Source organism: Polynucleobacter sp. UK-Kesae-W10 (assembly GCF_018881575.1).
GTDB lineage: Bacteria > Pseudomonadota > Gammaproteobacteria > Burkholderiales > Burkholderiaceae > Polynucleobacter.
Map to the genome: position 1 here is coordinate 113,468 of NZ_JACVQB010000002.1, position 57,671 is coordinate 171,138.

52 protein-coding genes, 2 tRNA genes and 1 pseudogene (2 of these 55 running past the window's edge) are annotated in these 57,671 nt (G+C 47.6%); 36 read left to right on the forward strand and 19 right to left on the reverse strand.

Annotation, left to right across the window (positions count from 1 at the left end; genetic code table 11):
* A protein-coding gene (hemC, locus tag ICN24_RS06960) for a hydroxymethylbilane synthase (RefSeq protein WP_370623121.1) crosses the window boundary here: on the forward strand, nucleotides 1-602 show its 3' portion. The gene continues 364 nt to the left of window position 1, outside the view; the window shows 602 of its 966 coding nt (coding positions 365-966); its start codon lies beyond the left edge, outside the window; its stop codon occupies nucleotides 600-602.
* 18 nt (nucleotides 603-620) lie between these two features.
* Complete coding sequence (locus tag ICN24_RS06965; protein WP_216222426.1) at nucleotides 621-1,445, forward strand: uroporphyrinogen-III synthase; 825 nt, start codon at nucleotides 621-623, stop codon at nucleotides 1,443-1,445.
* Here the strand turns inward: ICN24_RS06965 and ICN24_RS06970 are convergent.
* A complete protein-coding gene (locus ICN24_RS06970; protein WP_216222428.1) occupies nucleotides 1,438-2,010 on the reverse strand; it encodes a chorismate lyase in 573 nt (190 codons plus the stop codon). The two genes, ICN24_RS06965 and ICN24_RS06970, sit on opposite strands and share 8 nt — an antisense overlap.
* A 2-nt stretch (nucleotides 2,011-2,012) precedes the next feature.
* Nucleotides 2,013-3,533, reverse strand: coding sequence for a DEAD/DEAH box helicase (locus tag ICN24_RS06975; RefSeq protein WP_216222430.1), 1,521 nt, complete (start codon nucleotides 3,531-3,533; stop codon nucleotides 2,013-2,015).
* A 252-nt stretch (nucleotides 3,534-3,785) separates the two neighbouring features.
* On the opposite strand from ICN24_RS06975, the gene leuE reads away from it, so the two are divergent.
* Nucleotides 3,786-4,463: a leucine efflux protein LeuE gene (leuE, locus tag ICN24_RS06980; protein WP_216222431.1), complete on the forward strand. Its 678-nt coding sequence runs from the start codon at nucleotides 3,786-3,788 to the stop codon at nucleotides 4,461-4,463.
* Here leuE and ICN24_RS06985 read toward each other — a convergent pair whose 3' ends face one another.
* Nucleotides 4,464-5,861 (reverse strand): coniferyl aldehyde dehydrogenase, encoded by a 1,398-nt coding sequence (locus ICN24_RS06985; RefSeq protein ID WP_216222432.1) that lies wholly within the window; start codon nucleotides 5,859-5,861, stop codon nucleotides 4,464-4,466.
* 50 nt (nucleotides 5,862-5,911) lie between these two features.
* Here ICN24_RS06985 and msrA point away from each other — a divergent pair, with 50 nt between their 5' ends.
* Complete coding sequence (msrA, locus tag ICN24_RS06990; RefSeq protein ID WP_216222433.1) at nucleotides 5,912-6,484, forward strand: peptide-methionine (S)-S-oxide reductase MsrA; 573 nt, start codon at nucleotides 5,912-5,914, stop codon at nucleotides 6,482-6,484.
* Here msrA and pdxH read toward each other — a convergent pair.
* A complete protein-coding gene (gene pdxH, locus ICN24_RS06995; protein WP_216222434.1) occupies nucleotides 6,481-7,116 on the reverse strand; it encodes a pyridoxamine 5'-phosphate oxidase in 636 nt (211 codons plus the stop codon). The genes msrA and pdxH overlap by 4 nt on opposite strands.
* A gap of 22 nt (nucleotides 7,117-7,138) precedes the next feature.
* Here pdxH and ICN24_RS07000 point away from each other — a divergent pair, with 22 nt between their 5' ends.
* From ICN24_RS07000 to ICN24_RS07025, 6 genes are all read left to right on the forward strand, one after another.
* Nucleotides 7,139-7,894 (forward strand): ThiF family adenylyltransferase, encoded by a 756-nt coding sequence (locus ICN24_RS07000; protein WP_216222435.1) that lies wholly within the window; start codon nucleotides 7,139-7,141, stop codon nucleotides 7,892-7,894.
* Nucleotides 7,895-8,153: 259 nt separating this feature from the next.
* Nucleotides 8,154-9,536, forward strand: coding sequence for an amino acid permease (locus ICN24_RS07005; protein ID WP_216222436.1), 1,383 nt, complete (start codon nucleotides 8,154-8,156; stop codon nucleotides 9,534-9,536).
* A 12-nt stretch (nucleotides 9,537-9,548) separates the two neighbouring features.
* Nucleotides 9,549-10,667 (forward strand): alanine dehydrogenase, encoded by a 1,119-nt coding sequence (gene ald, locus ICN24_RS07010; protein ID WP_216222438.1) that lies wholly within the window; start codon nucleotides 9,549-9,551, stop codon nucleotides 10,665-10,667.
* A 105-nt stretch (nucleotides 10,668-10,772) separates the two neighbouring features.
* The gene (locus ICN24_RS07015) at nucleotides 10,773-11,348 is read left to right on the forward strand and encodes a TMEM165/GDT1 family protein (RefSeq protein WP_216222440.1); all 576 of its coding nucleotides are present in this window, start codon (nucleotides 10,773-10,775) and stop codon (nucleotides 11,346-11,348) included.
* 44 nt (nucleotides 11,349-11,392) lie between these two features.
* The gene (gene pepN / locus ICN24_RS07020; RefSeq protein WP_216222442.1) at nucleotides 11,393-14,008 is read left to right on the forward strand and encodes an aminopeptidase N; all 2,616 of its coding nucleotides are present in this window, start codon (nucleotides 11,393-11,395) and stop codon (nucleotides 14,006-14,008) included.
* Nucleotides 14,009-14,083: 75 nt separating this feature from the next.
* On the forward strand, nucleotides 14,084-15,082 hold the full coding sequence (locus ICN24_RS07025; RefSeq protein ID WP_216222444.1) for a class 1 fructose-bisphosphatase: 999 nt from the start codon (nucleotides 14,084-14,086) through the stop codon (nucleotides 15,080-15,082).
* Nucleotides 15,083-15,147: 65 nt separating this feature from the next.
* On the opposite strand, the gene cphA (ICN24_RS07030) is transcribed toward ICN24_RS07025, so the two are convergent.
* Nucleotides 15,148-17,718: a cyanophycin synthetase gene (gene cphA / locus ICN24_RS07030; protein ID WP_216222446.1), complete on the reverse strand. Its 2,571-nt coding sequence runs from the start codon at nucleotides 17,716-17,718 to the stop codon at nucleotides 15,148-15,150.
* Nucleotides 17,719-17,730: 12 nt separating this feature from the next.
* Nucleotides 17,731-19,911, reverse strand: a pseudogene (gene cphA, locus ICN24_RS07035) (cyanophycin synthetase); the annotation flags it as partial.
* Between the two features lie 204 nt (nucleotides 19,912-20,115).
* Here cphA (ICN24_RS07035) and ICN24_RS07040 point away from each other — a divergent pair.
* The 9 genes from ICN24_RS07040 to ICN24_RS07080 all read left to right on the forward strand — a co-directional run bounded on the left by ICN24_RS07040 (nucleotide 20,116) and on the right by ICN24_RS07080 (nucleotide 30,071).
* Nucleotides 20,116-22,461 carry an ABC transporter ATP-binding protein gene (locus ICN24_RS07040; protein ID WP_216222450.1) on the forward strand — a complete coding sequence of 782 codons (2,346 nt, stop codon included), beginning with the start codon at nucleotides 20,116-20,118 and terminating at the stop codon, nucleotides 22,459-22,461.
* Entirely contained in the window at nucleotides 22,458-22,925 is a 468-nt protein-coding gene (locus tag ICN24_RS07045; RefSeq protein WP_216222452.1) for a DUF1854 domain-containing protein, read from the forward strand. The genes ICN24_RS07040 and ICN24_RS07045 overlap by 4 nt, the downstream gene beginning before the upstream one ends.
* Before the next feature lie 14 nt (nucleotides 22,926-22,939).
* Nucleotides 22,940-23,015, forward strand: a tRNA-Thr gene (locus tag ICN24_RS07050).
* Between the two features lie 793 nt (nucleotides 23,016-23,808).
* Nucleotides 23,809-25,071 (forward strand): oxalate/formate MFS antiporter, encoded by a 1,263-nt coding sequence (oxlT, locus tag ICN24_RS07055; RefSeq protein WP_216222453.1) that lies wholly within the window; start codon nucleotides 23,809-23,811, stop codon nucleotides 25,069-25,071.
* Between the two features lie 106 nt (nucleotides 25,072-25,177).
* Nucleotides 25,178-25,549 (forward strand): DUF2946 family protein, encoded by a 372-nt coding sequence (locus ICN24_RS07060; protein WP_216222454.1) that lies wholly within the window; start codon nucleotides 25,178-25,180, stop codon nucleotides 25,547-25,549.
* A gap of 68 nt (nucleotides 25,550-25,617) precedes the next feature.
* Complete coding sequence (locus tag ICN24_RS07065) at nucleotides 25,618-27,840, forward strand: TonB-dependent receptor (protein ID WP_216222455.1); 2,223 nt, start codon at nucleotides 25,618-25,620, stop codon at nucleotides 27,838-27,840.
* A complete protein-coding gene (locus ICN24_RS07070) occupies nucleotides 27,840-29,087 on the forward strand; it encodes a sialidase family protein (protein ID WP_216222456.1) in 1,248 nt (415 codons plus the stop codon). Before ICN24_RS07065 ends, ICN24_RS07070 begins: the two co-directional genes overlap by 1 nt.
* 29 nt (nucleotides 29,088-29,116) lie before the next feature.
* Nucleotides 29,117-29,563, forward strand: a complete 447-nt coding sequence (locus ICN24_RS07075) for a TlpA disulfide reductase family protein (RefSeq protein ID WP_216222457.1) — start codon at nucleotides 29,117-29,119, stop codon at nucleotides 29,561-29,563.
* Between the two features lie 31 nt (nucleotides 29,564-29,594).
* Complete coding sequence (locus ICN24_RS07080) at nucleotides 29,595-30,071, forward strand: copper chaperone PCu(A)C (RefSeq protein WP_216222458.1); 477 nt, start codon at nucleotides 29,595-29,597, stop codon at nucleotides 30,069-30,071.
* A gap of 81 nt (nucleotides 30,072-30,152) precedes the next feature.
* Here the strand turns inward: ICN24_RS07080 and ilvD are convergent, their stop codons facing one another.
* Nucleotides 30,153-31,844: a dihydroxy-acid dehydratase gene (ilvD, locus tag ICN24_RS07085; protein ID WP_216222459.1), complete on the reverse strand. Its 1,692-nt coding sequence runs from the start codon at nucleotides 31,842-31,844 to the stop codon at nucleotides 30,153-30,155.
* A gap of 229 nt (nucleotides 31,845-32,073) precedes the next feature.
* Between ilvD and ICN24_RS07090 the strand changes: the two genes are divergently transcribed.
* Both ICN24_RS07090 and ICN24_RS07095 read left to right on the forward strand, forming a co-directional pair.
* A complete protein-coding gene (locus tag ICN24_RS07090) occupies nucleotides 32,074-32,703 on the forward strand; it encodes a response regulator transcription factor (protein ID WP_216222460.1) in 630 nt (209 codons plus the stop codon).
* A gap of 97 nt (nucleotides 32,704-32,800) precedes the next feature.
* Nucleotides 32,801-33,799 carry a RodZ family helix-turn-helix domain-containing protein gene (locus ICN24_RS07095; protein WP_216222461.1) on the forward strand — a complete coding sequence of 333 codons (999 nt, stop codon included), beginning with the start codon at nucleotides 32,801-32,803 and terminating at the stop codon, nucleotides 33,797-33,799.
* 39 nt (nucleotides 33,800-33,838) lie between these two features.
* Here the strand turns inward: ICN24_RS07095 and glnK are convergent, their stop codons facing one another.
* The 3 genes from glnK to ppa form a co-directional block, all read right to left on the reverse strand.
* Nucleotides 33,839-34,177, reverse strand: coding sequence for a P-II family nitrogen regulator (gene glnK, locus ICN24_RS07100; protein ID WP_216222462.1), 339 nt, complete (start codon nucleotides 34,175-34,177; stop codon nucleotides 33,839-33,841).
* Between the two features lie 70 nt (nucleotides 34,178-34,247).
* On the reverse strand, nucleotides 34,248-35,867 hold the full coding sequence (locus tag ICN24_RS07105; protein WP_216222463.1) for an NAD+ synthase: 1,620 nt from the start codon (nucleotides 35,865-35,867) through the stop codon (nucleotides 34,248-34,250).
* A gap of 34 nt (nucleotides 35,868-35,901) precedes the next feature.
* Nucleotides 35,902-36,438 carry an inorganic diphosphatase gene (gene ppa / locus ICN24_RS07110; RefSeq protein ID WP_216222464.1) on the reverse strand — a complete coding sequence of 179 codons (537 nt, stop codon included), beginning with the start codon at nucleotides 36,436-36,438 and terminating at the stop codon, nucleotides 35,902-35,904.
* A 177-nt stretch (nucleotides 36,439-36,615) separates the two neighbouring features.
* Between ppa and ICN24_RS07115 the strand changes: the two genes are divergently transcribed.
* Nucleotides 36,616-38,676 (forward strand): sodium-translocating pyrophosphatase, encoded by a 2,061-nt coding sequence (locus ICN24_RS07115; protein WP_216222465.1) that lies wholly within the window; start codon nucleotides 36,616-36,618, stop codon nucleotides 38,674-38,676.
* 105 nt (nucleotides 38,677-38,781) lie between these two features.
* Here ICN24_RS07115 and trxB read toward each other — a convergent pair whose 3' ends face one another.
* Nucleotides 38,782-39,738 (reverse strand): thioredoxin-disulfide reductase, encoded by a 957-nt coding sequence (gene trxB / locus ICN24_RS07120; protein WP_216222466.1) that lies wholly within the window; start codon nucleotides 39,736-39,738, stop codon nucleotides 38,782-38,784.
* Between the two features lie 39 nt (nucleotides 39,739-39,777).
* Between trxB and ICN24_RS07125 the strand changes: the two genes are divergently transcribed.
* The 6 genes from ICN24_RS07125 to ICN24_RS07150 all read left to right on the forward strand — a co-directional run bounded on the left by ICN24_RS07125 (nucleotide 39,778) and on the right by ICN24_RS07150 (nucleotide 45,029).
* Nucleotides 39,778-42,090 carry a DNA translocase FtsK gene (locus tag ICN24_RS07125; RefSeq protein WP_216222468.1) on the forward strand — a complete coding sequence of 771 codons (2,313 nt, stop codon included), beginning with the start codon at nucleotides 39,778-39,780 and terminating at the stop codon, nucleotides 42,088-42,090.
* 9 nt (nucleotides 42,091-42,099) lie between these two features.
* Complete coding sequence (locus tag ICN24_RS07130; RefSeq protein ID WP_216222470.1) at nucleotides 42,100-42,783, forward strand: outer membrane lipoprotein carrier protein LolA; 684 nt, start codon at nucleotides 42,100-42,102, stop codon at nucleotides 42,781-42,783.
* Between the two features lie 60 nt (nucleotides 42,784-42,843).
* The gene (gene serS / locus ICN24_RS07135; RefSeq protein ID WP_216222472.1) at nucleotides 42,844-44,154 is read left to right on the forward strand and encodes a serine--tRNA ligase; all 1,311 of its coding nucleotides are present in this window, start codon (nucleotides 42,844-42,846) and stop codon (nucleotides 44,152-44,154) included.
* Between the two features lie 32 nt (nucleotides 44,155-44,186).
* Nucleotides 44,187-44,591: a hypothetical protein gene (locus tag ICN24_RS07140; protein WP_216222474.1), complete on the forward strand. Its 405-nt coding sequence runs from the start codon at nucleotides 44,187-44,189 to the stop codon at nucleotides 44,589-44,591.
* A 54-nt stretch (nucleotides 44,592-44,645) separates the two neighbouring features.
* Nucleotides 44,646-44,735, forward strand: a tRNA-Ser gene (locus ICN24_RS07145).
* 30 nt (nucleotides 44,736-44,765) lie between these two features.
* A complete protein-coding gene (locus ICN24_RS07150; protein WP_216222476.1) occupies nucleotides 44,766-45,029 on the forward strand; it encodes a hypothetical protein in 264 nt (87 codons plus the stop codon).
* A gap of 24 nt (nucleotides 45,030-45,053) precedes the next feature.
* Here the strand turns inward: ICN24_RS07150 and ICN24_RS07155 are convergent, their stop codons facing one another.
* Entirely contained in the window at nucleotides 45,054-45,899 is an 846-nt protein-coding gene (locus ICN24_RS07155; RefSeq protein ID WP_216222478.1) for a hypothetical protein, read from the reverse strand.
* A 222-nt stretch (nucleotides 45,900-46,121) separates the two neighbouring features.
* Here ICN24_RS07155 and ICN24_RS07160 point away from each other — a divergent pair, with 222 nt between their 5' ends.
* The gene (locus ICN24_RS07160) at nucleotides 46,122-46,340 is read left to right on the forward strand and encodes a YdcH family protein (RefSeq protein ID WP_216222700.1); all 219 of its coding nucleotides are present in this window, start codon (nucleotides 46,122-46,124) and stop codon (nucleotides 46,338-46,340) included.
* Here the strand turns inward: ICN24_RS07160 and ICN24_RS07165 are convergent.
* Nucleotides 46,337-46,678: a zinc ribbon domain-containing protein YjdM gene (locus ICN24_RS07165; RefSeq protein WP_216222480.1), complete on the reverse strand. Its 342-nt coding sequence runs from the start codon at nucleotides 46,676-46,678 to the stop codon at nucleotides 46,337-46,339. The genes ICN24_RS07160 and ICN24_RS07165 overlap by 4 nt on opposite strands.
* A gap of 39 nt (nucleotides 46,679-46,717) precedes the next feature.
* Between ICN24_RS07165 and ICN24_RS07170 the strand changes: the two genes are divergently transcribed.
* Complete coding sequence (locus ICN24_RS07170) at nucleotides 46,718-48,532, forward strand: AsmA family protein (RefSeq protein WP_216222482.1); 1,815 nt, start codon at nucleotides 46,718-46,720, stop codon at nucleotides 48,530-48,532.
* 4 nt (nucleotides 48,533-48,536) lie between these two features.
* Here the strand turns inward: ICN24_RS07170 and ICN24_RS07175 are convergent, their stop codons facing one another.
* Genes ICN24_RS07175 through ICN24_RS07185 form a run of 3 tightly spaced genes read right to left on the reverse strand, consistent with a single transcriptional unit; the run spans nucleotide 48,537 to nucleotide 49,379 of the window.
* A complete protein-coding gene (locus ICN24_RS07175; protein WP_216222484.1) occupies nucleotides 48,537-48,884 on the reverse strand; it encodes a phage holin family protein in 348 nt (115 codons plus the stop codon).
* Nucleotides 48,885-48,943: 59 nt separating this feature from the next.
* Nucleotides 48,944-49,144, reverse strand: coding sequence for a SlyX family protein (locus tag ICN24_RS07180; protein WP_216222487.1), 201 nt, complete (start codon nucleotides 49,142-49,144; stop codon nucleotides 48,944-48,946).
* Nucleotides 49,145-49,157: 13 nt separating this feature from the next.
* Entirely contained in the window at nucleotides 49,158-49,379 is a 222-nt protein-coding gene (locus ICN24_RS07185) for a hypothetical protein (RefSeq protein WP_216222488.1), read from the reverse strand.
* A 29-nt stretch (nucleotides 49,380-49,408) separates the two neighbouring features.
* On the opposite strand from ICN24_RS07185, the gene ICN24_RS07190 reads away from it, so the two are divergent.
* A complete protein-coding gene (locus tag ICN24_RS07190) occupies nucleotides 49,409-50,407 on the forward strand; it encodes an LLM class flavin-dependent oxidoreductase (RefSeq protein WP_216222489.1) in 999 nt (332 codons plus the stop codon).
* Here the strand turns inward: ICN24_RS07190 and ICN24_RS07195 are convergent.
* Both ICN24_RS07195 and ICN24_RS07200 read right to left on the reverse strand, forming a co-directional pair.
* Nucleotides 50,402-50,812 carry a putative toxin-antitoxin system toxin component, PIN family gene (locus tag ICN24_RS07195; RefSeq protein ID WP_216222490.1) on the reverse strand — a complete coding sequence of 137 codons (411 nt, stop codon included), beginning with the start codon at nucleotides 50,810-50,812 and terminating at the stop codon, nucleotides 50,402-50,404. The two genes, ICN24_RS07190 and ICN24_RS07195, sit on opposite strands and share 6 nt — an antisense overlap.
* A 10-nt stretch (nucleotides 50,813-50,822) precedes the next feature.
* The gene (locus ICN24_RS07200) at nucleotides 50,823-51,371 is read right to left on the reverse strand and encodes a YaeQ family protein (RefSeq protein ID WP_216222491.1); all 549 of its coding nucleotides are present in this window, start codon (nucleotides 51,369-51,371) and stop codon (nucleotides 50,823-50,825) included.
* 76 nt (nucleotides 51,372-51,447) lie between these two features.
* On the opposite strand from ICN24_RS07200, the gene ICN24_RS07205 reads away from it, so the two are divergent.
* The 4 genes from ICN24_RS07205 (at nucleotide 51,448) to ICN24_RS07220 (ending at nucleotide 56,320) form a co-directional block, all read left to right on the forward strand.
* Nucleotides 51,448-52,437 (forward strand): tripartite tricarboxylate transporter substrate-binding protein, encoded by a 990-nt coding sequence (locus ICN24_RS07205; RefSeq protein WP_216222492.1) that lies wholly within the window; start codon nucleotides 51,448-51,450, stop codon nucleotides 52,435-52,437.
* A 28-nt stretch (nucleotides 52,438-52,465) separates the two neighbouring features.
* A complete protein-coding gene (locus ICN24_RS07210) occupies nucleotides 52,466-54,082 on the forward strand; it encodes an NAD(P)/FAD-dependent oxidoreductase (protein ID WP_216222494.1) in 1,617 nt (538 codons plus the stop codon).
* A gap of 18 nt (nucleotides 54,083-54,100) precedes the next feature.
* Entirely contained in the window at nucleotides 54,101-55,516 is a 1,416-nt protein-coding gene (gene hemN / locus ICN24_RS07215) for an oxygen-independent coproporphyrinogen III oxidase (protein WP_216222497.1), read from the forward strand.
* A 168-nt stretch (nucleotides 55,517-55,684) separates the two neighbouring features.
* Entirely contained in the window at nucleotides 55,685-56,320 is a 636-nt protein-coding gene (locus ICN24_RS07220; RefSeq protein ID WP_216222498.1) for an OmpW family protein, read from the forward strand.
* A 46-nt stretch (nucleotides 56,321-56,366) separates the two neighbouring features.
* Here ICN24_RS07220 and ICN24_RS07225 read toward each other — a convergent pair whose 3' ends face one another.
* Entirely contained in the window at nucleotides 56,367-56,981 is a 615-nt protein-coding gene (locus ICN24_RS07225) for an ATP-binding protein (RefSeq protein WP_216222505.1), read from the reverse strand.
* Between the two features lie 66 nt (nucleotides 56,982-57,047).
* Here ICN24_RS07225 and ICN24_RS07230 point away from each other — a divergent pair, with 66 nt between their 5' ends.
* Nucleotides 57,048-57,671 carry the beginning of an ATP-binding cassette domain-containing protein gene (locus ICN24_RS07230; protein ID WP_216222506.1) on the forward strand. 1,302 nt of this gene lie beyond the right edge of the window, so the window shows 624 of its 1,926 coding nt (coding positions 1-624); its start codon is at nucleotides 57,048-57,050; its stop codon lies beyond the right edge, outside the window.

The following is a 57,671-nucleotide window of genomic DNA, read 5'->3' on the forward strand; positions in this document are numbered from 1 at the left end:
ACTACGCCAGTCTGGAGGATCTTCCCAAAGGTGCCATTGTGGGAACGTCTAGTTTGCGTCGTGAGTCTGTGCTCCGTGCCCGCTTTCCCCATTTAGAAATTCAGCCTTTGCGTGGGAACTTAGATACCCGGATGGGTAAGTTGGATCGCGGCGAGTATCAGGCGATTATTTTGGCTGCTGCTGGACTAAAGCGTTTAGGTTTGGACGGTCGCATTCGTGCTTACCTTCCTTATGAACCTTACACACCTGCAGCAGGTCAGGGTGCGCTGGGAATTGAGACTCTGATTGAGCATCCTCACATTAAGCAATGGCTTGCCCCTTTGAATGATTTACCGACGCTATATGCTGTTTCGGCTGAGCGCATGGTTTCACGTCAGCTCGGCGGCTCCTGTGAGGTGCCCTTGGCTGCACATGCCACTTGGAATCAAGAGCAAATGCAGATTCGCTCCTTTGTGGCCAGCACTGACGGCAAAGCGATTTGTCTGGCGAGCGGAAGTGGCCCAGTGCATTCTGTTGCCCAGGCCGAGGAACTAGGTCTCAAAGTAGCCGATGACTTGCTTGCCCAGGGTGCAGCAGAGTTAATTCCAAAAATTGCCAAATAATTCGACATACTCAGCGCAATGAGCATCAAATCGATCGTCATTACTAGGCCAAGCGGTCAAGCGCGCCAGTTGATTGAGACGCTTTCACGTGCGATCGAGTTCAGTGGTGTAGCAAAACGCAGTCTGCCGCAAATTCTATCTTTGCCTTTGCTAACCATCGTTCCTAAAGATGATGAGCAGTTGGCTGATCACATTGCCAGTGTTTTAAATAATGCGGATCTCGCTATTTTTGTCAGTCCTAATGCGATTGAGAGTGTGATGCGTTTGTTAGAGCGAGACTGGCAAGATTTTTCTAAGAAGATTATTCCCATTGGTGTCATGGGCGGTAGCAGCCGTTTGGCCTTAAATAACCATGGAATTGGTCAAGAAGAGAACCCTACGCCGATTTGGATTCCGAATAACAATCAGCATTGGGATTCGGAGGGTTTGTGGCAGGAGCTTCAAGGATTAGGGTGGGACTGGTCAACTAAGAGGGTGGTGATCTTTAAAGGGGAGGGTGGTCGCGATTGGTTGGCTGACACTCTGAGCAAAGCTGGCGCAACAGTAGAGGCGATTTCTACCTACTCGCGTATTCCGCTCGATATCGATAATCCTGCATGGCAGGCCATCCAAGAAATGGATTTTTCTAAATCGCTCTGGCTGCTCACCTCTTCAGAAGCCGTAAGGTATTTGGGTAAGGTAGCAGCAGATCAATTTGCCCAAAACTTGAATGTGGCAAGTGCTGTATGCCCACATCACAATATTGCTGATGCAGCAGAGCAGATTGGGTTTGGGGAAGTCTTCACTACAGAACCAGGTGACGAAGCCTTAATTAAGGCTGCACTAGCCTGGCTGATTATTTGATTTTGTAATTTAGCAGCGTCGGCAAAAATATTTCATTCACTAGGATAGGGTGCCCCTTTAATCGGTAAAGGGTGCGACGTGCCCATAGAGGAGACGTAAGGGCTAAATTATTTTTTGCACATTTTCTCCATAGCGCATTCGTTTTATCTAAGCGCGCAATGTCGCGCGGTGGCTTTGCCTTGGAGTGCATCCGGGTTTTGGCAAAGAGAACGGCTCCCAAGGGCTTGGTACCGAGGCGCAGGATGCCATGATTGCTGCCACTAGAGCTTGTCGTTGGAATGACGCTATGCGCCATGACTAAAGGAATGCCTTTGGCGCACAGTAATACTTCGCGCACACGGCAGCGTCTAATCTTGAAATGAAAATAGCGACTCTCGTCGCTATTTAAGGTTTGAGGGCCATCGCGCAAAACCTGAACTTCGAGTTTTTGCCCAATCGCCTGCTCAATTTTTTGAGTTAAAGAACCGGTATCGCTTAACCAGGCTTGCCACTTGCGCGGTGCCCGGTGAATTTCACCGGAACCGACTCGATTCCATGCAGAACGGAGACGATTACGGTGAGCCATTCTTAGCTGCCGCTAAAGTTACGACGTTGACCGCCAGACTTTGGCTTAGCAAAGCGAGGGCCTGCTGGACGTGAATCACCAGAACGAGTCGGACGTGAATCCGCGGAACGTGCAGGACGAGAGTCAGCAGAGCGTGCAGGACGTGAATCACCTGAACGACCACCAGCATTACCGCCGCCAGAACCGCCGCCGCCAAAGCGAGACTCGGAACGTGCGCCGGAGCCATAACGACCACCACCGCCACCAGAGCGATTACCGCCAAAGCCGCCGCCAGAGCGACCACCAGGACGACCACCGCCACCGCCAAAACTTGGCTTGGCTTGTGGCTCAAGGCCGGCAATTACAGAAGCAACGATATCTTGCTGTGTAAAGCGCTCGATATTGCGAATCTTGGCGCGATCACGATGTTCAACCAAGGTGATAGCAACACCATTGCGACCAGCGCGACCAGTACGACCGATGCGGTGCGTGTAGTCCTCTGGTTTCATTGGCAAGCCAAAGTTAATAACGTGGCTAATACGTGGCACGTCAATACCGCGAGCAGCTACGTCAGTGGCTACCAAAATCTTGGTGTGACCCTTACGTAATGACTCTAGGCGACGCATACGCACCGCTTGAGGCATAGCACCGTGTAAGGCGGTTGCTTCATAGCCGTTCGCACGTAATGTATCTGCAATTTTTTCGCTCTCAACTTGAGTGCTTGCAAACACAACCGCTTGATCCAAATCGGCATCGGCCAAAATGTGCTCAAGCAATTTATGCTTATGTGACATGCTGTCAGCCCAATGCAATTTCTGTTCAATGTTGGCATGTTTTTCACCTGCATGAGCAAGTTCAATACGCTTGGCATCTGTCGTCAACTCATTAGCCAAAGACATAATCTTTGGTGCAAAAGTTGCTGAGAACATCAATGTTTGATTGCGTCCAGCACAGCGTTTATCAATCGCCTCGAGATCATCCGCAAATCCCATGTCGAGCATACGATCTGCCTCGTCAATCACGAGCTGTTTAACATCATCTAAGCGAATTGCTTTGCTATCGCACAAGTCGAGTAAGCGACCTGGGGTTGCAACAACTAACAATGCACCTTTCAATGCTTGGATTTGCTTGCCATACGGCATGCCACCCATCACAGTAGCAATACGAATACCTTTCATACCGCGCACTAAGTTCACTGCATCGGCGGCAACCTGTTGAGCCAATTCACGAGTAGGGCAGAGCACCAACACTTTAGGTTGTGCACGACCTGGTACAGGTGAGTTGTTCGGGTTGTCCTCGATCAGCTGATGAATCATCGGCAATAAAAAGGCTGCGGTTTTTCCGCTACCAGTTTGGCTGCTGACTAATAAGTCACCGCCAGCGAGGGCTGCAGGAATAACCTGAGCTTGCACGGCAGTAGCCTGGGTAAAACCCAATTCAGCAACGTTTTTAAGAAGTGAGGCCGCTAGGGCGAAATTCTGGAATTCATTTCCAGTGCTCTTGGAGTCTTTCAACTCGTGTTTAGTTCCTTTAGAAAAAGTCATGCTATTACACATCCCCTTTAAGGGATGTCTCCGTATGTTGCACCCATAGTTTTTTACAGGGTGCGATGGTCAAAGGCATCGACCATCAGACAAGCGGCAGCGCGTTTTTGGAACTTTGGTGTTTATGACTTCTAAACGGTACGCTGAAATAGAGCTGGGGGGCGATGAATCAAATTGCTTAAAAAAGCCTCTCACTATAGCAGTTTGAGGCACTAATTACAAGGGTTTTCCCGAATTAATTATGATGTAGCTATGGAATGGTTCACCTTCAGCCTCTTAGCGCCTTCAAACGTCGGAATTGTGGATTTTTCAAGCTATCTGCTCGGGACTTTGTTCGTGATTTTGTTACCGGGGCCAAACTCACTCTATGTATTGACCATAGCAACCCAACAAGGTTGGCGTTCTGGTGCTTGGGGTGCGGCCGGTATTTTTATTGGCGATTCAATTTTGATGATTGCTGTTGCTCTTGGTGCTGCTTCATTGCTCATCTCTTCCCCCGTACTATTTCAGTTTGTCCGTATTTTGGGCGCAATCTATTTGGGGTGGATGGGGCTAGGCTTATTACGTAGCGGTCAACAGCGCTGGAGGACGAAATCTCCTGTGGGTGCATATGAGTTGCAGGCACGCTTAACGCAATTACATCCGCTATTGGCAGCGCTTTCTCTGTCGCTAACCAATCCCAAGGCCATCTTCTTCTTTATTGCTTTCTTCTCGCAATTTATCGCGCCTGATGTTGCGCAACCAGCGCTCACTTTTATTTACCTAGCAACAGTCTTGCAGCTGATGAGCATGACTTATCTGGCGATACTCATCTTTGTAGGGCAATTTTTTGCTCAGGTTTTTAAGCGCCATCACTGCCTAACAGCGGGTTTATGGACATTTGCCGGATGTCTTTTTATTGCCTTTGCCATAAGACTGGCGCTTGTTTAGTTACTTCAGACGTTTTACAAGGCGCTCAACTTTTTTGCTATACGGTGGGCGAACCGGTTTTGTGCCCTTTAGGAGATTGGTACCCCAGAAACCATGAACGTCTAGGATGGATTTTTGGTGACTGAAGGTGTCAAAACCAGCTTTGCCATGATAGCTACCAAAACCGCTGGCTCCAATGCCGCCAAACGGAAGTGTCTCGACAGTAGCATGCAAGAAGACGTCGTTAATGGTCACCCCGCCTGAGCATGTTTCTTGTAATACTTTCTGCAGCTGTTTTTTATCTTTACCAAACCAGTACAAGGCAAGGGGATTAGGTCGGCAATTGATGTACTCAATGGCGGATGCAGTATTGCTGATTGAAACAATTGGCAAAATGGGTCCAAAGACTTCTTCATGCAGTACGCGTGCTTCTGCTGGTACGTTCAAAAGAGCAACTGGTTCAAAACGTCTGGCACCTGCACCTGGGTTGTTGAGGAGTGGAACTGCTTTGGCACCACGATCGAGCGCATCGCTTAGTAGATGCTGCCAATACTGCAGTTGTGCTTCATCAATGGGGCCTGTGAGCTCTTCGGGGTTGCTAAATTGGGTTTGGGCTGCTGTTTGTAATTCCTCAATCAATTCAGATTGACGACCGCCTTCAATCAAAACGTAATCAGGGGCGATGCAGGTCTGACCGCCATTGAGGAGCTTGCCGTAAATAATGGCACTTGCAGCATCTTTCAGTTTGGCTGATGGGTCAATCAGGGCTGGTGATTTACCACCCAACTCTAATGTCACTGGAGTCAGGTTTTCGGCAGCAGCGCGCATCACTTTTTTACCAATTGCTTCAGAACCGGTAAAGAGAAGATGTGCAAATGCCAATGCTGCAAATTGCTCAGAAATATCTGGGCCGCCTGTCGTGACACTAAATTCACTAGGGTGGAAGTACTCTTGAATCAGGCTTGCCAAAAAGCCTGAGGTACGTGAGCTGCGCTCTGAGGGCTTGAGCCATACTCGGTTTCCGGCTGCAAAAGCTGCGATAGCAGGAACGAGCGCTAACTGTATTGGGTAGTTCCATGGGCTCATGATGCCAACCACCCCGATAGATTGACTCTCAATCCAAGCCTGCGAAGCGCCGAGTGAAGAGGGTGTTTCCATTTGTGCTGGCTTCATCCACTCTTTGAGATGTTTGCGAGTGTATTTACAAGCCTGATACACCATTTGAAATTCAGCTAGGCGCGTTTCGATTGGGTGGCGTACACCAAAGTCTGCGATCAGGGCTTTGCACAGCTTTTCCTCGTTAGCCTCAATCATTTTCTCAATGCGGCCAATACGCTCAAGCCTCACCTCTAGAGTTGGATTTGCTTCGGCAGCATAGGCTGCTTTGATTTCATCAAGTTGGAGGGTAAGGCGATTCATAGTCTATTTAGAAGTTGGCAGGCATTGGAATAAGGCATTAGGATAAAGCTATGAATGAAAACTTAGATAAAAACTCAGCTCTGTTAGAGCGCGCAACCCTTGGCGGCGGCTGTTTTTGGTGTCTTGAAGCTGTTTATCAGCAAATTCAAGGGGTTAAAACTGTTGTTTCGGGTTATGCCGGAGGCGCTCGACCTAATCCATCATATGAGTCTGTTTGTACCGGGGTAACAGGGCATGCAGAAATCGTGGATATTGTGTTTGACCCGCAGATCGTCTCTTTTCGGGATTTGTTGGAGATCTTCTTTGTGATTCATGATCCAACCACCCTCAATTACCAGGGAAATGATCATGGTACGCAATACCGTTCGGTCATCTTTACTCATGGCGAGGAGCAAAATCAGATTGCTCATGAGGTAGTGCAAGAGTTAGAGTGTGCCAAGATTTACGCTAACCCGGTTGTGACGCAAATTGAACCGGCGCCAACTATCTATCCTGCAGAAGCGTATCACCAGAATTATTTTCAGCAGCACCCAAATCAAGGGTATTGCGCAGCAGTGGTTGCTCCGAAGCTCGCTAAATTTCGAGCAAAATTTAAATCGCTGATTGCAGCCCCCTATGCTTAAGGTGCCAAGCGATTAATCCTCCATTGATTGTTATTCCATTGGTAATGGATGCGATCATGAAGACGAGAGGGACGTCCCTGCCAGAACTCTACTTCGGTAGGTCGCAAGCGATAACCACCCCAGTGTGCAGGTCGTGGCGGCGCCTCTCCAAACTCTGCTTTAAAGCGCTTCTCAGCTTCCTCTAGGAATTCACGATTTGGAATGGCTGCGCTCTGTGGGGATGCCCATGCACCAATTCGTGAGGCAGGTGGACGAGAATGAAAGTACGCATCACTTTCTGCCGGGCTGACGCGTTCTACAACGCCCTTAATGCGCACTTGACGTTCTAACTCATGCCAATGAAAAAGAAGGGCCGCTTCAGGGCGAATAGCCAAGTCCTTGCCTTTTTGACTCTCATAATTGGTGAAAAAGCTAAAACCGTTTTCGTCTGCGCCTTTTAGTAAGACAATACGGGCTGATGGATTGCCTGCTTGGTCGGCTGTAGCCAAGGTCATAGCATTTGGTTCAGGACATTGCGCCTTTACGGCCTGATCAAACCAGAGTTGAAAGAGCGGCAAGGGACTGTGGGGTACCTCGGTTTCTAAGAGCTGACCAAAGGTATAGTTTTTGCGAAGTTGAGCAATCGAGTCCATTTATTCAGTATAAAGAGATGTTATGGCAGAAGACAAGATGGAAGAGAGCGTATTAGAGCGACGTTTTGGTGGGGTTTCTAGACTCTACGGTGCCGATATGCGCGCTCGTTTTCAAGACGCGACTGTGGTTGTGGCTGGTCTTGGCGGTGTTGGTTCGTGGGCGGCAGAGGCACTGGCGCGCACCGGCATCGGACATCTTGTCTTGGTCGATTTCGATCACATTGCAGAAAGCAATACCAATCGTCAGCTGCATGCGCTTGAAGGTCAATATGGCATGGCAAAAGTGGCAGCGATGGCCCAACGTATTTTGCAAATCAACCCCGAAATTCGGTTGACATTATGTGATGAGTTTTTAGAGCCAGAAAATCTCGATCGTCTGATTCCGGCAGATGCGCTAGTTTTAGATGCGACCGATTCAGTGCAAACAAAAATAGCCTTATCGGTTTGGGCACGAACTAATGATCGAGTGCTTGTCATGTGTGGAGCGGCAGGCGGCAAGACCGATCCCACTTCAGTGCGCTGCGATGATCTTTCTCGCACTGAGCAAGATGCACTCTTAGCAAAAGTCAGGCAGGGTCTACGACAAGACCATGGATTCTCTCGCAATCTAAAACACAAAATTGGTATCCGAGCGATTTACTCTCATGAGCCTAGAGCTGGCGCATCTACCGGCGGCCTAGCTTGCTCTGGCTATGGTTCCACGGTGATGGTAACTGCTGCATGTGGAATTGCTGCTGCTGCCGAGATTTTGAATCTGATTGGACAGTCGGGCTGTTAAGGGATTTGCTCCTAACATTTTCTCAATAGGGTTTTATTTCATCAGGGGATTCCCTGTAAGAATTTACTGATTCTGTTGCAGTCAAAAATTTCTATGTAATCGATTATCAGTCTTCATTGCCTATACCTGCTGAAGTATTGCTGCACTTTTAATTGATTGGTTACTTTAGGTACTTTCTTCCTCTAGTAGTTCTATTGAGTCCTCCATAGACTCGGTGTCGTTGGTAATTCTCCAATGACATCTTGAAAGGAGGTCTCTTTTGCAGACTGAACAAACTGGCTTAAAGCGCCATCTCAAAGTAAGACACATTCGTTTGATGGCTTTAGGTTCAACGATTGGCGTTGGACTATTTTTAGGCTCCGCAAGTGCAATTCAAATTGCTGGACCTTCTATCTTGCTGGGCTATTTGCTTGCAGGCATTGTCGCCTTTATCGTTCTGCGAACTCTTGGCGAGATGGCGGTTCATGAGCCAGTAGCCGGCTCGTTTGCCGCTTACGCCAATAACTATGTTGGCCCACTAGCAGGTTATATGGTGGGCTGGGGATATTGGACCTATTGGATTGTGGTCGGCATTGCAGAAGTGACGGCCGTCGGCATTTATATGGGCATTTGGTTTCCTGAAACGCCGCAATGGGTATGGGCACTATCTTCCATTGTGATGATGGGGATGATTAATTTAATTGCCGTAAAAGTATTTGGTGAATTTGAGTTTTGGTTTGCACTGATTAAGGTGGTAGCAATTGTTGCGATGATTGCTCTTGGAGGCTCAGTGATTTTGTTTGGTTTTACAAATGACTGGCAGCCGATTGGCTTAAGCAACTTATGGCAGCACGGCGGGTTCTTTCCAAATGGCATTAGCGGGATGTTGCTCTCTTTGCAGATGGTCTTATTTGCCTATGTTGGTATTGAGATGATTGGCCTATCTGCGGGTGAGGCCGAAAATCCTAAGAAAACTATACCGATGGCCATTGATTCCTTGGCGTGGCGTATTTTGATTTTCTATATGGGTGCAATCCTAGTGATTTTGGCCATCTTCCCCTGGAATCAAGTGGGTCAAGAAGGCAGTCCTTTTGTTGTGATGTTTGAGCGCATTGGTCTGCGCGAAGCAGCAGGACTGATCAACTTTGTAGTGATTACTGCCGCTCTGTCATCTTGTAATGCTGGCATCTTCAGTGGCGGTCGTCTCTTGTATTCCTTATCTAGCAATGGCTATGCGCCAGCACCCTTCGCCAGGCTGTCTAAGCACGGTGTCCCTCACCGCGCAGTGATGGCAACGGTAGTGGTTTGTATGTCTGGCGTTGTGCTCAATTATTTTGTTCCAGATAAAGCTTTTCAATATGTTATGGCTGCCGTGACATTTGTGGGTCTGATGGTATGGATTGCCATTTTGATAACGCAAATGAAATTCCGTCGGTCTCTTACCAAAGCGCAAGTAGCCCAGTTGGGTTACCGCGCACCTTGGTGGCCTTATTCCTCATGGTTTGCTCTGGCATTTATTGCTTTAGTGGTGGTCTTAATGGGCTTTCATGAGGATGCACGGATTGCATTGATCTTGGGTCCGTGTCTCTTGGGCGTGTATCTGGTGATGTTTTATATCGCTGGATTACATCGCAAAACAAAAAACCGTCGTGAGTTTATTTAATAGGAGAACAGTATGATTATTGGTGTTCCACAAGAAGTAAAAAATAACGAGTTTCGCGTGGGCTTGACCCCTGGTAATGTCAGGGGACTATGCCAACAAGGGCATTCAGTACTGATTCAAAGAGGGGCTGGTGCAAAAATCGGGTTAAGTGATGAGTCCTACCGCGAAGCGGGTGCCTCTTTGATCAATAGCGCTGCAGAAGTGTTTCAAAAAGCGGAGATGATCGTCAAGGTCAAAGAGCCGCAAGCGCAAGAATGTGCCATGCTGCGTGAAGATCAAATTTTGTTTACCTACTTGCATCTTGCTCCAGATCCACAGCAAACCAATGCACTCCTTCAGTCTGGTGCCACCTGTATCGCCTATGAAACAGTGACCGCGATGAATGGTGCCCTCCCATTATTAGCGCCCATGAGTGAGGTGGCTGGTCGGATGTCGATTCAGGCGGCTGCAACCCATCTTGAAAAAACGCATGGTGGCTTGGGTGTGTTGATGGCGGGAGTGCCGGGTGTGTCGCCGGCGAAGATAGTGATCTTAGGCGCTGGGGTGGTGGGACGTAACGCATTACAAATTGCGGTTGGCATGGGTGCAGATGTTTGCATCTTCGATCGTGATATTGAGCGCTTACGGCAGATCGATATGCTCTACGGCAATCGGGTACGCACTTTTTATTCCGATAGCTTATTGGTAGAGCAAGAGGTTTGCGAGGCTGACGTGGTTATTGGCGCTGTTTTATTACCGGGAGGTGCGGCCCCCAAACTGGTAACTCGGGAGATGGTCAAAAAAATGAAGGCTGGATCAGTGGTGGTGGATGTGGCCATTGATCAAGGCGGCTGTTTTGAGACCTCAAGACCCACTACCCATGCGGACCCTACCTTTGTGGTGGATGGAGTCTTGCATTATTGCGTGGCCAATATGCCAGGAGCGGTAGCGCGCACTTCTACTTTTGCACTTACCAATGCTACCTACCCATTTGTAGAGGCCTTGGCCAATCGTGGCGTGATGCAAGCACTGACAATCGATCATCATCTTCGCAATGGTCTGAGTGTGCACAAGGGTATCTTGACATCGCAGCCAGTGGCGCAGGCACAGGGCTTGGATTTTTCCCATCCTGAGACGCTATTAGTGGCATAAGCCCGATGTATCAGTTTTTGTAGTCCTAGCAATCGATAGTCACACTGAGGATTTACACTATCCCCAGTGTGATCAATCGCTTGTATTTACTGGAGCTGCAAATTCATGGATTTTCCTGCTTTAACGCTTTCGGCTGGAGTGGTTGCTCTTGCCGAGATGGGCGATAAAACCCAATTACTTTCTTTAATGTTGGCAGCGCGCTATCCCAAGCAAGCGCTAGCGATCATTGCCGGTATTTTGATTGCAACGATTGCCAATCATGCTTGTGCCGCATTATTGGGCCATTGGCTCATGACCTTAGTATCCCCCGATGTAATGCGTTGGATTTTGGGTGCGAGCTTTTTGGGGATTGGTTTATGGCTTCTGGTTCCCGATCATATTGATGACGCTGCCGACTCCAAAGTAGCTGATAGAGCCTTTCAGGTCTTTTTGCTGACGGTTGTGCTGTTCTTTTTGGCGGAGATGGGTGATAAGACTCAGATCGCTACCATCGCCTTAGGGGCTCGCTATGACGATGTGGTTTCAGTCACGATCGGCACCACAATAGGGATGATGTTGGCAAATGCGCCGGCGGTTTGGATAGGGCAGAAGTTTACGCAGCGCATGCCGATCAAATGGGTGCATGCCGTTGCAGCGCTCACGTTTATCGCCATTGGGCTTGCCACCTTAGTTTGGGGCTAATTTCGGCCTGGGCGAGTCTAGTGCCTAAGACTTAAAATAAGGCTATGAAAACAGATCTGCCCCAGAGCTTTCGTCGGCTCGAATATCGCCCTCCCGTTTATACCTTTGACCAGGTCGAACTAGATATTGCTTTAGATCCAGCGCGCACGATTGTCAAAAGTCGTATTGAAGTATTGCCTGGAAAGAGTTTTGAACCAGGAGCTCCCTTGGCGCTGGTTGGTCAAGATTTAGAGTTTGTGAGCTTACGTATCAATGGCGAGGCTCATCGTCATTTTGAGTTAACCCCAGAAACCTTAAGCATTCATTCTCTGCCCAATGAGGGGCAAGAAAAATTCATTGTTGAAATTATTTCAGTTTGCGCACCAGATAAAAATACTACTCTGATGGGCTTATACGTATCGAATGGAAATTTCTTTACGCAATGCGAAGCTGAAGGCTTTCGGAAGATCACCTATTTTTTAGATCGCCCTGATGTTATGGCACGTTACCGTGTGACTCTCCGGGCCCGTGAAGAAGAGTGCCCTGTATTGCTCTCGAACGGCAATCTCGTAAAAGAAGAAAAGCTTCCAAATGGATGGCACAGCGCTACCTGGGAAGATCCCTTTCCGAAGCCTTCTTATCTGTTTGCGCTAGTAGCCGGCAAGCTGAAATGTATTGAAGAGACCATTACGACCAGTAGTGGCGCTCAGAAGTTGTTGCAGATCTGGGTAGAACCCCATGATCTTCAGAAAACCCGTCATGCAATGGACTCCTTAATTGCTTCGATTCATTGGGATGAAAAGCGCTTTGGCTTGGAGTTAGATTTAGAACGCTTCATGATTGTGGCGGTCAGCGACTTCAATATGGGCGCAATGGAAAACAAGGGTTTGAATATTTTCAATACCAAGTTTGTCCTAGCTCAACCTGAAACGGCAACAGATGCCGATTTTGCTAATATTGAAAGCGTCGTTGCGCATGAGTACTTCCATAACTGGACTGGCAATCGCGTGACCTGTCAGGATTGGTTTCAGTTATCCCTCAAAGAAGGCTTGACAGTATTTCGGGATCAGGAGTTTTCTGCTGATCAAATGGGTAGCGAGTCTGGCAGGGCGGTGAAACGAATTGAAGATGTTCGCCTATTGCGTCAATTGCAATTTCCAGAGGATGCGGGTCCGATGGCCCATCCCATCCGCCCAGATGAATACCAAGAGATCAATAATTTTTATACCGTAACTGTGTATGAAAAGGGTTCTGAAGTGGTGCGGATGTATCAAACACTACTTGGTAAAGAAGGTTTTCGTAAGGGGATGGATCTCTACTTCAAGCGCCATGACGGTCAAGCTGTCACTTGCGATGACTTTTTGGCGGCGATGGCCGACGCCAATGGGCGAGATCTGACTCAGTTTAAAAATTGGTATAGCCAGGCCGGCACACCACGCGTCAAGGTGGAAGAGCAATATGACGCTGCTAAAAAGCAATATCACCTCACGCTTACTCAGACTTGTGCGGCTACGCCTGGCCAGACTGAGAAAAAGCCTTTTCATATTCCACTAAAGATGCGCCTCATTACCTCTGCCAATGATCAGGCAGAGCAGTTATTGGAGTTAACGCAGCCGACTCAGTCATGGATCTTCGACCATATTGCCGAGCGACCAGTGCTATCGATTAACCGTGATTTTTCGGCTCCCATCCATTTGGATTTTGCTCAGAGCGAAGCGGATCTCTTGGAGATGTTCTCCAGCGATAACGATCCATTCAATCGCTGGGAAGCAGGGCAGAAGTTGGCTATGCAAATGATTTTGAATCAACGCTTGCCAGATGCCAAGCTCATTGAGGCTTATCGCAATCTCTTGCTCGATGCCCAGCTTGATCCTGCTTTTAAAGAGTTGGCCCTGACGCTTCCAGCAGAAACCTATCTATATGAGCAGTGTGCCAGCGTTGATCCACAGCAGATCTTTGTGGCACGTCGGGCGTTTCGAAAAGAAATTGCTCAGCAGCTACAACTCGAATGGGCGGCCCTGTACCAGCAAAATCAAACCCCTGGACCATTTAAGTCTGATGCAGTAAGTGCAGGCAAGCGCGCTCTCAAAAATTTGGCATTAAATATGCTGCTTGAGGCTGATGTGAAGACTTGGGCTCCAATGGCGCTCAATCAATATCAAATTGCTGACAATATGACTGACCGTTATGCGGCACTCTCAGCTTTGGTCTTGCATGGCGCCAAAGCGGCAAATGAATGCTTGGCAGATTTCTTTAATCGTTTTGCAGATGATGCCTTAGTCATTGATAAGTGGTTTGCTTTGCAGTCTAGTCGTCCACCCGTGGATGGGCTTGAGTCTACCTTGAGCGATGTCAAGCGCTTACGCGAACATCCCGCCTTCAAGCTGAATAATCCCAACCGCGCTCGTAGCGTCATTCATGCTTTCTGTGCAAATAATCCGGCGAGCTTTCATCAGGCTGATGGCAGTGGGTATGACTTTTGGGCGGGAAGTGTCTTAGCCCTCGATCCCATTAATCCTCAGGTAGCTGCTCGCTTAGCCAGGGCACTAGATCGCTGGCGCTTGTTTGCACAGCCTTACCAGGACAAGATGAAGGTTGCCTTAGAGCGGGTTGCGGCTTGCCCAAGCCTCTCTCCCGATGTCAAAGAGGTCATTGGTAAGGCTTTGGGGGCTGATTTTTAGTCTTCTGAGAGAACAAGGCAAAATAGAGTCTATTGAACAGACTTAGTCTATGTAGAAATCATCGGAGAGATCGTTTTGTCTTCTAATACCCATATCAATTTCAAGCAGTATTTGGCAAGCGCTAAACCTAAGGGTGCGGCTGTGCCAGTAGGCCTGCAAGACTTGCTGACTGCTGTAGTCAATACCTGCTCTACGCTTAGTCATGAAGTGGCGCAAGGCGCTTTGATTGGTTTGTTGGGTTCGGCGGGTACTGGTAACGTTCAGGGTGAGGTTCAGCAAAAGCTCGACATCATCGCGAATGACCTATTGATAGACGGTGTAAAAAATTGCCAATCACTTGCCGGCTTAGCTTCTGAAGAAATGGAATTGCCAGTTCCAGTTCAGGGTACTGGTGATTATTTATTGTTGTTCGATCCGCTGGATGGTTCATCCAATATTGATGTCAACGTCTCTATCGGCACGATTTTTTCTATCCTGAAAAAGCAAGATCCCCAGGCACCATTAGAAACGGCTGATTTTTTATTATCTGGTCGACATCAGGTGGCAGCAGGATACGTGGTCTACGGTCCACAAACAACGATGGCGCTCACGATGGGTGATGGCGTGGTGATGTTTACCTTAAACAAAGTCACGGGTGAGTTTTTATTAATTAAAGATGCCGTCACGATTGCCCATTCCACTAAAGAATTTGCGATCAATATGTCGAATATGCGTCACTGGGCAGATCCTGTGCGTCGCTATGTAGAAGAGTGCCTGGCTGGAGTGGGTGGCGCTCGTGAAAAAGACTTCAATATGCGCTGGATTGCTTCTATGGTTGCCGATGTGCATCGCGTTTTATCACGCGGCGGTGTTTTTATGTATCCATGGGATCAGCGTGAGCCTCACAAGCCAGGCAAATTGCGCTTGATGTATGAAGCCAACCCGATGAGTTTCTTGGTAGAGCAGGCTGGTGGTGCATCCACCAATGGCAAGGAATTGATTATGGATTTGCAGCCTACAGATTTGCATGAGCGTGTTTCTGTCATGCTCGGATCGAAGGAAGAGATTGATCGCTTACAGCATTACCATGCCTAAATTCGATGATCACCCAATAAAAAACCCAATCAGCTGATTGGGTTTTTTATTGCCCACAGAAAAAATTAAGGCTGCACTTTTTCTTTTAAGTAGGCCAAGGATTCTTCTACTTGATCAATTAAGATTAAGCAGATGTCGCCTTCAGACAAATCGTTTAAGGCGGTATCAATTGCCAAGAACTCGCCATGAATTTCTTTCACTTGTTTTGCTTTAGTCGCCCCGACCAAACCTTCTTGAAGCAGCTTTAATACTTCACCATCTTCACGACCACGCTGACAGGCATCTTGATACAAAATCACATTATCAAAAGCATTACCCAGAATGCGAGTCAAATCACGAATATCTTCATCACGGCGATCACCCGCACCGCTAATGACAACATGGCTTTTCTTGGGCTTCATCGCATCAACGGCGCTGGTTAAGGCGCGCATTGCATCGGGATTGTGGCCATAGTCAGCAATGACCGTGGCACCTTTGTGTTTGAACTGGTTAAACCGTCCTGGCACAGCATTAGCAGTACTCTCAAAACTATGTAAGCCGCGAGCAATTTTTTCCGCATCAAGACCCAAGGCCCAGGCAGCACCGATGGCGGCCATCGCATTTTCGATTTGGAAGCCCAGGACGCCATTTTGGGTTAATGGAATCTCGCTGACGGGGAAGCGGTACATGACGCGCGAGCCTTTGGATGCAACGATATAGGTGCCATCAAAGTAAATCACTTTTTTATTCTTGGCGCGGTGCGCAGTAATAACAGGGTGATGTTGGTTTTGAGCAAAGAAGATGACGCGGCCAGAGCACTTATCACCCATTTTTGCAACCATGGGGTCTGCCGCATTGAGTACAGCAGCGCCAGTCGGAGCCACGTTTTGCACGATGACGCGCTTGAGAATCGCCAAGTCTTCAACACTAGTGATGTAGTTCAGGCCCAGATGATCGCCTTCGCCGATATTGGTCACCACGGCAACTTCACAGCGATCAAAACCAAGACCTTCCCGCAGCAAGCCGCCACGGGCGGTTTCAAGAACGGCAGCATCCACATCTGGATGCATCAAGACATTGCGAGCACTCTTGGGTCCACTGCAATCGCCGGTATCAATGAGTCGATCGTTGATATAGACGCCATCTGTGCCAGTCATGCCGACGCGTAGACCAGTCTCTTTTAACAGGTGGGAGATTAAACGCACAGTAGTGGTTTTGCCGTTTGTGCCGGTGACTGCTACTACTGGAATGCGGCCATCTTCGCCTGGTGGGAACATCATATTGATGATGTCTTCACCTACAGGACGGCTTTTGCCGAAGGATGGCTTTAAGTGCATCCGCAAGCCAGGGGCAGCGTTGACTTCCACAATACCGCCACCTTGCTGTTCAAGTGGCTTATAAATGGCCTCGCACAAGATATCGACACCGGCAATATCTAAACCAATCATTTGCGCAGCAGCAACGGCACTAGCAGCGACATCTGGATGAACATCATCTGTTACATCGGTCGCAGTGCCGCCAGTGCTAAGGTTGGCATTGTGACGTAATAAAACGCGCTCACCCGTTTTTGGAACATATTGTGGAGTAAGGCCATTGCTTGCCAAGTGGGCGAGGGCAATGTCATCAAAGCGAATTTTGGTTAATGCAGTGGCATGACCATCGCCTCGCAAAGGATTTTGATTTTCTTTTTCTACGAGTTCAGCGACCGTAAGTTTGCCGTCTCCAACCACTTGCGCAGGTTCACGACGCGCGGCAGCAGAAAGGCGATTGCCCACCACCAAGAGACGGTAGTCTGCGCCAGGGAGATAGCGCTCAACAATCGTTTCACGACCAAAACCTTGGGTAACTTCAAAGCCAGCGCGTACTTCCGCTTCCGTTTGAATATTGGCAACAACACCTTTGCCTTGATTGCCGTCTTTTGGTTTGAGCACAATCGGGCCGCCAATCTTTTGTGCGGCACGCCAAGCATCATCAGCGGTCGTCACGACCTCGCCGATAGGAACGGACACCCCAGCAGCGGCTAGGAGGTTTTTGGTTAGCTCTTTGTCTTGGGCGATGGCTTCAGCAATCGCACTGGTATCACTGGTTTCTGCGGCCTGAATACGCTTTTGTTTGCTACCCCAACCAAATTGCACCATGCTGCCTTCAGTCATGCGGCGAAAAGGAATATTGCGTTGGACGGCAGCGTCAACGATGGAGCCGGTGCTGGGTCCTAAGCGAACATCTTCATATAACGCTTCCAGCTCAGAGAGTGCTGCTGCTAAATCAAACGGCGCATCATTAAGGGTGGCTTGAATCAAGGCAAAACCAAAGTCAAAGGCCATGCGACCAACAACTTCTTCAATGTATTCCACAACAACTTGATACACACCGTCATCCACTGTTTGCACTGTACGACTGAAAGTCACAGGGCAGCCAGCTTGTGCCTGCAGACCTAATGCTGCATGCTCAAGCGCATGTGCAAGGGAAAGCGGCTCAGTGAGCCCACCGCGACGCATGCTTCCTAGTTGTGGAAAGCGTTCCCGAATCTTGGTTTCAAATTGAGGGATAGAGTCAATAGAGCGCTCTGAGAATTCACAAGAGACAATCGCTTCTAGTGCGGTATGGCGGCTCCATAAATTGGGTCCGCGCAACATACGAATACGGGTGATTTCCAATTAAGCCCCTGTTGCAGTAGCGAGATCTGGCACGAAGGTTTCTGCACCAGCTTCAATAACATTAAACGGTATATCTAAAGCCCACGCGGCGGCTATGGCAGCACCCAAGTTCATGGCCTTCCAAGGGGATGCGCTATTCGATTCAGAATGCCGTGGAACTGGAATAGATTTTTGATCCAACTTGCCAGACTTAAGGGTGATTTGCTGTTTACCAATCAGGACTGCGCGCCCACCATTCTGCAAATGGGTTTTGACGATCTCGGAATCGGGATGTTCGCTAAAGAAAATGACTTCACCATCGCACAGTTCCGCCATCTGAATACACATCGCATCATCGGCATTGAGAATGCCAACACCCGTTGGTAGCACTACATCAATTTGGGTACGCACCACACTAAACACTTGGTCTTCATCGTAAATAGCGTATTGCGGAAAATTTGCTTTGGGGTCTACATTGAGAACTACACCGACTTGGCAACGATCGTATGCCAGACCTTCAATCAACATCGATAGATGATTGTTTTCAATCACAGCGGCTTCTACAGCGCGATTGAGTAGGGTGCGACGTGCATTTTCCCAATTAGAGGCATTGGTATTCGGAATGGCGCGATTGCCAAAAAATAAACCCTTGCTGCAAGATAGGCCAACGTAAACATTGGTTAAGCGCAAGAAATGGGCAATCATTTCCGCAACCGGAGTCTTGCCTTTTTCGCCGCAAACGCCAACGAGTGGAATGCGGAAATCTGCGCCAGGAGGGAAGAGGTGCGCTGCTATTTCTTTGCCAACGGGCTGGGGTTTGCCGCTTGCGGGCTTTAAGTGCATCAAAAGGCCAGGGCCGGCATTTACTTCCACAATGGCGGCATTTTGCTCTGCCAGGGGGCGGCCAATATCTTGCGCAACCAAGTCAACACCTGCAATTTCTAGGCCCACTACCCGAGCAGCCAAGGCTACTTGGCTAGCAACGTCAGGATGCACCAGATCAGTAACATCAAAAGCGACGTTGCCATTGCTTTGAATGAGTACTTTTTGATCAAGTGCAGGAATGCTGGTGCCAGTTAATTTTTGGCGGGCCAGTTCCAATTCAACAGCAGAGTCTATGCGCACTGGATTAAGTGGATGCTCTTCTGCGGTGCCGCGACGCGGATCTGAATTAATCTGAATCTGAATGAGTTCATGAACAGTATGTTTACCGTCACCTGTGACCCAAACAGTTTCACCTTTGGCAGCAGCAACTACCTTATTGCCGACCACCAATAGGCGATGTTCATCACCAACAATATGGCGCTCTACAAGCACTTCGCTACCTTCATCAATGGCTACTGCATAAGCAGCTTCAATTTCTTGTTGTGTGTAGAGGTTTATAAATACACCGCGACCATGATTGCCATCAATTGGTTTAACAACCACTGGTAAGCCGATATCTTGCGCGGCTTCCCAGGCGTCATCTGGGCTGGTCACCGTTCTACCCTCTGGGGTTGGAACGCCAGCGCTACGCAATAAGCTTTTAGTCAGATCTTTATCTCGAGAGATGGTTTCGGCAATTGCACTAGTCTGATCGGTTTCTGCAGTCCAGATACGGCGTTGTTTGGCGCCGTAACCCAACTGCACTAAATTACCTTCTGATAAACGAATGGACGGAATGCCGCGCTCTTCCGCTGCATTAACAATGCAAGCTGTACTCGGACCTAATAAAAGATCGTCACCTAGCTCACGCAGGTTCTCAATAATATTTTGAACTTGTGCAACACAATCTTGATTGTCTTGCGCTAAAGCAAGATAGAGATCACGTGCATATTTGAGGGCAGTCAACGTTACTTCTTCGTTGATAGCGCTGACCATCACTTTGTAGACGCCACGACGATCGCCGTCACGAGCTTTGCCAAATCCACCAGGAATGCCTGCCAAATTTTGCAACTCTAATGTGAGGTGCTCCATGATGTGCGCTGGCCAAGTGCCTTCTTCCACGCGTTTAAGGAAGCCGCCCGTTTCTCCGTAACTGCAACGATGCTCCACCAGACTGGGGAGGGCTTTGACCAGACGCTCATAAAAGCCGGGAATCAGATTGGAGGGGTAGTCCTCCAAATCGCCAATATCAATCCAAACCTCAATGACGGGGTGGTAAGTCCACATATTGGGGCCACGGAGATGCTTAACGCTCAGGATCTCGATGGATTTATCTAGTAATTGGGGCATGGATGGGGGTTAAGAAGGGTCGACGCCGGTAAGAAAGGGGGTGGCGCGGTAGACGGTCTCTGTTTCTAGTTTTTATTCAAAATCCACAAAAATAGCAAAAATGCATAAAAAAGCTTAGTTCAATAATTTAACGTTTTTCTGGGCCCAAAAGTTGACAGGCTTGATAAATCTAAAAAATCTGGCTCCACTATACTTTTAGAGTTAATGAAGCCAGAAATCCTACCTTTTGCCCCTGCTCTGCCTAGCTACTGGCAGCCTATTGTTGAGGGCAAAAACTCTCCGATCAAGAGCCTAGAGGCATTGCTGGCTTGGGTTGAGTTGGATTTAGATGCCAATCTCCGCTTCGAAAAAAGCCTCTTGTTACTGACCGAAGAGGGTCTATTTTGGACGGACGGCGCTAGTTTTGAGTCCTGGAGTATTAGCCCTGCGGAGCATCTGATTCATGGGGATCACGCCGGGGTGGGTCATTTAAGGCTAGAGACGGCCAACGCTTTACAAAGAATCTGGTATTTCACCTTAGCGGTTAATCCTCAGGTGCTGCGCCTTCAATCTAGCTTTAGAAAGTTGACACGCGCAGGCGAGCAGAGTGAGGCTGAGGTCACTGAATACGACAAACAAGTTTGTCCAGTTTGCTTAAGTCCAAAGCCAGCCAATTCGGATGTGTGTCCTACCTGTGACCCCGAAGATGACAAACCACCATCAACCTGGACCTTACTCAAGTTATGGCGTTTTGCTAAGCCGTACCAAAATCAGCTCTTACTTGGTTTTATCTTGACGCTTCTGTCGACCGGCGCAACCTTAATTCCGCCATACCTCACGATGCCATTAATGGATCATGTCTTGATTCCCTATGAGCGTGGCAATCCGATCGATTTCCACTTAGCCAGTAAATATTTATTGGCCTTATTTGGGGCCTCACTGATTGCGTGGGGACTGGGTTGGTGGAAGACCTATTTGCTTGCCTTGGTGAGCGAGCGTATCGGCGCTGATTTGCGCAATACTACCTTTGAGCATCTGCTCAAGCTATCGCTCGAGTACTTTGGCGGCAAGCGGACAGGTGACTTGATTGCAAGGATTGGTGCGGAGACAGATCGTATCTGCGTTTTCTTGTCTCTGTATGCACTGGACTTCGCTACCGATGTGTTGATGATCACGATGACTGCTGCTATCTTGGTATCGATCGATCCACTATTGGCCTTGGTGACCTTAGCGCCACTGCCATTTATTGTGTGGATGATCCATGCGGTGCGCGATCGCTTGCGTTTTGGTTTTGAGAAGATTGATCGGATCTGGTCGGAAGTCACCAATATTTTGGCAGATACCATTCCTGGTATTCGAGTGGTCAAAGCTTTTGCGCAAGAAGACCGTGAGCTCAAACGCTTTGTGGATTCAAACAAACACAATCTACAGATTAACGATCGCGTCAATCGTGTTTGGGGATTGTTCTCGCCAACCGTCACCTTATTAACCGAAACGGGTTTATTGGTAGTGTGGGGATTTGGTATTTGGCAGGTAGCGCACCAAAAGGTCACCGTTGGCGTCTTGATTGCCTTTCTTGCATACATCGGCCGCTTCTATGTGCGCCTGGATTCTATGAGTCGCATTGTGTCGCATACGCAAAAAGCAGCTGCTGGTGCAAAACGAATCTTTGATATTTTGGACCATGTATCTAGTGTTCCTGAGCCGATTAACCCAGCGCCACTGGGTCCTGTCAAAGGGGGTATCTCCTTACGCGGCGTTGGTTTCCGCTATGGCAATCGCGCGGTATCCAAGGGGATTGACTTAGATATTGTTCCCGGCGAGATGATTGGTCTGGTGGGACATAGCGGCTCGGGCAAGAGTACTTTGGTGAATTTGATTTGCCGTTTTTATGACGTCAGTTCAGGATCCATCGCCTTAGATGGGCGCGATATTCGCAGTATCGGTATCGCCGATTACCGGAAATGTATTGGGCTTGTATTACAAGAACCCTTTTTATTTTTTGGGACGATCGCAGAGAATATTGCCTATGGCAAACCGGACGCTACTCGTGAAGAAATTATTGAAGCAGCTCGCGCAGCGCATGCCCATGAATTCATTTTACGTTTACCGCTAGGTTATGACTCGCTCGTTGGTGAGCGTGGCCAATCTTTATCTGGTGGTGAGCGTCAGCGTATTTCGATTGCACGCGCGCTCCTCATTAATCCAGCGATTCTGATTTTGGATGAGGCTACTTCATCGGTTGACACTACCACTGAAAAAGAAATTCAGCGTGCTTTAGACAATCTAGTGAAGGGCCGCACAACCATTGCGATTGCCCATCGTCTCTCAACCCTCAGAAAAGCTGATCGCCTTGTCGTCTTGGATAAGGGTGAAATCGTTGAGATAGGCTCACACGAGCAGCTGATGGACGCCCAGGGCGCCTATTACACCTTGTATCAAGCCCAATTGCGCCATGCGGCTGAGCTGGTTGAGGGTGGGGCGATTGGTGAGAGTCTCGAAGATAGTTCCGCAGAAAAACAGGAAGAGCGTTTGGAAGTGATTGCCAAAAATATTGGGGGTGGCGTATGAGTCAGACACATCAACTCTTACGCGATTCGCTTGGGCGTCTAGTGTTTGTTGATGCCAGGGGTCACTCTCATGTTGGCGTTCATCCTGTGCGTGCATTTCCAATTACCGCACCACATGCCGGAGTTGGAATCATGGATCAATCCGGCAAAGAAGTATTTTGGTATCCGGATGTTGCGGCTATTCCATCAGCAGAGCTCACACTCATCGAAGAAGAATTGGCTGCACGCGAATTTATGCCTGTGATTGAAAAAATCACGAAGGTATCTACATTTGCTACGCCGAGTATTTGGGATATCGAAACGGATCGTGGTCCAACTCGAATCCGTCTAAAAGGTGAAGAGGATATTCGTCGCATCGCAGGCAATACCTTATTAATTGCCGACTCCAATGGTTTGCAGTTCCTCATTAAAGACTCTACTCAGCTTGATAAAGTTAGCAAGAAATTGCTGGACCGTTTCCGCTAGAATTTATTTTCAGCGCCGCTTTAGCTCAGTTGGTAGAGCAGTTCATTCGTAATGAAAAGGTCGCCAGTTCGATTCCGGCAAGCGGCACCATTGCACCAGCCTGGATCTCTCAAAAATACTTGACTAAATTACTTGACTTTTCGAGCTTTTAGGAATACAGTGTTATTTCTGGTTGGAACTCGTTCTAACCAAGGGGCTGGCACTAGAACCAATAGGCGCAAAGTCACGGATGTGCCAGTCTCTCAAGAAAATACGAAGTAAACCGCCTGAGTCATCGGGTGAGATGGGGAGACAGTCCCGCCAGCGGAATACTGGCAAAACACGGTGGAGCCCCCAATTGAGTGGGGCAGGCAAAAGCCTTCAATGAATCAAACTACTTTAAGCCCCAGAAAACGATTGTTTTCCTGGATTGACGCACTGTTTACGTTCTTTTATTTCACATTGTGAATTGATGTATTGCATTGCAATATGTATTAGGGTTATAATCTAGGTATTAACCCTTAAGGAGATTCAAATGACTGTTCTATTGAATATGATCAACCAGCTTTTTTCTGAAAGCAAACCAGCTGCTCAGCAGCAATCCCGTCACTATGATTTTGATGGCGCATACCGCGGTATGTAATTCAAAAAAGTAGTTAGCTAGAAAGCCACCTACGGGTGGCTTTTTCTTTGCTTCATTAAACGCACGCATCAGTCATACTGTGAGCGACATCCCTCAAATAGCCTGAGATTTCACATGGTTTTAGGAAGGGTAATCACTAGTGTGGATTTGAAGAAAACTTGATTAGTGTCAAGTCTTCCCCGGTTTAAATGCTTAAAAATCACTTAACCCAATTTTTGGGTGAGATAAGCATTTATAAAAAGTAAAAATAGGAGATTCAGGATGAGCGGCGAGAAAACTGCAGGACCTCTAGGGGGTCGTTGGTTTCAGCTACTAATCGGCGTTATTTGTATGTCGATGATTGCAAACTTGCAATATGGTTGGACTTTATTCGTTAATCCAATTGATGCTAAGTTTGGTTGGGGTCGCGCAGCGATTCAAGTTGCATTCACCATTTTTGTGTTGACTGAAACATGGTTGGTGCCAATCGAGGGTTACCTGGTTGATAAATTTGGTCCACGCCCAGTGGTATTTGGCGGTGGAATTTTGTGTGGTCTTGGTTGGATGATGAATGCCCACGCAGAAACATTAACCATGCTCTATACAGCTGCTGCTGTAAGCGGCGTTGGTGCTGGTGCCGTATACGGCACTTGCGTAGGTAACGCACTCAAGTGGTTCCCAGATCGTCGTGGTCTCGCTGCTGGTGTTACTGCCGCAGGATTCGGTGCTGGCTCTGCATTAACGGTGATTCCAATTGCTAACATGATTGCAAATCAAGGTTATCAAGATGCATTCTGGTACTTTGGTATCGGTCAAGGCATCATTGTTGTGGTCTTGAGCTTGTTGCTCTCCAAGCCAATTAAGAGCGCTATTACTACTGTCAAGGCCGCTGTTGCACAGACTCGCAAAGATTTCCGTCCAATGGAAATGGTTAAACAGCCGGTGTTCTGGATCATGTACCTCATGTTCGTCATGGTTGCTGCTGGTGGCTTGATGGCTACAGCACAATTAGGCCCAATCGCTAAAGACTTCCAAATTGCTGGTGTCACTGTGAGCTTGATGGGATTGGCTTTGCCAGCACTTACTTTTGCATTGACTGTTGACCGTGTATTGAACGGCTTGACACGTCCATTCTTCGGTTGGGTGTCTGACAAGATTGGTCGCGAGCAAACCATGACTTTGTGCTTCTCATTTGAGTGCTTAGGCATTCTTGGTTTGTACTACCTCGGCCGTGATCCAGTGATGTTCGTTTTGTTGACTGGTTTAGTGTTCTTTGCTTGGGGTGAGATCTACAGCTTGTTCCCATCCACAAACGCAGATACTTTTGGATCAACCTATGCTGCTGGTAACGCAGGTCTGCTCTACACCGCAAAAGGGACTGCTTCTTTGTTAGTGCCATTGTCTAGTGTGTTGGTCACAATGACAGGTGGCTGGGAAGTGGTGTTCTGGGTTGCGAGCTTCTTGAACGGAACTGCTGCAATCTTGGCTTGGTTTGTATTGCGTCCAATGCGCCGCAAACTGATCGAGCGTTCGGCTTCAATGTAATTCGGGCTTCAGCCTAAAAAAGGGGTCTTCGGACCCCTTTTTCTTTGCTCAATGCCCCGCGATGTAGAGCGAAGAGGGTGGTGGAATCGGCTAAAATTCCCCAATCATGAAATTCACCAAAAGTCGCCTTGTTCATTGGATTGCTGCTGCAGCCATTGCGATGAGTGCGCTCGCGCCTGCCTTATCTCAGGCAGTATCGCTAGTAAAAGGTGGTCATGGTTTTGCCATGGAGATTTGTTCGGTGGATGGCAGCAAGATGCAAATTGATATTCAGGGTGAAGACCAAGACCTTGCCAATCAAACGCAACCTTGCCCCTACTGCGTAACTCATAGCGTGATCACGCCAGTATTCAATAACCATCTCACATTTGAAGCGCCGCAAACACTTGCATTGCTTCCTCAGCTTTTCTATCAATCACCCAAAAGATTCAATGTTTGGGTAATCCCTCCTTCAGCAGCCCCTCCAGTACAAGCCTAAAAAAACTTAGGGCATAGCCTCGCTATGCAGTTGGCAACCTTGTTGCCGAATTCTTGTTGGAGTAATGGATGTTTCGCTTTAAACCTGTATCGCACATATTCAAGTGCACTTTAATGGGTATTAGCCTCGGCCTTGCTGGGCAGGTGTTTGCGCAAAGTGCGCTTCCGCCAGATTATGGTCAAAAGATTGGTGAAGTAGTGGTGAGCGCAAGTCGTGCTGGAACCGAGCTAAAAGATATGACCCAGAATACGACGGTTCTGACGAAAGAGGAGTTGGAGCTAGCCCCAGAGCAGACGATCGATCAAGTATTGAAAAATCAATCTAGCGTCTTCTTAAACGATCAGCCCTACTATCAAAAAGATCCGACTGGACAAAGTCTCAATGTACGGGGCCTTGGAAATGCTCGCACACTAGTTCTGATTGATGGACTGCCTGCCAATGATGCAATGTACGGGACGGTGCAATGGAATTTAGTTCCCATGTCGGCTATTCAGGATGTGGAATTTATTCGTGGCGGAGTATCCAATCTTTACGGGAACATGGGTATGGGCGGAGTCATCAACATCACCACTAAACCCATTGCAGATAACAAGGGGGAAATTTCTGGTAGTTATGGCACTTTTAATACCAGCACCTTGGCGGCTTCAAAAGAGTTGGCGATTAACGATGTTTTAAAGCTGCGAATCTCTGCGGATTTTTTTAATACGGATGGTTACGTAAACCAAGCAACGATTTCGCCAGCGACAACTTATCCTCAGGTTAAGGTGGTAAATGGTAAAGCTCAAGCAGCACCACTTCTGCCGGGAATGGGATCAGAAAGCGCTAATAGCGCTAACTATCGACTGCAAGGGGAGTTAAAACTGAGCTCCGATACAGATGCCTTTTTTAATTTGGGCTCACATAATATGCAGAACCTACCGGTGGGGGGTTATAACTTTGCGACGAAAACTACAACCGAAACTACCTTCTCAGCTGGAGCAAGTACGCGCCTTAATGCTGCTGAAAAACTTCAGGTAAATGGCTTTTATGAAAATACAACCTTATGGCAGCAGAATGTCAGTACCTCGGGCACTACGACTGCACCTTATAAGATTACCAATCCTGGCTATATTTCTGCCAATTACAACGATCCGTACACAACAGCAGGCGCTTCTGCTCAGTACACCAGAGCATTCTCTGAGCAACTGATTGATCAGGCGATTTTGAGCGTGGATGGGCGACAGGTTGCCGCTTCCAATCTAACGAATACTTTCAATGCTGGTAGTGGCGCTAATGTTGGCACGATGTCGGGGTCTGATTATGCGAAGGGACAACAACAGTTTTATGGCGTCATGGGGCAGATTAAGTCAAAGCTCAGCGCGATTCCCTTGGAGGCAACACTCTCGCTAAGAGGGGACCAATGGCAAAGCCAAATTCCTACATATTGGATTGCTGGACAAAGTGGTGTGCCGACCTATACGAATGTGCCCAACCAAACTGTTAATAAATTTAGCCCTAATTTAGGTTTGTTATTCCAGGCTACAAAAGAATTGGATTTTAGGGCTGCAGGGTATCAGGGGTTTCATGCGCCAGGACTCAATAATATGATCCGCTCTTATGGAAATTCCAGCTCCTATAGCCTGGCAAATCCACTACTGACGCCTGAAAATATGATCGGTGCTGAAATTGGCACGGATTATCGGTGGGGCGCTGGTTTTCTTCAGCTGACGGCTTACACGGCTCAGGTGAAAAATGCCGTCTATGCGCCGCAAATTACTACGGCACAGGCAGTGGCTGCAGGTTGTCCTGCTTCAGTGTGCTCGGGTACTACTACGCTGTACGGCAATAATCAAAATCTGCAAAGTAAGGGGTTGGAGTTGCAATCCCACTTCGATATCAGCAATCAGTGGGCTCTAGATGCAACGTATACGCATACCAATACTGTATTGACCTATATCGGTACAGGTGTAGATCAAAAGCTGAATCCGACTTGGACGCAGGTGGGTGGAATTCCCCAAAATATGGGTACTATTGGCATGACCTACTTTCCTATTCCGAAAGCTAGCCTCACCACAACCGTTCGCTATGTTGGAAATTCATGGATGGATACTCAGCATCAGTTGCCGGTTCCTTCATATGCAGTTGTCGGACTGCGTGCTAATTATGAGTTAACCCCGGCAACCAGCATTTTTGCAAGCGTGATTAACTTATTTAACCGTAACTACATTACTTATGCAGCAGCCACTACTCAGTCGAGCTATGTTGTAGGCCAGCCCCAAAGTCTGACTGTTGGCGCGCGTATCATCTTCTAATGTTCAATTTTCTACCACGCCTCTCTCCAAAGACGCTATTGATTAGCGCCTTCGGTTTGCTTGTCCTCAATGTTGCTAATGCGCAAATGGATCACACCTCTCATATGCCAGCGATGTCACCAGCAAAGCCTGGTGCTTGCATTGGGACTGGCCTAGAGTGCGCCAATGCGGCTACACCATTCTTGACGGATGATGGTAAGCTGCTCTTGGCCTGGACGGGTGGTGGGGTGGTTTCCGTAGCGCAGTCTTCGGATTTAGGTAAATCGTTCTCTACTCCAGTGATGGTTGCTACCCACGGCAAATCATTAGACGCAGGCAGTGATGCACGCCCTCAGCTGGCTGTCACTCAGAATGGAAAGGTATTTCTGGCCTATGCATTCTTCAAGGACGCCAATTGGAATGCACAGATTAATACCGTGAGATCTGAGGATGGTGGCAAAACCTTTAGCACTCCTCAAGCACTTGTGAACGATGGTGCGAGTCAGCGCTTTCCCTCGGTAGTGAGCCGTCCGGATGGTTCGATTTTTATTGGCTGGGTTGATAAGCGCTTGGTCGCGGCAGCGAAGAATTCAGGACAACAGCGCCTTGGCGGATCAATAGCCTATTCTTTTTCACGTGATGATGGCAAGACGTTCGAGGTAGAAAAAATAGCCAATGAGTCTAGTTGCGAGTGTTGCAGAATTGGTACCGCTTTAGATCCTCAGGGCGGAGTAGGTATTGTTTATCGGGCAATCTTTCCGGGCGGTATCCGGGATCATGCAACGCAAGTGATTACAGCAAGTTCAACCGGTCAGATTCGCCGCGTATCAAATGACGCTTGGAAAACAGATGCCTGTCCACACCATGGTCCTACCATTGCAATCTCTAGCTCAGGGAAAATGCATGTTGCCTGGTTTACACAAGGCAGCAATCGCGCGGGAGTGTTTTATGCCAACTCAAGCAACCGAGGTGAAACCTACTCTAAGCCACAAAGAATAGGCGGGCAAGATACCAATGTTTCTAGACCCTATTTATTGGCAATTGGTCAGTCCGTCTGGTTGGTCTGGAAGGAATTTGATGGACAGAAAACCTCAGTATTTTTAAAGCAATCCGGGGATGATGGCATGACTTGGTCTAAGCCAGCCCTCTTATCTAGTACTGCTGGCTATAGCGATCATCCTTTGCTGATTAACGATGGATCCAAGGTATATCTTTCATGGCTCACGCGTGAGGATGGATATCAATTGATCCCATTAAACTCTAAATGATGAAGAAATTACTACTTACTTGCCTTCTAATGTGCTCACTGGTTTGCTTTGCGCAAGCACCAAGTTTGACTTTGAAGCCTTATCAGAAAGGCGATTGGAAAAGTCTTACGAAATCTTATACAGGGCAAGCCTTGATCGTTCATTTTTGGGGGGTTACATGTTCTCCTTGTGTCAAAGAGATGCCAGAGTGGGGCAAGTTTTTATCTCAACATAAAAATGCCAAAATTATTTTTATTCAAGTAGACGATGTTTCTCCAGAGAGCGCTTCTAAGATGTTGCTGGGTGCCAATTTAGGTTCTGTCAATGCTTATATGATGAGCTCACCATTTGACGATGCAATGCGTTATGAGATTGATCCAAAGTGGCGGGGAGAGACCCCAATGACATTGTTGATTGATAAAAAAGGTAAAGTAATACGAAAGACGGGAACAATGGACTTTGAAAAGCTCAAGCAATGGTTATCCATAGCTGGATAGTTCATGTTTTATTGATAAAAGTGAGGACGAGATGAAGAAAAAATTAATTAAGGCATTCTCTATTGGGTTGTTGATATTGGGTGTTCAGGGCGCAGGCATGGCGCAGGGCGTTACCAAATCAGTTAGCAGCGATGCCATTAAGATCGAAAATGCATATACCCGTGCTACCGCTCCAGGCCAGCAGGTTGCTGGCGGATTTATGAAGATAGAAAACAAGGGTAACAATGGCGATCAATTGCTCTCTGCTAGCTCCCCAGCTGCCGGTGAAGTGCAACTACATGAAATGGCGATGGATGGCAATGTCATGAAAATGCGCCAAGTCAAAGATATCGCTGTTCCTGCAGGTGGCAGTGTTGAACTTAAGCCCGGTGGCTACCATTTGATGTTTCTGAACCTGAAAGGTCCATTTGTAGCTGGTGAAACTGTTCCAGTAAAACTGAAATTTGCTAAAGCAGGTGATGTTGAAGTGAAATTTCCCGTTAATGCCGCAGGCGCAATGAAGCATTGATACCCTGTGCTAGTCAGCGGACGTAATAAAAAAGCCCCTAGTGTTACTTAGGGGCTTTTGTTTGGGTGATGACTATAACGCTTAGAGTTTTAAATCCAAGTCTGTTACTGCACCTTTGCTAGCGCTACTTGCCAGGCTGGCATATTTAGCCAATAAGCCTCGGGTGTAGCGTGGTTTTGGTTGCTTCCATGCCGCACGACGTTTCGCAATCTCTTCTTCAGGAACATTTAACTGAATCAGCAGTTTGTGAGCATCGATTGTGACGGAGTCCCCTTCGTTAATCAGGGCGATCGTACCACCGACATAAGCTTCTGGCGCTACGTGACCGACTACCATGCCCCACGTACCACCAGAGAAACGGCCATCTGTGATCAGCCCTACAGACTCACCGAGACCTTGGCCAACGAGTGCAGAGGTAGGGGAGAGCATCTCACGCATACCAGGACCGCCTTTAGGGCCTTCGTAGCGAATCACGACGATGTCACCATCTTTGATCTTCTGTGCCATGATGGCTGCCATTGCATCATCCTCAGAATCGAATACACGAGCAGGACCCGTGATTGAGGGGTTCTTCAAGCCAGTGATCTTGGCAACGCAGCCTTCGGGGGAGATGTTGCCCTTCAAGATAGCCAAGTGGCCTTGCTTATACAGAGGGTTGTCTAGAGTGCGAATCACCTTTTGATCAGCGCGCGGCACTGATGGCACATCCTTGAGTACTTCGGCGATGGTTTTGCCGGTGATGGTCATACAGTCACCATGTAGCAAGCCACCATCCAAGAGAATTTTCATGACTTGTGGAATACCGCCAGCTTGGTGCAAGTCAGTGGCCAAGTAAGTGCCCGATGGTTTCATATCCACGATGACGGGAACGCGTTTACGAATGCGTTCAAAGTCATCAATCGTCCAATCGATTTCGGCAGCACTGGTAATCGCTAAGAAGTGCAATACTGCATTCGTTGATCCACCAACAGCCATGATTACGCTCACTGCGTTCTCAATCGATTTTTTGGTAATGATGTCGCGAGGGCGTAAATTATTTTTGATTGCCTCAACCAATACGCGGGCTGACTCAGCGGCGCTAGCGACTTTTTCAGCATCGACGTTTGCCATGGTGGAAGAGTAGGGCAGACTCATACCCAAAGCCTCAAAAGAAGAACTCATTGTATTGGCGGTATACATACCGCCACAAGAGCCACTCCCTGGACAGGCATGCTGCTCAACGCCTTTGAGGTCCTCTTCACTTAATCTGCCAGAGGTAAATTCGCCGACAGCTTCAAATGCAGAAACGATATTCAAATCCTTGCCTTTGTAATGGCCCGGCTTAATCGTGCCGCCATAGACGTAGATCGCAGGAACATTGGTGCGAGCAATTGCCATCATGCCGCCTGGCATATTTTTATCGCAACCACCAATTACTACAACACCATCTTGCCATAAACCATTGACGCAAGTTTCAATACTGTCAGCAATCACTTCACGTGAGACGAGGGAATATTTCATGCCTTCGGTTCCCATGCCAATGCCATCAGACACAGTGGGTGTACCAAACATTTGTGCTTTTGCACCAGCTTCTTCCAAAGCTGCTACAGCAGCATCGGATAGTTTTTGCAGGCCGCTATTGCAGGGAGTAATAGTGGAGTGACCATTCGCAACGCCAACCATCGGCTTAGAAAAATCTTTTTCTTCGTAACCCATGGCGTAGTACATCGAGCGATTGGGCGCGCGCGCGACTCCCTCGGTGACCATGCGTGAGCGTTCATTAAGGCGTTTCATGCTTATTACTCCAGATAGGTTTATTTTTGACAGGCTCTATTGTGCCGTGAGATACCAATCTGAGCGTTCCTTTGAAGCGGATGGAGATTGGCGCCGGATGTGCTGCATCGCAATACAAATAGTCCGCAAATAGATTGATCTCTACCTAGAATATTAGCCTGATAGCTAATAGCTTAGTAAAACCGACTGCAGTACATTAGGTAATCGATCACTTTTCCCTTTGAATTCAATGACTAAAGTCGGCCATATCTACTTAATTGATGATGATGAATCCATGCGGATTTCCTTGTCTCGCATGTTGCGCGAGTTGGGCTATCTGGTAGAGGATTACGCATCTGCCCGCGTATTTATTGAGAAATCAGTGCCGGTATCCCCTGCGGTGATTCTGTTGGATATGCAAATGCCGGATATGATGGGCTTAGACCTCCAAGAGCAGCTGATCAAGATGGGCCGCAAAACCCCGATTATTTTTGTGAGCGGCCAAAGCCACCCCCACCAAATCGTTCAAGGGCTCAAGAAAGGGGCGGTGGACTTTCTATTTAAGCCTTTCAATTTGGAAGAGCTATTGAAGGCCGTGGCTGATGCCATTGACTTTGATAGTCGCCAACTAAAGCGGGTTTCTCTGGATGTAGAAACCAAGCGAGATTACGAGAGCCTCACCCCGAGAGAGCGTGAGGTATGCGCTTGGTTGGTGAAAGGCCTCTTAAATAAGGATATTGCTGTCAAGCTGGGTACTACCGATGCAACGATTAAGGTGCATAAGGCTAGAGTGATGGATAAGATGCATGTGGATTCGGTGCAAACGCTTGTGAAGAAGTATCTGGAGTCAGATTTAGAGAGTCATTCCTTGACTAAATGATGAGTCTTACAACCATTAGCTACCAGGCTAATTACCCTTGTACCATTTTGGGATTAGTATCAAATCTATTACCTATAAATGAGATGGCACTTGGCTTGTGAATAATTCGGTCAAACTCCCAGAAATACGTAAAGAGGCTTTTACTAAAGCCCGGGAAAGTCTTGGTCTAAGTACCAAAGACTTATCTGGAATGGCGTGCTTATCGGTACGCCAAATCGAACAGATTGAAAATGGTGAGTCGAGCTCCTTTTATGGCGCTCAAGTTAAATTCACTGCTGCTAAAAAGGTTGCTGCACTTCTGAGTCTTACGCCAGAAGAGGCCTTTGATGCCTCTCAAGTACCAGTCAAGCAAAGCGCTCCTGATCCTATAGAGCAAGAGGGAAAGAGTAGTGCTAAAGAGACTGAAAAAAAATCTAAACCAGCAAAATCGGTAGAAGTAAAAGCGCCTGAAAAACAAATTGATTCTCTTGCCCCAATGAAAAGTGCGGGTGCAACATCAGCAGCAAAAAATCCTAACAAGAAACGATTGCTCATCGTCAGCGTCTTGGCTGCTTTGGTATTTTCTGTGGTGAATTTACGCCCCTTATTTTTCCCTGAGCCAGTCAAGGAAGAAGAGATCGAGGTGGTAGAGGAGGTTGCTCCAAATCCACCTCCTGCTGAAGCGGCAGCCGATGCGAAGTCGGTAAGCCCAGCGGCTGCCCCAGGCGCCGTGGCCGAAGTCCCTGCACCTAAGGCTGTAGCGCCGGTGGCAGCGACTGGTACTGAATGTCCTGCTGTAGATACTGCAGCAATTAATTACAAGCCTGACGCACCAAAAAAGGCTGGTGATATGGTGTATCTGCAATCCAAGGCGGCCCAAACGGTTTGTGTTGTGGATGCCAGCGGAAAAACCCAGAATAAAACTTTAGAACCCGGTGTTGGTGTGAGTGTTTATGGCAAGCCTCCACTCAAAGTCTTAACCTCAGGACTCAATCAAGTGGATATCTATTATCAGGGCGCAAAAGTTCGCCTTGGAAACACTACTGCTAAAACAATTAATTTAGAGCCAGCTGAAGTGATTCAGCCCTCGGCCTCTACAGATTCTCAGTTTCGTTAATGCTCTGAAATGAATGCAAGCGCCCAAAGGCGCTTGTGATTAAACAGCGGCGTTGTCGGTCTCGCCTGTGCGAATACGAATCACTTGCTCTACTGCTGTAACAAAAATTTTCCCGTCACCAATTTTTCCAGTGCGCGCTGCTTTTGTAATGGCATCAATGGCAGCCTCAACACGGTCATCGGCCACTACTGCCTCAACCTTTACCTTAGGCAAAAAATCCACTACGTATTCAGCGCCACGATAGAGTTCGGTATGGCCTTTTTGACGACCAAAGCCTTTGACTTCGGTTACGGTAAGGCCGGTAACGCCAACTTCAGCTAAAGATTCACGTACTTCGTCAAGCTTGAACGGCTTAATGATGGATGTAATGAGTTTCATGTGTTCCCCCTAATGCAGTAATCATACCTAGAACTGGAAAGAAGTGCCAAATCTGGCCCTTTTCAAGTATCTAAGCTCTAAATTGTGAAGTAATGGGATAGCGCCAGTCGCGCCCAAAAGCCCTGGTCGTCACGCGTACCCCAGGAGGGGCTTGGCGTCGCTTGTATTCATTTAACTTGATTAAGCGCGTCACTTTTTCTACGCTTTGCTCATCAAAACCGGCAGCAATAATTTGGGCGATCGATTGGTTTTGTTCCATATAGCGCTCGACAATCCCGTCTAAGACTTCGTAAGAGGGAAGGCTATCTTGATCGGTTTGGTCTGGACGTAACTCAGCAGAAGGGGCGCGCGTCAAAATTCTCTCGGGTATCACGGGAGCAATACTATTGCGGTAAGCGCAGAGACGATAGACCAAAGTTTTGGCGATGTCTTTGATCACCGCAAAGCCACCAGCCATATCGCCATAGAGAGTGCAGTAGCCAACAGCCATTTCACTCTTGTTACCAGTAGTTAATACGAGGCGACCTGTTTTGTTGGAGAGTGCCATGAGTATGGTGCCGCGGACACGCGCCTGAATATTTTCTTCGGTAGCGTCGACCTTGAGACCTTTAAATTGCTCTGCCAGGGATTGCTCTAACGCATCGACTGGTCCGCTAATTGGAATCTCGTCGTATTGCACGCCTAGATTCTTAGCTAATTCACGGGCATCAATCCAAGAGATGTCAGCGGTATAGCGTGAAGCCATCATCACCGCACGCACCTTATCAGCGCCTAGGGCATCGACAGCAATTGCCAGCACCAAAGCAGAGTCAACGCCGCCTGATAGGCCAATGATGACGCCAGGAAAGCGATTCTTATTCACATAATCACGCACACCCAAGACGAGGGCTTGATAAGCTTGTGCCTCTACGCTTTGGGGTGCGGCAATCACGCCTTGCTCTAAGTCGCCAGCAGTAGTGGCATTGACAAATCCAAGTCCAGTTTCAAACTGAGGCATTGCCATCACAACTTGCCCCTGAGAGTTCAGTGCAAAGGACCCGCCGTCAAAAACCAATTCATCTTGCCCACCTACTGCATTGACATAGACCAAAGGCATTTTGGTTTGGTCGATATGACTGCGCAATACTTCAATGCGTAAAGATTCTTTTTTAAGATGATAGGGTGAAGCATTGGGAACCAAGAGTATCTGGGCTCCTGCGGCATGGACTTGTTTAGCTGGACCAGTGTGCCAAGCATCTTCACACAAGATCAAGCCATAAGCAATGCCATCGCATTTGAAAACACAGGGTTGATTACCGGGAACAAAGTAACGTACCTCATCAAATACCTCGTGATTCGGTAATTCTTGTTTGGCATAGCCTGCAATCACTCTACCATTTTGTAAAACAGATGCGTAATTTTGCAAACCCGCAGCAGTCTTTTTGGGGTGACCGACAATTACTGTCAGATCAGGGTACTGAGCCAACTCCTGCACGAGCAGTTTGAGCTGCAAGTCTGCCGCCTCAATAAAAGCAGGGCGGAGTAATAAATCTTCTGGGGGATAGCCTGTGAGCGAAAGCTCAGGGGTTACAAGGACTTTAGCGCCCTGGGAATGGGCTTCTAGAGCGGCCTTGTGAATGAGTTGCGCGTTGCCAGCCAGGTCACCCAGTAACGGGTTCATCTGGGCTAGGGCAATTTTCTGTGCGCTCACTCCGATTCACAAAGCCTTTTCAATAAAACAACAATTAAGCGTTCTCTTTGTTGTAACGCTCAATGCCCTCAAGAATTTCTTTATGAGCATCTGCTACGCCACCCCAGCCTTTTACTTTTACCCACTTACCTTGTTCGAGATCTTTGTAGTGCTCGAAGAAGTGTTTGATTTGATTCAAACGCAATGGGTTCATGTCTTCAGGTTTTTGCCAGTGCGTATAAATTGGCAAAATCTTGTCTTCTGGAACGGCTAATAATTTAGCGTCTTCACCACCTTCATCTTCCATTTGCAATACGCCAATAGCGCGGCATGCAACGACAACACCTGGGATGAGTGGGAATGGAGTAATCACGAGAACGTCCACTGGGTCGCCGTCACCAGCAATCGTTTTATTGATGTAACCATAGTTACATGGATAGTGCATCGCAGTACCCATAAAACGATCAACGAAAATCGCGCCACTTTCCTTGTCCACTTCATACTTCACTGGATCCGCGTTCATTGGGATTTCAATAATGACGTTGAAGCTTTCAGGGATCTTCTTGCCGGGCTTAACTTTCTCGAGACTCATAAATACTCCGAATAATGAATAGTGATTAGTAAATACCCTGATCTTAGCAAAGAGGCGCAGGGTTGATTCTGTTACATACTGGTATGGCTTAAAGACATAGTTTAAAGCTTTCCAAAACCAGGTCTACCTAAGCGCTAGATATACAAAACAAAAAGATCAACTATAGGGAGTTCAAGCATGAGTAATGTCACTTTAGGCTTGTATTTTGCCTTGGCGTGCGGTGTCCTGGCCGTGGTTTACGGTTTTGTGATGCGCGGCTGGATTTTGAAGCAAAGTACAGGCAACGCCAAAATGCAAGAAATTGCAGAGGCGATTCAGCAGGGCGCAGCAGCGTATTTATCGCGCCAATATAAAACGATCGCTGTCGTGGGAGCGGTGCTCACCATTCTGATGGCACTCTTCTTGGACTTCGCAACGGCCATAGGATTTGTAGTGGGCGCGGTTCTTTCTGGCGCCTGTGGCTTTATTGGGATGAATGTCTCAGTGCGTGCCAATGTGCGTACAGCGGAAGCAGCTACCAAAGGAATGAATGAGGCGCTCAATGTGGCATTTAAGGGCGGTGCTATTACCGGTATGTTGGTAGTGGGTCTTGGCCTTCTTGGTGTTGGCCTCTTCTTCATGTTCTTGGTGTCCATTGGCGCAGGTCAAGACCTCTCCTCAGTCTTGCATCCACTCATTGGTTTGGCTTTCGGTTCTTCCTTGATTTCGATCTTTGCTCGTCTTGGTGGCGGGATTTTTACGAAAGGTGCTGACGTTGGTGCTGACTTAGTAGGGAAGGTTGAAGCTGGCATTCCGGAAGATGATCCACGCAATCCTGCAGTGATTGCAGATAACGTAGGTGATAACGTCGGTGACTGCGCAGGTATGGCGGCTGACTTATTTGAAACTTATGCAGTGACATTGATTGCTACTATGGTCTTGGGTTCCTTGATGGTTGCGGGCGCACCAGTAGCTGCCATCATCTATCCATTGGTGCTTGGCGGGGTATCGATCATCGCCTCCATCATCGGCTGCTCATTTGTAAAAGCAACCCCAGGGATGAAGAACGTGATGCCGGCTTTGTATAAGGGCCTGATCATCGCTGGCGGATTGTCACTGATCGCCTTCTACTTCGTCACGAATTTCATCATGCCGGATGATGCATTAGGTATCCCTGGAAGCCAGTGGCGTCTGTTTGGTTCAACCATTGTAGGTTTATTGCTAACTGCCGGTTTGGTCTGGATTACCGAGTACTACACCGGTACGCAATTCAAACCAGTGCAGCACATTGCAGAAGCATCTACTAAAGGTCATGGCACTAACATCATTGCAGGTCTTGGCATCTCGATGAAGTCAACTGCCTATCCAGTGTTGTTTGTGTGTGCTGCAATCTTCGCTGCTTATTGGTTGGCAGGTTTATATGGCATTGCGATTGCTGCAACAGCCATGTTGTCCATGGCCGGTATCGTAGTAGCACTTGATGCTTACGGTCCGATTACTGACAATGCTGGTGGTATTGCTGAGATGGCAGGTTTGCCACAAGCGGTACGCGATATTACTGATCCATTAGATGCAGTGGGTAACACCACTAAGGCAGTGACCAAGGGTTATGCCATTGGCTCTGCTGGCTTAGCTTCCCTCGTGCTCTTTGCCGACTATACCCACGCATTAGAGGGCATTGGTCAGCAGGTGTCGTTTGACCTGTCCAATCACATGGTGATCATTGGCCTATTTATCGGCGGCATGATTCCGTACTTGTTCGGTGCGATGGCGATGGAAGCAGTTGGTCGCTGTGCTGGCGCCGTAGTAGAAGAAGTGCGTCGTCAGTTCCGCGAGATCCCTGGAATCATGGAGGGCACCGCTAAGCCTGAGTACGGTAAAGCAGTGGATATGCTCACCTCAGCAGCGATTAAAGAGATGATCGTTCCTTCACTCCTCCCGGTAGTTGCTCCAATCGTCGTCGGCCTCCTATTGGGACCTGCTGCCTTGGGCGGCCTCTTAATGGGTACGATCGTGACTGGACTTTTTGTAGCGATCTCCATGTGTACTGGTGGTGGCGCTTGGGATAATGCGAAGAAATATATTGAAGAAGGAAACTTCGGTGGTAAAGGTTCTGAAGCGCATAAAGCGGCTGTGACTGGTGACACTGTAGGCGATCCCTACAAAGACACTGCAGGTCCAGCAGTCAATCCATTAATTAAGATCATCAATATTGTGGCGTTACTTATCGTGCCACTCTTGCCAGTGATCTCACGTTAAGCAAGATGCAGTAGCAACACAAGGTAACAAACAAAAACGCCTAGCATTGCTAGGCGTTTTTTATTGGATACAGAAAACGAAAACAGTAATAGGAAATTAAGAAAATTACTCTAAAGTTTCTAAATAACGCTGCGCATCTAATGCAGCCATACAACCCGTACCAGCACTGGTAATGGCTTGACGATAGATGTGATCCTGAACGTCGCCTGCAGCAAATACGCCAGGGATATTGGTAGCAGTAGCATTGCCCTCTAATCCGGAGTGGGTTTTGAGGTAGCCATTGTTCATATCGAGCTGACCAACGAAAAGTTCAGTGTTAGGCTTGTGGCCAATGGCAATAAAGGCGCCAGTAACTGCAATTTCTTCGGTGCTGCCATCTTCTTTCTTAATGCGCACACCAGTAACGCCTTTTTCGTCGCCCAAAACTTCATCGAGCGTGGAGTTTAATTTGAGCTCCACTTTGCCTTCAGCTACTTTAGCCATTAAGCGATCATTCAAAATCGGCTCAGCACGGAATTTATCGCGACGATGAATCACAGTAACCTTTTTGCAAATGCCAGTTAGGTAGAGCGCTTCTTCAACTGCAGTGTTACCACCGCCAACTACGCACACATCTTGATTGCGATAGAAGAAGCCATCACAAGTTGCGCAACCAGAAACGCCGCGACCCATAAATAATTCTTCACTTGGTAAGCCAAGGTATTGAGCAGAGGCCCCGGTACAAATAATGAGGGCATCGCAGGTATAAGTGCCAGAGTCGCCCACCAAACGAATCGGCTTTTCTTTCAGGGCTGCCGTATGAATATGGTCAAAAATGATTTCAGTATTAAAGCGCTCAGCATGCTTTAAAAAGCGATCCATCAGCTCAGGGCCTTGGACACCATCTGCATCGGCAGGCCAGTTCTCGACGTCAGTTGTGGTCATCAGTTGACCCCCTTGAGCCAGGCCGGTAATCAGGGTTGGGTTCAAATTGGCTCGGGCGGCGTAGACTGCGGCGGTATAGCCGGCAGGGCCAGATCCGAGGATCAGGACTTTGGAGTGTTTTGGGGTATTTGTAGTCATATCCAAATTATAGGATTGCTTGTTTACAATCGGTAGAACATGGCAAGAACCACATATCCGAAGTCCAAGACTCCTCTGAGTCCCCAGCCCCCTGAAATGGACGGGCAGGGCCGGATGCCCCGCCTGCTTTTAGAGGCCCGCTGGTTCATTTCCCTGGGCCTCTGCCTGGGTCTATTTGCCATCTTGCTGACCTATTCCAAGGCAGACCCTGCCTGGTCTCACGCCAGTTTTGAAGCCCCCAAGAACCTAGGAGGCCGTTTTGGGGCCTATTTAGCTGATTTAATGCTCTATATCTTCGGGATCTCTGCCTTTTGGTGGGTCGTCCTGTTTGGGCGCCGGGTTCTCAATGGTTGGCGCGAGCTGTGGAGCATTCCCCTGCCGCCAGATCCTGATGCCAAACCAGACTCTTTATTAATGCGTTGGTTGGGCTTTGGCCTGACTTTGATCTGCAGTATGGGTCTTGAGTCGATTCGCATGCATTCGTTGTCCTGGGAGCTCCCTAGACCTCCTGGTGGCATTTTGGGTGAGTTGATTGGCGATCCATTGCAAATGTCCTTGGGATTTACTGGCTCGACACTCGTTCTCTTATTTGGTTTGTGCGCCGGCCTCTCTTTGTTTTTGCATTTCTCTTGGCTAGATGTTGCTGAAAAGGTAGGGCGCTTTTTGGAGGTGAGCTATCACCGCATTCGTGAGCGTCGTGATAGCGAAGAAGATCGTAAATTGGGGGAAGCCGCCGCTGAAGAGCGCGAGGAATTTGTTGAAGAGATTCGTGGGCGCGTTGAAGTGGCAGCGCCAGTACAAATTGTGCGTGCTCCCATTGAGATTCCAAAGAGTACGCGTGTGGAACGTGAGAAGCAGCAACCACTCTTTGTTGATATCCCGGATTCTGAGTTGCCTCCTTTGGCTTTGCTTGATCCTGTACCGGAAGCAAAAGAGACTATTTCTGCAGATGTGTTGGAATTTACTTCACGCTTAATCGAGCGCAAGTTAGCAGAATTTAATGTACAGGTCACTGTGATTGCTGCTTACCCTGGCCCCGTAGTGACGCGTTATGAAATCGATCCTGCGGTTGGTGTGAAGGGTAGTCAGATTGTTAATCTCTCACGAGACTTAGCGCGCTCTCTGGGTGTAGTCAGTATGCGTGTCGTGGAAACCATTCCAGGCAAAACCTGCATGGCATTGGAGTTGCCAAACCCAACACGTCAATCGGTGTACTTGTCAGAGATTCTGACTTCACAGGTCTACAACGACAATCATTCCTTACTCACCTTGGCTTTAGGCAAAGATATTTCCGGTAGCCCAATGGTGGCTGACTTAGCGAAGATGCCGCACTGCTTGGTAGCGGGTACGACTGGTGCCGGTAAGTCAGTCGGTATCAACGCCATGATTCTGTCGCTACTCTTCAAGGCCAAGCCTGATGAAGTGCGCTTGATCATGATTGATCCAAAGATGCTCGAGATGGCTATCTATGACAAGATTCCGCATCTCTTGTGCCCAGTCGTCACCGATATGAAGCAGGCGTATAACGCGCTGAACTGGGCTGTGAATGAGATGGAGCGTCGCTACAAACTGATGAGTAAGTTTGGTGTACGTAACTTAGCGGGCTTTAATAAAAAGATTGCTGAAGCGGAAGAGAAGGGCGAGAAGCTCACCAATCCATTTAGCTTGACTCCGGATGATCCTGAGCCGATCTATAAAGCGCCAGTGATTGTGATTGTGATTGATGAGCTGGCCGACTTGATGATGGTCTCCGGCAAAAAGATTGAAGAACTCATTGCGCGTATTGCGCAAAAGGCTCGTGCTGCTGGTATTCACTTGGTATTGGCAACACAGCGCCCTAGCGTAGATGTCATTACTGGTCTGATTAAAGCCAACGTGCCAACCCGCATTTCTTTCCAAGTCAGTAGCAAGATCGACAGCCGTACGATTTTGGATCAGCAAGGTGCTGAAGCACTTCTTGGTATGGGTGACATGCTTTATATGGCCCCTGGCACTGGCTTGCCAGTGCGCGTGCACGGTGCATTCGTATCAGATGATGAAGTGCATCGGGTAGTGGAATGGCTCAAAGAGAAGGGCGAAGCAAACTATATTGATGGCGTTCTGGAAGGCGCCGATGAATCGAATGTAGATGCCTTGACTGGTGAGAGTGGTGGCGAAGCTGATCCCCTCTACGATCAAGCGGTAGCCATTGTCCTAGAGAACAAGCGCCCATCAATTTCTTTAGTGCAGCGTCATTTGCGTATTGGTTACAACCGTGCCGCACGTCTGCTAGAAGATATGGAAAAAGCAGGTCTCGTTTCTAAGATGGGTAACGGTGGCAATCGCGAAATTTTGCACCGCCCCTCTGAGTAAGGCGCTATCTTGCAAAGATTCTTATCTGCAGTATTGATTGGTATTGCATCAATCACACTCTCTACCTCGGCGTTGGCACAAGGTAGCACTGGATCCGATCAACTGCGTGAGTTTGTGCGTAATTCTAAAACCGCAGAAGGTGATTTTGTGCAGCAACAGTTACGCGCACCCAAAGTCAATGAGCCGCAAGATAAGGGTTTAAAAGTTGTTCGTCAAACACAAGGACACTTTGTCTTTCAGCGTCCAGGTCGTTTTGTTTGGGATACTCAAAAACCGTATGAGCAAAAATTGATTGCCAATGGCAATCAATTGATCTTGTGGGACAAGGATTTAAACCAGGCAACCTTTCGTCCGGCAGGGCAAGCATTGGCCTCCACCCCTGCTGCGATTTTGTTTGGTGAAAACTCCCTGGATCAACATTTTGATTTGATCGATGGCGAAGAGCGTTTGGGGATGAAGTGGGTTGCCCTAGTTCCAAAGAAAGATCCCAATGCTAAAAAGCAAAACGATCTGCCTTACACAAAGATTTCGATTGGAATGAGTAATGGTTTGCCAAAAGCCTTAGAGCTCATGGATGGCTTAGGCAGCGTAGTTTTGGTGACCCTGGATAAGATCCAGCTCAACGTCAATTTGCCAGCCAATCGGTTTAATTTCACGCCCCCCGCTGGGGCTGAGGTCTTGCGCTTAAACTAGAGCCTAGACCCTGATCCCTAAAACTCAGATAGTTCAACCTAAAAACCAACCGAGTATTAAATGATTGATCCGCAATTACTTCGCAAAGATATCGCTGCTGTTGCAGCGCGCCTGGCTACTCGTAAATTTCAACTTGATGTTGAAGAGTTCAACGCTTTAGAGTCCGAGCGCAAGTCCTTGCAAACCCGTACAGAGGAATTGCAAGCCAAACGTAATCAATTGTCTAAAGCGATTGGTATGAAGAAGGGTAAGGGCGAAGATGCCTCTGCTGAGATGGCAGAGGTTGCACAAGTGAATGCCGATATGGAATCTGGCGCAGCAAGATTAAGCGTTTTACAAGCCGAGATCTCGGATTTCTTGATGGGCATTCCAAACTTGCCTGATGAGTCTGTACCAACCGGTAAGGACGAAACAGAAAATAAAGAAATGAAGCGCTGGGGTGAGCAACCCATTTTTGATTTTGAGGTCAAAGACCATGTTGACCTTGGCGGTCCACTCGGTTTAGATTTTGAAGTTGCTGCCAAGATTAGTGGTTCACGCTTTGTGGTGCTCAAAGGGCCTATCGCTAGGCTGCATCGCGCCTTGGCGCAGTTCATGATTGATACGCATGCTACAAGTCATGGATACCAAGAGGTCTATGCTCCTTATATGGTCAATGCCGCATCGATGCGTGGTACTGGCCAGTTGCCTAAATTTGAAGAAGACCTCTTTAAGGTGCCCCGTCAGATGGGCGGTGAAGGCGAGGGAGGCGAAGCAAGAACAGAAAACTTCTATCTCATTCCTACAGCAGAAGTTCCAGTCACAAACTTAGTTCGTGATGAAATCGTGAACGCTGACAATCTTCCAATGAAGTTCGTAGCCCACACTCCATGTTTCCGCTCTGAAGCGGGTAGCTATGGACGTGATGTTCGCGGTATGATTCGTCAGCATCAATTTGACAAAGTGGAGTTAGTGCAAATCACTAAACCAGAGCATTCTATGCAAGCTCTGGAAGATCTCACTGGTCACGCAGAAAGAATTTTAGAGTTACTAGAGCTTCCTTACAGAAAAGTATTGCTCTGCACTGGTGATATGGGTTTTGGTAGTACCAAGACTTATGACTTAGAAGTATGGGTGCCATCACAGCATGCTTATCGCGAGATCAGCTCATGCTCAAGCATGGGCGACTTCCAGGCCAGAAGGATGCAGGCTAGATTTAAAGCCGGCCAAGGTAAACCAGAATTGGTTCATACTTTGAATGGTTCAGGCCTTGCAGTAGGTAGAGCTCTAGTTGCGCTAATTGAGAACAAGCAGCAAGTGGACGGTAGTATTGCTATCCCTAAAGCCTTGCAGACTTATTTAGGCGGCTTAGCGGTGCTCAAACCAATTTAATCCTTCAGCAAATGAAATGTGGAATTACACAGTTGAATAGATTCCAATTGTTTGTAGTCTTTTTTTGCGCAGTATTGAGCTCTCCAAACGTTTTTGCTGTCGATAAAACCTATCGTTGTCAGGTATTAAGTGATGCCTACATCCAAAATAACGGAGAGTTAGCTTTAGTTCGCGATAGCTCCAGAATTGACCAAGAGTTTGCAGTGGTCAAGAAAACTGGTGAAGTCATCGGGGACGTGATGGATTCACTGAAAAATCCAAAGGTTGTAGCCTACGGTAGTGACAGTAATTCATATAAAGTCACTTGGATGCAAAAGTCTGTAGGTAAAAATGGAGTCTTTTTAGACTACCTAAATATCGAAGAATCCGCGTATGGAAGTCAGAAGCCATTTGGATTCTTTTCTGGCAGACTTCTCTTGACGGGCGTCTGCGAGTAAGCAATAGCAGAGTTTCAGGCGGTATTGCCATAAAAGCTTTATCGTATCAATATCGGAGAGGTGGCAGAGTGGTCGAATGTACCTGACTCGAAATCAGGCGTAGGGTCAAACCTACCGAGGGTTCGAATCCCTCCCTCTCCGCCATCTATGCAATCTATTTATAGAGAATTTTTGATGAAGCTCTCACAAGCCCTCTTTATTTCCTGCATCAGTCTTTTTCTTGCGGCCTGTTCCACACCGCCAAGTCAGTTTGGCGTCTATCAGCAATCTGATGGCACTATTGGAGTGCATGCTCCTAAGGATGCTAAAGAGGATGAAGCTCAAGAGATGGCTCTTGCAGAGTGCAAGAAGATGGGCAAGCGGAGTGTAACGATTGTCGATAGTCGGAAAACGGTCAACGACCGCTTTCCGATGACTTACATTTACTTATGTAGATAAATCTTTAAGAGATTAGGGCGCTAATTAGCTTAGCAACCACTTCTTAATAGATTTATTCACACACATGGCATCTAAGGCGAGACCGAAGAACTCGGAGCCATTGGTGACCATGCTTTCAATAGCTTCAACTTTGCCAGATTTGATGCCACGCAAGTAAGTTGCTGCACGATAACGTAAGAAGTGCTCTGTTTCGCCTTCTTCATTTTCGGTAGAGCAAAGTTCTAAGCTACCATAGCGGGTTTCTGGGTTGATATTGAGAATTGAAAGGCTCAAGGCGCCAACCAACTTCTCAGGCACAGGAATCGGTACGTAACTGTATAGAGAAATCAACATCTCTTGTTCATCTACTTCGATAATGTGATCGATATCCAGAACATCTTGCTCGGTTAATTCGGTTTCACCAGAATCACCACCGCCAAATGTGGACTCAAACTGCAACATCGCAGTATTGCTGCCTTTGGAGATTTCAATCATGTCAGGGTAGCCAAGCAATCCTTTCCACCAATACATCAACGAGAAAGTGCAAGGCTTCACTTCGACCAAACCTTTATTGGTCGATTTTGCAAAGTACAAGCCGTAAAACTCATCATCTTGCTCAAGGCCGTATTGATCGACCTTGGGTGATTTAGAAGCAGCAGTTTTGGATACTTTTTTTGCTACTTTTTTAGCTGCTGGCTTTTTGGCTGCAGGCTTCTTAGCCGGAGCTTTTTTGGCAACCACTTTTTTGGTGGCTGGTTTCACTACCTTCTTCACTGTCTTTTTGGCTACTGCTTTTTTAGCGGCAACTTTCTTGACGGCTTTCTTTGCGGGGGCTTTTTTTACCACCTTGGTAGCTACTTTCTTTATTGCTGGAGACTTCTTTGTAGCCATGGTTTATTACCCTTCCTTTTGGTAGTTAATGTGCCTAAGCACCTGTCCATATTACTGCAATTTCTTACAGGAATGATCGTGCTTAGGTGGGGATTGTCCTCTTGATTACAAGGGCGAAAGAGAAAATAAAAATTCTAGAAAAGATATTGTTCTCTTAAGATGGCATTGATACACTGGAAATGCGCTCTAAACGCAATCTCAATATTTCAACTGAAAGAGTCTATGTTTCCAGAATATCGCGAATTAATTAGCAAATTAAAGACAACAGACCGTCACTTTTCACATCTATTTGATAAACATAACAATCTAGATGCCAAGATCTTGCGTATGGAAGATCACAAGGAGCCAAGTACTCCCGAAGAGATTGAGACTTTGAAGAAAGAGAAGCTGCTGTTAAAAGACCAGATTTATGCCGTTTTAAAGAAGGCTAGCGGTACTTAAGCTTTTTTCAGGAAGCAGGCTTTCAATAGCATATTGCCTGCTTCTGTTTTGCAGTCCACCTCATGGTCACCGGAGACCAAGCGAATCCCTTTAATTTTGGTGCCCACTTTGAGGGTCGTGGAAGAGCCTTTTACTTTGAGGTCCTTAATTAAGGTGACCGTATCGCCATCAGCCAGCAAATTGCCGTTGGCGTCTTTCACAATCAAGCCAACTTCCTCCTCAATAGCCGCAGTCATAGGCCATTCGTGACCGCATTGGGCGCAAACATAGTTCTCGCCATCCGGGTAGGTCATATCTTCCTGGCAGGCAGGGCATTTAGGGAGGTTATCTGTACTCATAGGCCTTATTTTAGTCGACCGATTTAGAATGGCTCAGATATGAATAAAACGGTCAAAATTAGCCTACTCGTTCTCTTGTCAATCCTCTGCGTAGGAAGCTTAGCGATTTGGGCGGCAGCCTCTTTCATCAAGCCCGAACAGCTGGCAAGATTGCTTAGCAGCACCGTCAAAGAGTCGACTGGACGTGATTTGACTATTAAGGGAGCCGTAGGTCTTAAGCTCTTTCCCTCTCTTGGCATTACTGCCGATCAAGTAGCGTTGAGTAACGCCTCTTGGGCAAAAGATGCTGAGATGTTGACGGTAAAGCATCTCGAGATGGACATTGAGATTCTTCCGCTATTAAAGAGCGATGTTTCTTTTAACACCATCATCTTGAGTGGTGCACACTTATTTCTGGAAACCAATCGAGCAGGTCAAGCAAATTGGGACTTCACTACTCCAGTAACCGCCCCTCAAACAGCCAATACCTCAAAATCTTCTGTAGCTAACAGCCCAACTAATAATCAGATTGATCCCGTCAGAATTAAAAATTTGGTGATGAGTGATGCCCATATTCATTACCATGGGTTTGGTTCGCCAGTAAAGCAGATTGAGATTCCTAAATTATCTTTGGTTGGTAGTACTAGCAAGACTGCAATTGATGGACAAGTGCAATACGCCGATTATCAATTGGGCATTAAGGGCGGGGTAGGCAATCTCCATGACGCTCTGAATAACTGGAATACAAGCCCAGTAAAAATGAAGGTCGATTTGGCTTTGACAGTGAATGGTAAAACGATAGATATCACTGGAGATCTGGATAAAAAACCTGCGGTTCTCCCAAGCTTTGATCTCAGTCTTAGCTCTAAAGCCTTTGAGATCACCTCTTTGGCTGGCGGCGCTGCTCTGGCAGGCTCCAGTAAAGGTGACTCCCGTACATCCCCATCTGCAAAATCCTCAGATCAATACTTCTTTAGCGCAGAGGATTTGCCGTTTGATGCGCTTCCGGTGGCTAACGGCAAGCTCGCTCTCAAGATCGATCAGTTGAGCTTTCCAGGTCACGTACCGCTGACTGGCGTGAAGGGTAATATCGCCTTTGATGGTCCGCGTATCGCAATCAGCGACCTCGCTTTTGGGCTTGGCAAAGGAAGTGCTCAAGTGCAGGGCAGTCTATCTCAGTTCCAAGGAGCAAGTCCCGCTATTGCCATTAAAGGTCTGGCAAAAGGTTTTACTTTGGAGCAGCTTATGGACGCTGTAGACTCGAGCACCAAGGTAAAAGGGGGCGACTCGGAAGTGGCTTTCAATTTACGCGGTACCGGTAAGTCGATGCATCAGATAGCAAGCAATACCAATGGTGCTGTGCAGGTGACCGTAGGCAAGGGGAGTTTAGATTCGCGCTTCATTGATCGTGGTGGCGACTTATTTATCACGATCGTTAATGCAATTAATCCACTGCGAAAAGCAACCGATCAAACGGCATTAGAGTGCGCTGTGATTTATCTACCCATCAATAATGGTCAGGTGACCATCAATGATTCAATTGGAATCGTAACTGACCGCTTAGATGTCGTTTTTTCTGGATCAGTTGACCTTAAAACAGAGGCTTTGAATATCAAGATCGACCCTCGAGAAAAATCTGGTCTCACAACGGGCTTAAATTTAGCGGGCTTAGTGAAGATGCAAGGCACCTTGCTTCATCCAGCGACAGGCGTCAATAAAGAGGGCGTGGTGAATAGCGCCGTGTCTATTGGTTTGGGTATTTTGACTGGGGGAGCCACCTTAGTGGCAGAAAACGCCAGGTCTATCGCGACCAAATCAACGCCGTGTAAAACAGCGTTCCACGCTTGGTCGGATATTTATCCTGGCGCGAACTAGCTTTTTAGAATACGAGGCCGCTGACAAATAAGCTGAACAAAGAAATAAAGATACTGGCAAAGAAGGCGGTCCAGAAGCTAGAGATCGTAAAGCCGCTGACCAAAGCAGAAACGAGCATCAGCACTAGTGCATTCACAACTAGTAGGAATAGACCCATCGTTACCACGGTTAAAGGTAGGGTGAGTAATACCAGGAGTGGCTTGACGATCGCATTTGCAAAACCCAGTACCAATGCGGCGATTAATAGCGAGCCACCGTCAGCAAACTTGAGGCCGCTAAAAATATAACTCGCTACCCAAAGAGACAAAGAAGTTAAGCCCCACTGGACTAGAAAAAGTGTTAGGTTACCCATGGTCGATTCCTTTTGCTGGTGATTAATCGTTGGTATTGCTTAGATATGGTATCAGTCCCTTAATAATGGGGGGGAATTTCATCTTTAAGGCTGCCACCGCCTCCGCCAGTGCTACTGGCTTGCTCCTTGATCGCTTTGAGCTCGCGATATAGGAACTCAATCTGCTGCTGTTGTTTGTAAACGGTCTCATTGAGTTTTTCAATAAGGTCTTCTGTAAAGCTCAGTTTTATTTCAAGATTGGTAATGCGCTCTTCGGACATGGATGAGCCCTCCTTATTCTGGAATTAATTCAAAGCGGCCATCTTCCATTTCCGCTTGAGGTCTAATCCAAAAATCGTGTGATTGCAGCGATTCATAGACGTAGGCTGGCTCGAGAGATGCTTCCACGTTGGCTAGCAATACGACCTTATAAAAACCACCGGTTTTTAGATGCCTGAGTTTGGTACCTGGCTTGAAGAGGCCGTCATCAGGATTCGCCATTTTGGGTTTACTCATAAATCGAACTTTCTCAGTATGATTTGGTGATGGCAAATTCCATCCCGTACTCCATTCTAGATATATCTCCCATTCCCCAGGGTTTTACTGCTGCTGATGCCTTGCGCAACTCCTTGGATGTGGCCCAGCATGCTGAGAAGTGGGGCTACACGCGCTATTGGGTGGCTGAGCATCACAATATGACGGGCAATGCCAGCTCCGCAACAGCAGTCCTCTTAGGTTATCTGGCTGCTGGTACCAGTCGCATCAAATTGGGTTCTGGTGGCGTGATGTTGCCTAACCATGCCCCATTGGTGATTGCTGAGCAATTTGGGACCTTGGAGTCGATTTATCCGGGCCGCATCGAGTTGGGTCTGGGAAGGGCGCCTGGAACAGACCAAGTGACCGCAAGAGCATTGCGCCGTGATTTATTGGGCAGTGATGATCGCTTTCCGCAAGATGTACGAGAGCTGCAACATTATTTTGGTCCTATACAAGAGGGGCAGTCAGTCAAAGCGATTCCGGGTGCCAATACCCATGTACCAATTTGGATTTTGGGTTCCAGTCTGTATGGTGCCCAATTGGCAGCACATTTCGGATTGCCTTATGCCTTTGCATCCCACTTTGCGCCGGACCACTTGCTAGAAGCTATGTCAATTTATCGGGAGTTATTCAAGCCCTCTGCGCAATTAGCTAAGCCTTATAGTGCCTTTGTCATGAATGTAGTGGCGGCTGATACCGACGAGAAGGCGCAACATCTCTTTACGACGTTGCAGCAAAACGTGGTGCGCATGCGGCGCAATACCCGTGGTCAGTTGCCACCCCCAATTGAAGATCTCGATGCATTTTGTGAACCCCATGAGCAAGCCGCCGCCGCCCATACCCTGCAGTGCTCGGTAGTCGGCTCGCGCGAGACAGTTCAAAAGGGAATGCGCACATGGCTGGATCGTACCGGTGCAAATGAAATATTGTTCACAGGCCAAATCTTTGACCATCAAGCTCGGCTCAGGTCATTTGAGATTGCGGCACAGGCAGCCCAAGGGCTATAAAGCGTTGTAATCGGATGTAATCAGGATATTGTCTTGGGAAGCTTTATGCGCCAACCTTAAGAGGGCATTGTCTTTGCTAATTAAAATGCATGGCCTAGCGGTGTAGGCTAGGTTTAAAAAGACCTGATCATCCGGATCCTGGCATTGCCAAGGTGCTAGCTTCAGATCCGCATCTTTCAACACGTGAGCGAGTGACTGCCATTCGCGTAATCGGCTTTCCTGCTCAACCGGTTCAAGCGCAAAGAGCGGACGACTGATGACATCAGCAAATTCTTCCAGTGTTTTTGGGGTTGCCAGCGCATTAAGCTGTTTCTCAATTAATGCTTGCTTAAGATGAATTGCCCTAAAGTCATTAAAGACAAAGATATCTAACAAGACATTGGTATCAAAGACTACAGACTTCATGGGTGAAGGCTTAGTTTGTATTACTGCGCCAGGCTTCGGGTGTGATCGTCACTTGACCCATGTCGGATGAGACGTAAGCCTCTCCGTCTTGAATGTTCACATGGATGACCATGCTACGCTCGACAAGCTTCTTCAATGCTTCTGATTGTTCAGCGGGGATAGAGATCACTTGTAAATTGCGTGCTCGAGTTAATTTATTCGCAATACCGTCCCACCAAATTTTGCTAGTGTGGCCGCCATAGCAATATACGATCACCTGATCTGATCTGCCGCACGCTTTTAATATGCGGCGCTCATCCGGTTGACCAATCTCAATCCATAACTTGATGGCATCGGTTAAATCTTTAATCCAGAGATCTGGCTCATCGGTATCGCTTAAGCCTTTGGTGAACACCAAATCCTCATGTGCCTGCAATGCGAATGCGATGATTCGAATCATCATCCGCTCATCGGTTTCGGAGGGATGTTTGGCAATGGTGAGGGAGTGACTACCGTAGTAGTGGCGGTCAGAGTCTGCGACGTGAAGGTCGGCTTTGTGGATAGTTGCGCGTAGAGCCATGCAGCATTATCGCCTTTAAATGAGAGGGTCAGGATTGCCGTATCATTTTGGAATGCCTTTGAATCCCGGAGCCCCTATGTATACCCATCTTGCTCAAAGACTTCGCCTTCTGGTGGTAATTTTGCTAGGTTTCTGGATTGCTTGTTTTCATCAGACGGTATTGGCAGCCGATGCCTGGCCTAGCAAGCCAATCAAGATCATCGTGCCTTTTTCACCGGGAAGCGTTCAGGATGCTTTAGCCCGCTCGTTTTCCAATGAATTGGGTTCGGCGCTAGGCGAGCCAGTCATTGTTGAAAATAAGGCAGGAGCAGGGGGTACGGTGGGAACCGGTTTGGTTGCCAAGTCTGCACCGGATGGCTATACCTTTTTATTGGCTGCCGCCAGTCACAATATCAACGGTAGTTTATTTACAAAACTCGCGTTCGATCCCATCAAGGATTTTTTTGGTGCTGCTTACATTGGCACCAGCAGTTACATCTTGATGACCAATGCGGAGTTTCCGGCAAAGTCAGTGGCAGAGTTTGTAGCGCTTGCCAAGGCAAACCCCGGTCAATATAACTATGCCAGTGCTGGTAATGGCAGTGCCTCCCATCTTGCGATGGCTTACTTTGACAGTCTTGCTGGTATTCAATTGGTTCACATACCCACCAAAGGAACTGGTGATGCTATTACCGAGCTACTTGCGGGACGCGCACAGGCTGTGATTGCAGCCAATGTCGCTGCATTACCTTTTGCGAATGACCCCCGTATTCGGTTCTTAGGGGTTTCATCAGAAAAGCCATCCCCATTTGTTCCGGGAGTCCCGCCCATTGGTAATACCGTCAAGGGTTATGCATTTGATAGCTGGTTTGGCTTGCTGGCCCCAGCTGGCACTCCCAAGGGAGTTATTACCAAGGTTCAGCTAGAAATGGCGAAGCTCCTAAAGCAGCCTGAGATCATTGAGCGTATGCGCCGCCAAGGAATTGAGATTGGCTCCTTATCGCCAGCAGAATTCAATCAGCTCATCGTGCGCGATTATGTGCGCATGGCCAATGTTGTTAAATCCTCAGGCGCCAAAGCTGACTAAGTTTGAATATTGTGTATCGTAGAGTCCCATGATCCGTATCACCGAGCTCCGACTGCCTATTCATCACGCCCCTGAGGATATTGAGGCGGCGATTTTGAAGCGCCTAAACATCTCTGCAAAAGAGTTAATTTCTTTTACAGTTTTTAAGCGCAGTTATGACGCACGCAAAAATGTAGCGCTTGCCTTTATCTACACGATCGATCTTTCGGTTAAGGATGAAGCAGAGTTACTCAAGCGTTTTTCCAATGATGTAAACGTGAGGCCATCACCCGATACGAGTTATCACTTTGTTGCCAAGGCTCCGGAGTCTATTCAATCAGGTAAAGCATTGCGTCCAGTGGTCATTGGCTTTGGCCCTTGCGGTATTTTTGCAGCATTGCTATTGGCGCAGATGGGCTTTAAACCTATTGTGCTTGAGCGGGGCAAGCAGGTACGGGAACGCACCCAAGATACTTGGGGTTTGTGGCGTAAAAATATTCTCAACCCAGAATCCAATGTGCAATTTGGTGAGGGTGGGGCAGGAACCTTTTCTGATGGCAAGCTCTACAGTCAAATCAAAGACCCCAAGTTTTATGGTCGCAAAGTAATTCAGGAGTTTGTGAAGGCAGGCGCTCCAGAAGAAATCCGGTATGTGGCGAAACCGCATATCGGGACTTTTCGTTTGGTAGGCGTGGTTGAAAAAATGCGCCAAGAAATTATTGAGCTTGGCGGTGAAATTCGCTTTTCACAAAAGGTGATTGGTTTTGATATTGCAAATGGGCAAATTGCTGGCGTCAAAATAGAGGGCCATCCTGATTTGCCTGCGAATCATGTGGTTCTAGCGCTTGGCCATAGCGCTCGAGATACCTTTAAAGCACTCCATGATGCTGGAGTCTTTATGGAAGCTAAACCTTTCTCTGTCGGTTTTCGCATTGAACACCCACAGTCTTTAATTGATAAAGCCCGACTGGGCCCACATGCAGGGAATGCATTAATTGGAGCTGCCGATTACAAGCTCGTGCACCACGCGAAGAATGGCAGGGCTGTGTATAGCTTCTGTATGTGTCCGGGTGGAACGGTGGTGGCAGCAACCTCAGAACCTAATCGGGTGGTGACTAATGGCATGAGCCAGTACTCCCGTAATGAGCGCAATGCGAATGCTGGAATTGTGGTTGGCATAACGCCTGAAGATTATCCGGGCGGCCCATTGGCTGGCATTGATTTTCAGCGAGCATTAGAGTCCAAAGCATTTGAATTAGGCGGGGGCACTTATGAGGCTCCAGGTCAGTTGGTGGGCGACTTCTTAGAAGGCAAGCCGTCAACGCAATTTGGTAGTGTGCTGCCTTCATATAAGCCTGGAGTGCATCTCACAGACTTGGCGAATGCATTGCCAGCGTATGCAATCGAGGCGATTCGTGAAGCGTTGCCTGCTTTTGAAAAGCAAATTAAGGGTTTCTCTATGAAAGATGCGGTTTTAACTGGCGTGGAGACAAGAACTTCCTCGCCTTTGCGTATCACTAGAGGCCCGAATCTTCAGAGCCTAAACATTAAGGGGCTTTATCCGGCAGGCGAGGGCGCGGGCTATGCCGGCGGAATCTTGTCTGCTGGTGTTGACGGGATTAAAGTAGCAGAAGCAGTAGCGCTTGATTACCTTCAGCAATCCTAACTTGATCCATTGCCTCTTATGAGCCTAGTAGCACCTCAGCATCCTGCAGAAGAAAAAGAAGTTCTTTTTCATCCTGAGTTATTGCAAAAATTTGATATCAATGGCCCAAGGTATACCTCTTACCCCAGTGCTGATCGTTTTCATAATGACTTTTCGGAGCAAGACTATTTAGGTGCGCTTGAGCGTGTCGCGCAAGCGAATGAGCCGCTTTCACTGTATTTTCATTTACCGTTTTGCCCCAATATTTGTTATTACTGTGGTTGCAACAAGATCATCACCAAAGATCATGGACGCAGTGCCAAGTACATTAAATATCTCGCCAAAGAGATGACGATGGTAACGGCGGCTATGGGTGCGCAGAAAAAAATTCCGATTACCCAATTACATTGGGGTGGGGGTACGCCTACATTCCTATCTCACGAAGAGATGATCGAGTTGATGCACCATACCCACGAGCATTTTGAGTTATTGCCTGGTGGAGAGTATTCCATTGAGATCGATCCGCGGCGTGTCACAGAGCAAGATATCGTTTTGCTTGCAGAACTCGGATTTAATCGTATTAGTTTAGGTGTACAAGACTTTAATTTAGCCGTTCAAGAGGCTGTGCATCGAGTGCAAACAATCGAAGAAACCCAGGCGGTGATGGATTGGTCCAGGAAGTACGGCTTTAAATCTCGAAGTGTGGATTTGATTTACGGTTTGCCCAAGCAAACCCCGGCCACTTTTAAGGAAACGGTAGATGCGGTATTGGCGATGAACCCAGATCGCCTCTCAGTCTACAACTATGCACATTTGCCCCATATCTTTAAGCCACAACGTCGCATTGCTGAGGCAGATTTGCCCGCTGCTGCAGAGAAGCTTGATATCTTGTCCAACACAATTGAGCGTTTAGGTGAAGCGGGTTATGCCTTTATCGGCATGGATCATTTTGCAAAGCCAGATGATGAATTGGCGATAGCGCAAAAAGAGGGAAGACTCCATCGTAATTTCCAGGGGTATTCCACCCAAGCCGAATGTGATCTATTGGCTTTTGGTATCTCATCTATTGGTAAGGTAGATGATTGTTACTCACAAAACGTGCGCACCCTAGATGAATACTACGCAGCACTAGATGCTGGACATCTACCAGTATTGCGTGGCCTACGTTTAAATCAAGATGACCTCTTACGTCGCGAACTGATTGGTGAGTTGATGTGCCAGTTTGCGCTCGACACTAAAGCTTTTGCAAGCTCCCATCAGATCGATTTCGCACATTACTTTAGGGTTGAACTCGAAGAGTTGAAAGATTTGGAAAAAGCAGGTCTTTTGGAATGGCGCCAGGACGATATCTTTGTGCCTACCAAAGGCCGCTTATTAGCTAGGCGAGTGGCTATGACATTTGATCGTCACCTGCGCGAATCTCAAGCCAAAGGGACCTACTCAAAAGTACTTTAGGGTAAACCTGCAGGCATTTGATCTAGATCAAACAAGCATCAAAACACTGTTGCTTTTTAGCAAATAAAAATTTCAGACTAGAACTCTATTTGATTTACATCAAATTACCCCATGGCTATCAATTTCAAAATAGACACATCGAAATTGTTAACAAAAAGGGGTAACACCATGCGTCTTAAATCACTAGTGGCAGCAATGGCTGCGGTAGCTTCCTTAGCTCCAATTGCTTCACAAGCTCAGTCAACAGAAGAGAACCCATGGATGGTTCGTGTTCGTGCAGTGGATCTGCTTTGGAATAATGGACAAACAGGAATTGCTCAAACAGCCAATATCAAGGCAAAAGATCAAGTTATCCCCGAGTTTGACGTTACATATTTCTTCACAAAAAATATTGCTACTGAATTGGTTCTGACCTGGCCACAGCAAGTGAATATCACTGCAACTGGCGCTAATACTAACGTTGGTAAGATTAGTGCGCTGCCTCCTTCACTCTTGCTGCAGTACCACTTCACCGACTTAGGTGCGTTTAAGCCATATGTTGGTGCTGGTGTGAACTACACCATTTTCGGAAACCGTCAAAACTTTTATGGTGCTGGTTCAGGGTTGCAGGTTGAACCATCCAGTTTCGGCGCTGTAGGTCAAGTAGGTGCCGATTACTTCTTTGATAAAAACTGGGGTGTTAACGTTGATGTGAAATATGCAACCATGGCAACAAATGTGCAAGCAGTTGCTGGTGGTGCCAACTTGGGTAAATTAACACTCAATCCCTGGATGCCAGCAGTTGGTGTGACTTATAAGTTCTAAGAATTCAGTTCTTGCTTCTTGAAAAAGGGCTCCTGAGGAGCCCTTTTTATTTTTGAGAAGTTGCTTGACGAGTTAGCGCATCAATCAATTGATCAAATTGCGCTTCATCAAATCGGGCATTATCAAAGCGTGTAATGATGGGGTGTGTTGGCGGGTTGACCCGCCTTGGAGCGTATTGCTCCCAGTGAGCTAGCTTCCAATCATCTCTGGGATCCGCGCGCTTTTGCATCCGGTGCTTGGCTTCTTCTTCATCCAAATCGATCCACGCAATCGAAATGCTGGTTTGTGGTGGGATGCCTAAGGCTATCGGGTCAAACATTCTGCCACTCTGAATTTCTTTAGAAAAAGGCCCTACTAAGATGACATTCACACCCAAAAGAAGATTTTCTCTGGCGATATCAATCAGACCTTGATATTCCCAGTCTCGCAGATTCTCCAAGTAATAAGGGCTATCGCGGTCATTGGGGTTTTGGGTAGTGAGCTCCATGACGTGAGCGCTGTAGGCGCCATACACCGTATCTTTATCTAGAAAGAAAAAATCTTCCCCAGTTTTCTTAATAATTAGCGGCAACCCCTTTTTGGCTAGGGTGGACTTACCAGTGCCGGCATGCCCAGCAAAAAGGATGAGGCGGGGAGCGCTAGGGCTTAATTTGCAGATCATATTGTCTAGTCTCGCAGAATTTAGCGGAAATATCTCATCTTTTGGGGAAGCGGGGATAATGTCGCCATGGCTTTAATCGTACTCACTGATGCAAAACTGGCTTTTGGCCACGTTGACCTCCTCGCAAATACTGCTTTTTCACTGGAATCTGGTGAGCGTGTTGGCTTAATTGGCCGTAATGGCACCGGCAAATCCTCTTTATTGAAGATCTTAGCCGGCATTGAAAAAATGGATGACGGCCTGCTGCAATACCAGCAAGGCTTACGAATCTCATATGTTCCTCAGGAGCCAATGTTTGAGGCGGAAGAGACAGTGTTTGATGCTGTCTCCAAGGGAGTGGCTCAGGCCAAGGCTCTGCGCGAAGAATATGAAGCTCTCAGTGTTGGTGAATGGGATGACGCGGCTCATCATCGTTTAGATGAAGTGCAGTCTCAGCTTGAAGCGCTCAGTGGTTGGAATTGGGAGCAGCGGGTTCACGAAACATTAGATCGTCTTCATTTAGAAGCCGATGTCAAGATTAGCAATCTATCTGGTGGAACCAAAAAGCGCGTTGCCTTAGCACGCGCATTGGTTGAAATGCCAGATGTGCTCCTATTGGACGAGCCCACCAACCACTTGGATTTAGATTCTATTGCGTGGTTAGAGGAGTTGTTAAAAGAGTATCAAGGTTCAGTGATCTTGATTACTCAT

Bases quoted from the DNA above. Each gene is read 5' to 3' on its own strand.
- ICN24_RS06985 (WP_216222432.1), bottom strand. From the start codon at position 5,861: ATGAATCGCCTTACCCTCCAACTTGATGAAATCAAAGCAGCCTATGCT.
- ICN24_RS06975 (WP_216222430.1), bottom strand. From the start codon at position 3,533: ATGACTTTTTCTAAAGGAACTAAACACGAGTTGAAAGACTCCAAGAGC.
- ICN24_RS07170 (WP_216222482.1), top strand. From the start codon at position 46,718: ATGAATAAAACGGTCAAAATTAGCCTACTCGTTCTCTTGTCAATCCTC.
- ICN24_RS07195 (WP_216222490.1), bottom strand. From the start codon at position 50,812: ATGAAGTCTGTAGTCTTTGATACCAATGTCTTGTTAGATATCTTTGTC.
- pdxH (WP_216222434.1), bottom strand. From the start codon at position 7,116: ATGGACTCGATTGCTCAACTTCGCAAAAACTATACCTTTGGTCAGCTC.
- ICN24_RS06970 (WP_216222428.1), bottom strand. From the start codon at position 2,010: ATGGCTCACCGTAATCGTCTCCGTTCTGCATGGAATCGAGTCGGTTCC.
- glnK (WP_216222462.1), bottom strand. From the start codon at position 34,177: ATGAAACTCATTACATCCATCATTAAGCCGTTCAAGCTTGACGAAGTA.
- ICN24_RS07220 (WP_216222498.1), top strand. From the start codon at position 55,685: ATGCGTCTTAAATCACTAGTGGCAGCAATGGCTGCGGTAGCTTCCTTA.
- ICN24_RS07155 (WP_216222478.1), bottom strand. From the start codon at position 45,899: ATGGCTACAAAGAAGTCTCCAGCAATAAAGAAAGTAGCTACCAAGGTG.
- pepN (WP_216222442.1), top strand. From the start codon at position 11,393: ATGAAAACAGATCTGCCCCAGAGCTTTCGTCGGCTCGAATATCGCCCT.
- ICN24_RS07040 (WP_216222450.1), top strand. From the start codon at position 20,116: ATGAAGCCAGAAATCCTACCTTTTGCCCCTGCTCTGCCTAGCTACTGG.
- oxlT (WP_216222453.1), top strand. From the start codon at position 23,809: ATGAGCGGCGAGAAAACTGCAGGACCTCTAGGGGGTCGTTGGTTTCAG.
- ICN24_RS07075 (WP_216222457.1), top strand. From the start codon at position 29,117: ATGTGCTCACTGGTTTGCTTTGCGCAAGCACCAAGTTTGACTTTGAAG.
- ICN24_RS07000 (WP_216222435.1), top strand. From the start codon at position 7,139: ATGGCAGAAGACAAGATGGAAGAGAGCGTATTAGAGCGACGTTTTGGT.
- ICN24_RS07160 (WP_216222700.1), top strand. From the start codon at position 46,122: ATGTTTCCAGAATATCGCGAATTAATTAGCAAATTAAAGACAACAGAC.
- ICN24_RS07150 (WP_216222476.1), top strand. From the start codon at position 44,766: ATGAAGCTCTCACAAGCCCTCTTTATTTCCTGCATCAGTCTTTTTCTT.
- ICN24_RS07060 (WP_216222454.1), top strand. From the start codon at position 25,178: ATGAAATTCACCAAAAGTCGCCTTGTTCATTGGATTGCTGCTGCAGCC.
- hemN (WP_216222497.1), top strand. From the start codon at position 54,101: ATGAGCCTAGTAGCACCTCAGCATCCTGCAGAAGAAAAAGAAGTTCTT.
- ilvD (WP_216222459.1), bottom strand. From the start codon at position 31,844: ATGAAACGCCTTAATGAACGCTCACGCATGGTCACCGAGGGAGTCGCG.
- ICN24_RS07065 (WP_216222455.1), top strand. From the start codon at position 25,618: ATGTTTCGCTTTAAACCTGTATCGCACATATTCAAGTGCACTTTAATG.
- ICN24_RS07205 (WP_216222492.1), top strand. From the start codon at position 51,448: ATGTATACCCATCTTGCTCAAAGACTTCGCCTTCTGGTGGTAATTTTG.
- ICN24_RS06965 (WP_216222426.1), top strand. From the start codon at position 621: ATGAGCATCAAATCGATCGTCATTACTAGGCCAAGCGGTCAAGCGCGC.
- ICN24_RS07225 (WP_216222505.1), bottom strand. From the start codon at position 56,981: ATGATCTGCAAATTAAGCCCTAGCGCTCCCCGCCTCATCCTTTTTGCT.
- ICN24_RS07045 (WP_216222452.1), top strand. From the start codon at position 22,458: ATGAGTCAGACACATCAACTCTTACGCGATTCGCTTGGGCGTCTAGTG.
- ICN24_RS07080 (WP_216222458.1), top strand. From the start codon at position 29,595: ATGAAGAAAAAATTAATTAAGGCATTCTCTATTGGGTTGTTGATATTG.
- serS (WP_216222472.1), top strand. From the start codon at position 42,844: ATGATTGATCCGCAATTACTTCGCAAAGATATCGCTGCTGTTGCAGCG.
- ICN24_RS07165 (WP_216222480.1), bottom strand. From the start codon at position 46,678: ATGAGTACAGATAACCTCCCTAAATGCCCTGCCTGCCAGGAAGATATG.
- ICN24_RS07015 (WP_216222440.1), top strand. From the start codon at position 10,773: ATGGATTTTCCTGCTTTAACGCTTTCGGCTGGAGTGGTTGCTCTTGCC.
- ICN24_RS07115 (WP_216222465.1), top strand. From the start codon at position 36,616: ATGAGTAATGTCACTTTAGGCTTGTATTTTGCCTTGGCGTGCGGTGTC.
- ICN24_RS07125 (WP_216222468.1), top strand. From the start codon at position 39,778: ATGGCAAGAACCACATATCCGAAGTCCAAGACTCCTCTGAGTCCCCAG.
- ald (WP_216222438.1), top strand. From the start codon at position 9,549: ATGATTATTGGTGTTCCACAAGAAGTAAAAAATAACGAGTTTCGCGTG.
- leuE (WP_216222431.1), top strand. From the start codon at position 3,786: ATGGAATGGTTCACCTTCAGCCTCTTAGCGCCTTCAAACGTCGGAATT.
- ICN24_RS07090 (WP_216222460.1), top strand. From the start codon at position 32,074: ATGACTAAAGTCGGCCATATCTACTTAATTGATGATGATGAATCCATG.
- msrA (WP_216222433.1), top strand. From the start codon at position 5,912: ATGAATGAAAACTTAGATAAAAACTCAGCTCTGTTAGAGCGCGCAACC.
- ICN24_RS07185 (WP_216222488.1), bottom strand. From the start codon at position 49,379: ATGAGTAAACCCAAAATGGCGAATCCTGATGACGGCCTCTTCAAGCCA.
- ICN24_RS07180 (WP_216222487.1), bottom strand. From the start codon at position 49,144: ATGTCCGAAGAGCGCATTACCAATCTTGAAATAAAACTGAGCTTTACA.
- ICN24_RS07200 (WP_216222491.1), bottom strand. From the start codon at position 51,371: ATGGCTCTACGCGCAACTATCCACAAAGCCGACCTTCACGTCGCAGAC.
- ICN24_RS07210 (WP_216222494.1), top strand. From the start codon at position 52,466: ATGATCCGTATCACCGAGCTCCGACTGCCTATTCATCACGCCCCTGAG.
- ICN24_RS07175 (WP_216222484.1), bottom strand. From the start codon at position 48,884: ATGGGTAACCTAACACTTTTTCTAGTCCAGTGGGGCTTAACTTCTTTG.
- ICN24_RS07070 (WP_216222456.1), top strand. From the start codon at position 27,840: ATGTTCAATTTTCTACCACGCCTCTCTCCAAAGACGCTATTGATTAGC.
- trxB (WP_216222466.1), bottom strand. From the start codon at position 39,738: ATGACTACAAATACCCCAAAACACTCCAAAGTCCTGATCCTCGGATCT.
- ppa (WP_216222464.1), bottom strand. From the start codon at position 36,438: ATGAGTCTCGAGAAAGTTAAGCCCGGCAAGAAGATCCCTGAAAGCTTC.
- ICN24_RS07190 (WP_216222489.1), top strand. From the start codon at position 49,409: ATGGCAAATTCCATCCCGTACTCCATTCTAGATATATCTCCCATTCCC.